Origin of the sequence: Candidatus Marithrix sp. Canyon 246 (assembly GCF_001723685.1) — a bacterium.
In the GTDB taxonomy this organism is placed as follows: Bacteria; Pseudomonadota; Gammaproteobacteria; order Beggiatoales; family Beggiatoaceae; genus Marithrix.
Genome location: NZ_MCBX01000014.1, coordinates 1 through 57671 on the forward strand (window position 1 = coordinate 1; position 57671 = coordinate 57671).

The 57671-nt window shown below is 35.3% G+C and carries 57 protein-coding genes; 33 read left to right on the plus strand and 24 right to left on the minus strand.

The features are described from left to right. Positions 1–1029: hypothetical protein (locus BHU68_RS17260; protein WP_216115512.1), on the plus strand; the 1029-nt coding region annotated here is incomplete at its 5' end. A 1-nt stretch (position 1030) separates the two neighbouring features. Here the strand turns inward: BHU68_RS17260 and prfA are convergent. Both prfA and hemA read right to left on the minus strand, forming a co-directional pair. After that, on the minus strand, positions 1031–2113 hold the full coding sequence (gene prfA, locus BHU68_RS09310) for a peptide chain release factor 1 (protein WP_069471262.1): 1083 nt from the start codon (positions 2111–2113) through the stop codon (positions 1031–1033). After that, positions 2110–3369, minus strand: a complete 1260-nt coding sequence (gene hemA, locus BHU68_RS09315) for a glutamyl-tRNA reductase (RefSeq protein WP_069471263.1) — start codon at positions 3367–3369, stop codon at positions 2110–2112. The genes prfA and hemA overlap by 4 nt, the downstream gene beginning before the upstream one ends. Before the next feature lie 122 nt (positions 3370–3491). Here hemA and BHU68_RS09320 point away from each other — a divergent pair, with 122 nt between their 5' ends. From BHU68_RS09320 to BHU68_RS09350, 7 genes are all read left to right on the plus strand, one after another. Continuing rightward, complete coding sequence (locus BHU68_RS09320) at positions 3492–4352, plus strand: caspase family protein (protein ID WP_069471264.1); 861 nt, start codon at positions 3492–3494, stop codon at positions 4350–4352. A gap of 7 nt (positions 4353–4359) precedes the next feature. Further along, positions 4360–5130: a caspase family protein gene (locus BHU68_RS09325; protein ID WP_216115514.1), complete on the plus strand. Its 771-nt coding sequence runs from the start codon at positions 4360–4362 to the stop codon at positions 5128–5130. A gap of 118 nt (positions 5131–5248) precedes the next feature. After that, positions 5249–6193, plus strand: a complete 945-nt coding sequence (locus BHU68_RS09330) for a caspase family protein (protein ID WP_069472758.1) — start codon at positions 5249–5251, stop codon at positions 6191–6193. 148 nt (positions 6194–6341) lie between these two features. Continuing rightward, positions 6342–7400 (plus strand): WD40 repeat domain-containing protein, encoded by a 1059-nt coding sequence (locus BHU68_RS09335; RefSeq protein ID WP_171899487.1) that lies wholly within the window; start codon positions 6342–6344, stop codon positions 7398–7400. Beyond that, the gene (locus BHU68_RS09340) at positions 7401–9368 is read left to right on the plus strand and encodes a TonB-dependent receptor plug domain-containing protein (protein ID WP_069471268.1); all 1968 of its coding nucleotides are present in this window, start codon (positions 7401–7403) and stop codon (positions 9366–9368) included. It abuts the gene before it with no gap. Between the two features lie 67 nt (positions 9369–9435). Continuing rightward, positions 9436–9930 carry a DUF3015 domain-containing protein gene (locus BHU68_RS09345; protein WP_069471269.1) on the plus strand — a complete coding sequence of 165 codons (495 nt, stop codon included), beginning with the start codon at positions 9436–9438 and terminating at the stop codon, positions 9928–9930. 40 nt (positions 9931–9970) lie between these two features. Then, a complete protein-coding gene (locus BHU68_RS09350) occupies positions 9971–11836 on the plus strand; it encodes an Lnb N-terminal periplasmic domain-containing protein (protein ID WP_069471270.1) in 1866 nt (621 codons plus the stop codon). Between the two features lie 11 nt (positions 11837–11847). On the opposite strand, the gene BHU68_RS09355 is transcribed toward BHU68_RS09350, so the two are convergent. From BHU68_RS09355 to glyA, 3 genes are read right to left on the minus strand one after another with little or no spacing between them, the layout of a single operon-like run. After that, on the minus strand, positions 11848–12168 hold the full coding sequence (locus tag BHU68_RS09355) for a hypothetical protein (RefSeq protein ID WP_069471271.1): 321 nt from the start codon (positions 12166–12168) through the stop codon (positions 11848–11850). Beyond that, the gene (gene ribD / locus BHU68_RS09360; RefSeq protein ID WP_069471272.1) at positions 12161–13261 is read right to left on the minus strand and encodes a bifunctional diaminohydroxyphosphoribosylaminopyrimidine deaminase/5-amino-6-(5-phosphoribosylamino)uracil reductase RibD; all 1101 of its coding nucleotides are present in this window, start codon (positions 13259–13261) and stop codon (positions 12161–12163) included. Before ribD ends, BHU68_RS09355 begins: the two co-directional genes overlap by 8 nt. After that, the gene (gene glyA / locus BHU68_RS09365; protein ID WP_069471273.1) at positions 13254–14507 is read right to left on the minus strand and encodes a serine hydroxymethyltransferase; all 1254 of its coding nucleotides are present in this window, start codon (positions 14505–14507) and stop codon (positions 13254–13256) included. Before glyA ends, ribD begins: the two co-directional genes overlap by 8 nt. Positions 14508–15284: 777 nt before the next feature. On the opposite strand from glyA, the gene BHU68_RS09370 reads away from it, so the two are divergent. The 3 genes from BHU68_RS09370 (at position 15285) to BHU68_RS09380 (ending at position 18014) form a co-directional block, all read left to right on the plus strand. Next, positions 15285–16448: an AAA family ATPase gene (locus tag BHU68_RS09370; protein WP_083234096.1), complete on the plus strand. Its 1164-nt coding sequence runs from the start codon at positions 15285–15287 to the stop codon at positions 16446–16448. Between the two features lie 280 nt (positions 16449–16728). After that, positions 16729–16983, plus strand: coding sequence for a hypothetical protein (locus BHU68_RS09375; protein ID WP_069471274.1), 255 nt, complete (start codon positions 16729–16731; stop codon positions 16981–16983). Positions 16984–17282: 299 nt separating this feature from the next. Continuing rightward, positions 17283–18014 (plus strand): virulence RhuM family protein, encoded by a 732-nt coding sequence (locus BHU68_RS09380; RefSeq protein ID WP_069471275.1) that lies wholly within the window; start codon positions 17283–17285, stop codon positions 18012–18014. Here the strand turns inward: BHU68_RS09380 and BHU68_RS09385 are convergent. The 4 genes from BHU68_RS09385 to BHU68_RS09395 all read right to left on the minus strand — a co-directional run bounded on the left by BHU68_RS09385 (position 17988) and on the right by BHU68_RS09395 (position 20927). Next, a complete protein-coding gene (locus BHU68_RS09385) occupies positions 17988–18227 on the minus strand; it encodes a hypothetical protein (protein ID WP_141698833.1) in 240 nt (79 codons plus the stop codon). The two genes, BHU68_RS09380 and BHU68_RS09385, sit on opposite strands and share 27 nt — an antisense overlap. Next, positions 18187–18336 carry a hypothetical protein gene (locus BHU68_RS17690; RefSeq protein ID WP_171899638.1) on the minus strand — a complete coding sequence of 50 codons (150 nt, stop codon included), beginning with the start codon at positions 18334–18336 and terminating at the stop codon, positions 18187–18189. Before BHU68_RS17690 ends, BHU68_RS09385 begins: the two co-directional genes overlap by 41 nt. 249 nt (positions 18337–18585) lie before the next feature. Continuing rightward, positions 18586–19992, minus strand: coding sequence for an ATP-binding response regulator (locus BHU68_RS09390; protein ID WP_069471277.1), 1407 nt, complete (start codon positions 19990–19992; stop codon positions 18586–18588). Between the two features lie 29 nt (positions 19993–20021). After that, the gene (locus BHU68_RS09395) at positions 20022–20927 is read right to left on the minus strand and encodes a hypothetical protein (RefSeq protein ID WP_069471278.1); all 906 of its coding nucleotides are present in this window, start codon (positions 20925–20927) and stop codon (positions 20022–20024) included. 84 nt (positions 20928–21011) lie between these two features. On the opposite strand from BHU68_RS09395, the gene BHU68_RS09400 reads away from it, so the two are divergent. The 4 genes from BHU68_RS09400 to BHU68_RS09415 all read left to right on the plus strand — a co-directional run bounded on the left by BHU68_RS09400 (position 21012) and on the right by BHU68_RS09415 (position 25534). Further along, positions 21012–21374 carry a hypothetical protein gene (locus BHU68_RS09400; protein ID WP_069471279.1) on the plus strand — a complete coding sequence of 121 codons (363 nt, stop codon included), beginning with the start codon at positions 21012–21014 and terminating at the stop codon, positions 21372–21374. 79 nt (positions 21375–21453) lie between these two features. Beyond that, the gene (gene lysS, locus BHU68_RS09405) at positions 21454–23010 is read left to right on the plus strand and encodes a lysine--tRNA ligase (RefSeq protein WP_069471280.1); all 1557 of its coding nucleotides are present in this window, start codon (positions 21454–21456) and stop codon (positions 23008–23010) included. A gap of 24 nt (positions 23011–23034) precedes the next feature. Then, on the plus strand, positions 23035–24465 hold the full coding sequence (locus BHU68_RS09410; protein WP_069471281.1) for a serine/threonine protein kinase: 1431 nt from the start codon (positions 23035–23037) through the stop codon (positions 24463–24465). Then, positions 24458–25534 (plus strand): M23 family metallopeptidase, encoded by a 1077-nt coding sequence (locus tag BHU68_RS09415; protein WP_171899512.1) that lies wholly within the window; start codon positions 24458–24460, stop codon positions 25532–25534. Before BHU68_RS09410 ends, BHU68_RS09415 begins: the two co-directional genes overlap by 8 nt. A 119-nt stretch (positions 25535–25653) precedes the next feature. Here BHU68_RS09415 and BHU68_RS09420 read toward each other — a convergent pair whose 3' ends face one another. Both BHU68_RS09420 and BHU68_RS09425 read right to left on the minus strand, forming a co-directional pair. Next, positions 25654–26100, minus strand: coding sequence for a CBS domain-containing protein (locus tag BHU68_RS09420; protein WP_069471283.1), 447 nt, complete (start codon positions 26098–26100; stop codon positions 25654–25656). Positions 26101–26131: 31 nt separating this feature from the next. Then, entirely contained in the window at positions 26132–26758 is a 627-nt protein-coding gene (locus BHU68_RS09425; RefSeq protein ID WP_069471284.1) for a hypothetical protein, read from the minus strand. A 111-nt stretch (positions 26759–26869) separates the two neighbouring features. Between BHU68_RS09425 and dapA the strand changes: the two genes are divergently transcribed. The 3 genes from dapA (at position 26870) to bamC (ending at position 30986) form a co-directional block, all read left to right on the plus strand. After that, positions 26870–27745, plus strand: a complete 876-nt coding sequence (gene dapA, locus BHU68_RS09430; RefSeq protein WP_069471285.1) for a 4-hydroxy-tetrahydrodipicolinate synthase — start codon at positions 26870–26872, stop codon at positions 27743–27745. A 679-nt stretch (positions 27746–28424) separates the two neighbouring features. Further along, complete coding sequence (gene ltrA / locus BHU68_RS09435; RefSeq protein WP_083235050.1) at positions 28425–30215, plus strand: group II intron reverse transcriptase/maturase; 1791 nt, start codon at positions 28425–28427, stop codon at positions 30213–30215. Between the two features lie 174 nt (positions 30216–30389). Continuing rightward, a complete protein-coding gene (gene bamC / locus BHU68_RS09440; RefSeq protein WP_069471286.1) occupies positions 30390–30986 on the plus strand; it encodes an outer membrane protein assembly factor BamC in 597 nt (198 codons plus the stop codon). A 41-nt stretch (positions 30987–31027) separates the two neighbouring features. Here the strand turns inward: bamC and BHU68_RS09445 are convergent, their stop codons facing one another. Further along, complete coding sequence (locus tag BHU68_RS09445; RefSeq protein ID WP_069471287.1) at positions 31028–31732, minus strand: DUF3108 domain-containing protein; 705 nt, start codon at positions 31730–31732, stop codon at positions 31028–31030. Between BHU68_RS09445 and rfaE1 the strand changes: the two genes are divergently transcribed. From rfaE1 to lpxC, 8 genes are all read left to right on the plus strand, one after another. After that, the gene (rfaE1, locus tag BHU68_RS09450; RefSeq protein WP_069471288.1) at positions 31731–33059 is read left to right on the plus strand and encodes a D-glycero-beta-D-manno-heptose-7-phosphate kinase; all 1329 of its coding nucleotides are present in this window, start codon (positions 31731–31733) and stop codon (positions 33057–33059) included. The two genes, BHU68_RS09445 and rfaE1, sit on opposite strands and share 2 nt — an antisense overlap. Beyond that, entirely contained in the window at positions 33056–33976 is a 921-nt protein-coding gene (gene rfaD / locus BHU68_RS09455; RefSeq protein WP_069471289.1) for an ADP-glyceromanno-heptose 6-epimerase, read from the plus strand. The genes rfaE1 and rfaD overlap by 4 nt, the downstream gene beginning before the upstream one ends. Before the next feature lies 1 nt (position 33977). Next, positions 33978–35024 (plus strand): undecaprenyldiphospho-muramoylpentapeptide beta-N-acetylglucosaminyltransferase, encoded by a 1047-nt coding sequence (gene murG, locus BHU68_RS09460; protein ID WP_069471290.1) that lies wholly within the window; start codon positions 33978–33980, stop codon positions 35022–35024. Continuing rightward, complete coding sequence (gene murC / locus BHU68_RS09465) at positions 35014–36375, plus strand: UDP-N-acetylmuramate--L-alanine ligase (protein WP_069471291.1); 1362 nt, start codon at positions 35014–35016, stop codon at positions 36373–36375. Before murG ends, murC begins: the two co-directional genes overlap by 11 nt. Beyond that, positions 36365–37273 carry a D-alanine--D-alanine ligase gene (locus tag BHU68_RS09470; protein ID WP_069471292.1) on the plus strand — a complete coding sequence of 303 codons (909 nt, stop codon included), beginning with the start codon at positions 36365–36367 and terminating at the stop codon, positions 37271–37273. Before murC ends, BHU68_RS09470 begins: the two co-directional genes overlap by 11 nt. Before the next feature lie 7 nt (positions 37274–37280). Beyond that, a complete protein-coding gene (ftsA, locus tag BHU68_RS09475) occupies positions 37281–38516 on the plus strand; it encodes a cell division protein FtsA (RefSeq protein ID WP_069471293.1) in 1236 nt (411 codons plus the stop codon). A 21-nt stretch (positions 38517–38537) separates the two neighbouring features. Next, positions 38538–39728 carry a cell division protein FtsZ gene (gene ftsZ, locus BHU68_RS09480; protein WP_069471294.1) on the plus strand — a complete coding sequence of 397 codons (1191 nt, stop codon included), beginning with the start codon at positions 38538–38540 and terminating at the stop codon, positions 39726–39728. A gap of 96 nt (positions 39729–39824) precedes the next feature. Continuing rightward, positions 39825–40739 carry a UDP-3-O-acyl-N-acetylglucosamine deacetylase gene (gene lpxC / locus BHU68_RS09485; RefSeq protein ID WP_069471295.1) on the plus strand — a complete coding sequence of 305 codons (915 nt, stop codon included), beginning with the start codon at positions 39825–39827 and terminating at the stop codon, positions 40737–40739. Positions 40740–40840: 101 nt separating this feature from the next. Here the strand turns inward: lpxC and BHU68_RS09490 are convergent, their stop codons facing one another. Further along, on the minus strand, positions 40841–41152 hold the full coding sequence (locus BHU68_RS09490; protein WP_069471296.1) for a DUF721 domain-containing protein: 312 nt from the start codon (positions 41150–41152) through the stop codon (positions 40841–40843). A 34-nt stretch (positions 41153–41186) separates the two neighbouring features. On the opposite strand from BHU68_RS09490, the gene BHU68_RS09495 reads away from it, so the two are divergent. The 4 genes from BHU68_RS09495 to BHU68_RS09510 all read left to right on the plus strand — a co-directional run bounded on the left by BHU68_RS09495 (position 41187) and on the right by BHU68_RS09510 (position 46316). Next, positions 41187–42035, plus strand: a complete 849-nt coding sequence (locus BHU68_RS09495; RefSeq protein WP_069471297.1) for a M23 family metallopeptidase — start codon at positions 41187–41189, stop codon at positions 42033–42035. Positions 42036–42142: 107 nt separating this feature from the next. Continuing rightward, the gene (secA, locus tag BHU68_RS09500) at positions 42143–44881 is read left to right on the plus strand and encodes a preprotein translocase subunit SecA (RefSeq protein WP_069471298.1); all 2739 of its coding nucleotides are present in this window, start codon (positions 42143–42145) and stop codon (positions 44879–44881) included. A 5-nt stretch (positions 44882–44886) separates the two neighbouring features. Next, positions 44887–46053 carry a bifunctional glutamate N-acetyltransferase/amino-acid acetyltransferase ArgJ gene (gene argJ / locus BHU68_RS09505; RefSeq protein WP_069471299.1) on the plus strand — a complete coding sequence of 389 codons (1167 nt, stop codon included), beginning with the start codon at positions 44887–44889 and terminating at the stop codon, positions 46051–46053. Between the two features lie 5 nt (positions 46054–46058). After that, entirely contained in the window at positions 46059–46316 is a 258-nt protein-coding gene (locus tag BHU68_RS09510; RefSeq protein WP_069471300.1) for a hypothetical protein, read from the plus strand. Between the two features lie 92 nt (positions 46317–46408). Here the strand turns inward: BHU68_RS09510 and BHU68_RS17265 are convergent, their stop codons facing one another. The 11 genes from BHU68_RS17265 to parC all read right to left on the minus strand — a co-directional run bounded on the left by BHU68_RS17265 (position 46409) and on the right by parC (position 53794). Continuing rightward, entirely contained in the window at positions 46409–46552 is a 144-nt protein-coding gene (locus BHU68_RS17265; protein WP_171899636.1) for a hypothetical protein, read from the minus strand. A gap of 46 nt (positions 46553–46598) precedes the next feature. Further along, positions 46599–46862, minus strand: a complete 264-nt coding sequence (locus tag BHU68_RS16480) for a formylglycine-generating enzyme family protein (protein WP_083234163.1) — start codon at positions 46860–46862, stop codon at positions 46599–46601. Between the two features lie 287 nt (positions 46863–47149). After that, entirely contained in the window at positions 47150–47818 is a 669-nt protein-coding gene (locus tag BHU68_RS09515) for a caspase family protein (RefSeq protein ID WP_069471301.1), read from the minus strand. After that, positions 47781–48182, minus strand: coding sequence for a hypothetical protein (locus tag BHU68_RS16910; RefSeq protein WP_141698930.1), 402 nt, complete (start codon positions 48180–48182; stop codon positions 47781–47783). Before BHU68_RS16910 ends, BHU68_RS09515 begins: the two co-directional genes overlap by 38 nt. Then, a complete protein-coding gene (locus tag BHU68_RS17910; protein WP_320409039.1) occupies positions 48130–48519 on the minus strand; it encodes a WD40 repeat domain-containing protein in 390 nt (129 codons plus the stop codon). The genes BHU68_RS16910 and BHU68_RS17910 overlap by 53 nt, the downstream gene beginning before the upstream one ends. Next, positions 48450–48641: a hypothetical protein gene (locus BHU68_RS17915; RefSeq protein ID WP_253181000.1), complete on the minus strand. Its 192-nt coding sequence runs from the start codon at positions 48639–48641 to the stop codon at positions 48450–48452. The genes BHU68_RS17910 and BHU68_RS17915 overlap by 70 nt, the downstream gene beginning before the upstream one ends. Before the next feature lie 106 nt (positions 48642–48747). After that, on the minus strand, positions 48748–49542 hold the full coding sequence (locus BHU68_RS09535) for a WD40 repeat domain-containing protein (protein WP_069471305.1): 795 nt from the start codon (positions 49540–49542) through the stop codon (positions 48748–48750). A 214-nt stretch (positions 49543–49756) separates the two neighbouring features. Further along, positions 49757–50245 (minus strand): hypothetical protein, encoded by a 489-nt coding sequence (locus BHU68_RS09540; protein ID WP_141698874.1) that lies wholly within the window; start codon positions 50243–50245, stop codon positions 49757–49759. A 101-nt stretch (positions 50246–50346) separates the two neighbouring features. Continuing rightward, positions 50347–50559: a hypothetical protein gene (locus BHU68_RS09545; RefSeq protein ID WP_069471307.1), complete on the minus strand. Its 213-nt coding sequence runs from the start codon at positions 50557–50559 to the stop codon at positions 50347–50349. Positions 50560–50657: 98 nt separating this feature from the next. Further along, positions 50658–51545: a vWA domain-containing protein gene (locus tag BHU68_RS09550; protein ID WP_069471308.1), complete on the minus strand. Its 888-nt coding sequence runs from the start codon at positions 51543–51545 to the stop codon at positions 50658–50660. Continuing rightward, entirely contained in the window at positions 51545–53794 is a 2250-nt protein-coding gene (gene parC / locus BHU68_RS09555) for a DNA topoisomerase IV subunit A (protein WP_069471309.1), read from the minus strand. The genes BHU68_RS09550 and parC overlap by 1 nt, the downstream gene beginning before the upstream one ends. A gap of 82 nt (positions 53795–53876) precedes the next feature. On the opposite strand from parC, the gene BHU68_RS09560 reads away from it, so the two are divergent. The 3 genes from BHU68_RS09560 to holA all read left to right on the plus strand — a co-directional run bounded on the left by BHU68_RS09560 (position 53877) and on the right by holA (position 57656). Further along, a complete protein-coding gene (locus BHU68_RS09560) occupies positions 53877–55412 on the plus strand; it encodes an AAA-like domain-containing protein (protein WP_069471310.1) in 1536 nt (511 codons plus the stop codon). Between the two features lie 160 nt (positions 55413–55572). Continuing rightward, a complete protein-coding gene (locus BHU68_RS09565) occupies positions 55573–56331 on the plus strand; it encodes a hypothetical protein (RefSeq protein ID WP_216092882.1) in 759 nt (252 codons plus the stop codon). A 302-nt stretch (positions 56332–56633) separates the two neighbouring features. Beyond that, a complete protein-coding gene (gene holA, locus BHU68_RS09570) occupies positions 56634–57656 on the plus strand; it encodes a DNA polymerase III subunit delta (protein WP_069472863.1) in 1023 nt (340 codons plus the stop codon). The last annotated feature ends 15 nt before the right edge of the window (positions 57657–57671 follow it).

Genomic DNA, 57671 nt, shown 5'->3' on the forward strand with positions numbered 1-57671 from the left:
GCTGCTAATGAAAGAAGGGCTGCTAAACGTAAAGCTGCAAGAGCAAAGGCTGCTCAAGAAAGAGCCGCTAAACGTAAACTAGCGAGAGCAAAGGCTGCTAATGAAAGAAGGGCTGCTAAACGTAAAGCTGCAAGAGCAAAGGCTGCTCAAGAAAGAGCCGCTAAACGTAAACTAGCGAGAGCAAAGGCTGCTAATGAAAGAAGGGCTGCTAAACGTAAAGTAGCAAGAGCAAAGGCTGCTCAAGAAAGAGCTGCTAAACGTAAGGTTGCAAGAGCAAAGGCTGCTAATGAAAGAGCAGCTAAACGTAAAGTAGCGAGAGCAAAGGCTGCTAATGAAAGAAGGGCTGCTAAACGTAAGGTTGCAAGAGCAAAGGCTGCTAATGAAAGAGCAGCTAAACGTAAAGTAGCGAGAGCAAAAGCTGCTAATGAAAGAAGGGCTGCTAAACGTAAAGTAGCAAGAGCAAAGGCTGCTCAAGAAAGAGCCGCTAAACGTAAGGTTGCAAGAGCAAAGGCTGCTCAAGAAAGAGCAGCTAAACGTAAAGTAGCGAGAGCAAAGGCTGCTAATGAAAGAAAGGCTGCTAAACGTAAAGCTGCAAGAGCAAAGGCTGCTCAAGAAAGAGCCGCTAAACGTAAGGTTGCAAGAGCAAAGGCTGCTCAAGAAAGAGCCGCTAAACGTAAAGTAGCGAGAGCAAAGGCTGCTAATGAAAGAAGGGCTGCTAAACGTAAGGCTGCAAGAGCAAAAGCTGCTCAAGAAAGAAGAGCTAAACGTAAGGCTGATAGAAGAGCAAAGGCTGCTAAAGCAAGTGCTGCAAGGCGTAAGGCTGCTAGAGCAAAGGCTATTAAAGAAAGAGCAGCAGCAAGACGTAAAGCAAAGCGTAAACGTAAAGCTGCTAAGAAAAAAGCAGCTAAACGTAAAAATGCGAAACGAAAAAGAGGAGCTTCTTGTTCTAGACTTGTAAGACAAATGTCAACAGGCATTAAACCTTTAACATCTAAACAAAGAGCATACTTCCGTAGAAGATGTCGTTAAATTATTCAGCTAAACTAGCTAATAAATCCATTTGATGCTCATGCCTCAAGGGTTCAATCAGATAATTAAGGTTGCCTTGTAAAATTTCATCTAATTTATACAAGCTTAAACCAATACGATGATCTGTGACTCGCCCTTGAGGAAAATTATAAGTACGAATACGCTCAGAACGATCACCACTTCCAACCAAATTACGTCGCACTTCTGCCTCTTCAGATTGCTGACGCTCATGCTCAGCTGCTAACAATTTAGATTGCAATACTGACATGGCACGAGCGCGGTTTTTATGTTGTGAACGTTGATCCTGACATTCAACAACAATACCAGTTGGCAAATGAGTTAAACGAATCGCTGAATCGGTTTTATTAACATGTTGCCCACCTTTACCTGAAGCACGATAAGTATCTTCCCTTAAATCTGACTTCTTAATTTCGATTTCATCAACAACATCAACTTCTGGCATTAAAGCCACTGTACAAGCAGAAGTATGAATACGCCCTTGAGATTCAGTTTCAGGTACACGTTGTACACGATGCCCACCTGATTCAAATTTTAATTGAGAATAGACTGCATTGCCAATAATACGGATAATGATTTCTTTATAACCGCCATGTTCGCCCTCATGTTCACTCATAATCTCAACTTGCCAACCGCGTTTTTCTGCATAGCGGATATACATCCTCATTAAATCGCCAGCAAATAAAGCCGCTTCATCACCACCAGCACCAGCGCGAACTTCTAAAAATATATTCCTATTATCATCAGGATCTTTTGGCAATAATAAAATTTGTAATTCATCTTCTAAATTTAACTTATCTTTTTCAGCTTCAAGCAATTCTTCTTCAACTAAAGCGCGTATTTCAGCATCCTCATCGCGCTGCATTTCCTTTGCTGTAGCAATAGTGTCTAAATGTTCACGATATTTTTCAAAAGCCTCAACTATGGGTTGAATTTCAGCATATTCTTTAGATAAATCACGAAATTTATTTTGATTGTTTATGACGCTTGAATCAGCCAATAGCGCATCAAGCTCTTGTAAACGATCAGTTAAATTTTCTAGTTTGGTAATAATAGATTGTTTCATATATCATCTTCTAATTGAAATAATTCCCGTGCCGCTGTAACTAAATCATCACGCCCTTGATAACTAGCTTGACGTAATTTAACACAAGGATTGTGCATCAAAGTATTAGTTAAAGTATGCGCAATATAATCAACTACATCATAAGGTGATTTACCATTATCAAGCATTCGTTTAGCCTTTTGAACTAAAATGTGACGATTTTCTTGTGCTTGATCACGCAAATGGCAAATAGTATCTACAACATCCAGAGAATTCCACCATGCAATAAAGTGGCTCACTTGAGTATCTATTATTTCTTCAGCTTTTTGAGCTGCTTGTTCACGGGAACGTAAGTTATCTTGTATGACTTCGTTTAAATCATCAACACTATACAGATAAATATCCTCAAATTCACCCACTGCTGGCTCAATATCACGAGGAACAGCAATATCAACCATAAAAATAGGGCGATGTTTACGAATTTTAATTGCCTGTTTTACCTCATTTGCAGTGAGGATATGAGTTGTACTAGCAGTAGATGATATAACAATATCAGCCTCTGCAAGATGGCGAGGAATTTCTTCTAAGGTAATAGCATAACCAGCAAATTCCTTAGTTAATTGACGAGCGCGTTCAATGGTACGATTAGCAACAATCATACGCCCTAATTTATTTTCATGTAAATGTCGCGCCGCTAATTCAATAGTTTCACCAGCACCAATTAGTAAAGCCGTATTTTGGCTTAAATCACCAAAAATTTGTTGCGCCAATCGCACAGCTGCAAAAGCTACTGATACTGGGCTAGAGCCAATAGCAGTATCAGTACGTACTTGTTTAGCAACAGAAAAACTATAACTAAATAACTTATCTAACAATTTACCAACAGTATTAAATTCACGTGCAGTATTATAAGCAACTTTTATCTGCCCTAAAATTTGTGGTTCACCAAGCACCATAGAATCTAAACCACAAGCCACTCGTAACAAATGACGTATCGCCTCTGCTTGTTGATAAACATATAAATGTGATTTAAGTTCTGGATAAGATAACTTATGAAAAGCGGCTAAGAAATTCATAAGTTCATTACAGCTATCATTATCAATTGCACAATATAATTCGGTGCGATTACAGGTTGATAAGATTACGACTTCTTGAGCTAATTCGCGCTCAAGGATTTGATTTAAGGCTTGTTTTAAGCGTTCTGATGAAAAATTCACTTGTTCACGAATTTCAACAGGTGCTGTATTGTGATTAAGACCAAAAGCAAAAACTTGCATATTTCATTTTCTTTTAGGTTATGGTTTAATTATAACATACCACTATTCTTTGAATAGTAAAAAATCTTGACTTGATGAATCGTTCTTACTATAATATAAGTTTAACTAAAGAGGAATTTGCTATGAAACGAATATTATTTTTTGTTGTAATATTGTTAGTCAGTGGTTGTATTCAGACTGTCAAACAAGATCCGCCATCTTTGGTGCGGACACTTGATGCTACCAATAAACCACAAAAATCAGCAGCAGTTGTTAAAACACAAGGTAATCCTAAGAGTTCATACAAGGCATTAATCATAGGCAATAGTGACTATGACTATTCAAGGTTGCAAAACCCTGTAAATGATGCTAAAGCTATGAATGATAAATTGGTTGATATGGGATTTCATGTGACTCGGGCAACTAATCTTGATCATAAAACAATGCAAGATACTATCAAAACATTCGAGCAACGTTTATCTGTCCAAGATGTTGCACTATTTTATTTTTCTGGACATGGTGCTCAGGTGAACGGAAAAAATTTTCTAATTCCTGTTGATAACGAGGAGATTAAGGAAAATAATTTGGAAAACAAAGCTGTTTCAGCTCAAAATGTATTGGCTATGATGAAAAATACGAACAAGGGGATGAATATCCTGATCCTAGATGCTTGCCGTAATAATCCCTATGAAGGCAGTCAAAAAAGCAATGTTCGTGGTTTGGCACGAGTAAGTCCTCCAAGAGGTGCGCTGATAGCCTTTGCCGCAGCACCGGGGCAACCTGCATCAGATGGTGATGGACTTAATGGTTTGTACACGGACCACTTGCTTAAAGCATTGGACAATGCAAAACATAAGCGCATAGAAGATGTGTTTATGGAAATACGCGATCCAGTCTTTAAGGAAAGTAAAAAGAAGCAAGAGCCTTGGTATCAAGCTTCATTGAGAGAACCTTTTTGTTTTGGTGGATGTAGTGTCGTTAATAGTAGATCAAATGATTTCTAATAATAGAATGATTTATTTTTTAGTGGCATTGTTAGTTAGTGCTTGTTCCAATCATGCGACAAATTTTACGGAACAAGACACCAAAAAAAATCCACAACAAGCGTTAGTGATTGGCAACGGTGAATACGAATATTCACCGTTAAGTAATCCTATTAACGATGCTAAGGATATGGCAGACAGGCTAAGACAGATGGGCTTTTCTGTTACTTTAAAAACTAATCTAAACCATAAGGCAATGGTAAAGGATATTCGTGAATTTGGGCAACGCTTATCTGCTACTCAAACCCCAGAAAGTGTTGGATTATTTTATTTTGCTGGGCATGGTACTCAAGTAAACGAACAAAATTTTCTACTTCCTATTAATAATAACAGTATTAAAAACAAAGAAGATTTTGAACAAAATGCAGTCCATACAAAAATCGTCTTAGACGAAATGACAGCTGCTAACAAAGGTATGAATATTGTGATCTTAGATGCTTGCTATGAAAATCCTTACCAAAATTCAAATGTAAAAAATCCGATTCCTTGTTTTGCAGCACCATTATCACCTCCAAGAGGTGTCTTGATTGCCTTTGCTAGAGGAAAGGTTAAAAAATCTAATAGTTTATACACAAAAAACCTGCTTCAAGTATTAAAACATTCTGAACATATTCGTATAGAAGATGTATTTATGAATGTGCATCAGCGAGTCATACAAGAAAGTGCTGGACAACAAACACCTTGGTATCAGGCTTCTTTGAGAAAACCATTTTGTTTTGGAGGATGTTCAAATGAGTAATACTATTTAACATATAACTGTATTTTATTTAATGCTTATAAATATCACCAGTTTTTTATGCCTATTAGGCTTGAGCATCCAGTCTTTCTATGCCTATTCCTGTAGCTTGAAATATCCTGTGAAGGGACAGCCAATAGCATTAGTGATAGCCAATAGTCAATATAAAGGGAGAAGACTTACGCAACCCATTAATGATGCCAAAGCTATGAAAAACGCTTTGATTCAACTAGGGTTTAGAGTTATCTTCAAGACAGAATTGCGGAACTCAGCAATGGATAGAACTACAATTGACTTTAGTAATTGTTTAAGAATGACTAAAAATATGGGACTATTTTATTTTAGTGGATATGGTATGCAACTAAATAACAGAAATTATCTGTTACCTATCAATGTTTCTATTAGAGATAGATATAATATAAAATATGATACTTTTCCCGTTAATAAAATCTTAGGTAGGTTAAAATATGTGAAAAATAACTTGAATATCATTATTTTAGACGCAAGCAGAGATAATGATTATCCTAATTTTTATAGACATCGCGGTTTGGCAAGTATATCATCTCCAAGCGGTTTCTTTATTGCTTACCCTACTGATATAAATAAAGTAGTTCGAGATCAGTCTTCTTACAATAGTTTGTATGTAAAAGAATTAACTAAAATTCTAAAAACTGCTAGGCAAAAGCATAAACGTTTAGAAGATGTATTTATGGAGGTTACTAATGCCGTAGAACAAAAGAGCAATGAGTCGCAAGTGCCTTGGTATAACGCTTCCTTGAAAGAAAAGTTTTGTTTTGGAGGATGTAAAAGAAAAAAACTTCAAACAAGAAATGAGAAAAAGAATAAATTAACTGAGAACTTAATAGTACGTTCCAATCAGAACGGTGCAAAAGTCTTCATTGATTTTAGACTACGAGGTTATACTCCCCTAGCCGTAAATTTGCCACCACGTAAGTGTTATACTGTGTGGGTTGAAAAAAATGGTTATATTCTTTTAAATGGTTCTAAGAAGGTCTGTTTAAATAACATAAAAAAGAAAGTAATTTCTTTTTTCTTCAAAAAATAAAGAATTACATATGTTTTCATATAATTATCGCCAAAGTAAAGTTTTTTATTTAATCGTATTGCTTTTTGTCTTTTTTGTTCTTAATGGTTGTAATAAACTTCAGAGCAGAGATACAACAACAGATATAAATACAAAATTAGAGCATTCAATGATAAAAATTGCTGCCATAGATCAGATTCAAAAAATAAGTTCTGTCGCATTTTCCAAAGATGGAGCTTATGCGCTTTCGGGAAGTGAGGACAATAAAATACGCTTGTGGGATTTGACTACTGGCAAACTTAAACGTATATTTATTGGTCATCAGGATGTTGTTACCTCTATAAGTTTTTCTCCAACAAAACCTCAGATACTTTCAGGTTCCAAAGATAAAACTATGCGATTATGGGATCGAAATAATGGTAAATTATTACATACATTTAAACATCCTGATCTTGTGAAATCGGTAAGTTTTTCTCCTGATGGTAGTTCTGTTTTATCAGGAAGCTATGATAAAATTATACGCTTATGGGAACTAAATAATTTAGGTTTTGTCAAAACATTTCAGGGAAACTCCGATAAAATTCGCTCAGTAGCTTTTTCTCCAGATGGAAATTATATTATTTCTGGCAGTGAAGACAAAATCCTGCGGCTTTGGAGTGTTAACAGCACCATACTTATACGTACTTTTACTGGACATGAGAGTATTGTTAATTCAGTAGCTTTTTCTCAAGATGGAAATAGGATTTTATCGGGAAGTTCTGATAATACAATACGACTTTGGAATGTTGATAGCGGCGTACTCATGCGAACTTTCAAGGGACATTCTGATAATGTTTATTCAGTAAGTTTTTCTCATGATGGTCATTATATTCTAACAGGAAGTTGGGATAAAACAGTGCGGCTTTTCCATACTGATGGGAAACTCCTTCAAACCTTCAAAGGACATTTAGGTGATATTTTCTCAGTGAGTGTTTCCCCTAATGGTAATCGTATTGTTTCTGGTGGAAATGATGGAATTTTTTTATGGAAACGTAACAGCAATAAACATATTGCTCAAATAATAGTTTTCAAGGATGATGAATGGGTTACTTTTATGCCTAAAGGTTTTTTTATAGCGTCACCCAATGGTGGGCAAAAACTTTCGATTTCGGTTGGCGGTAAGGAAATACCAGATAATTCTCCACATCATCGCCCAAATTTAGTGAAAGAAGAATTAGAGGTTCTATAAATGTTCAAAAAGATTGTAAATGTTGTTTTTATGATGTCAATTATTTTTTATTCATCAAATTCTTTATCTAATTGTAGGGATTGGACTTCTGATTGTGAAGTTGGAGTTGGAAGCCCAATTAAGACTGAAACTTTAAGTGAGACACCAGCGGCAGTTACTGTCATAGATCGCGGAATGATTGAAGACTATAATTTTTCTTCAATTTCATCCGCAGTGCAAACTATTGCAGGCTTTCAAATGTATCGAACTTACTTTAAACAAAGAATCCCTACTTCACGTGGAATACTTCAGGATAACTATGCCAATAAAGTGTTGGTAATGATTAATGGTGTACCTAGTTGGCATGGAGTAACTGGAGAAGGCAATTTAGACAGAGTCAGTATTTATGATGTTGAACGCATTGAAGTGCTAAAAGGTCCAGCGTCAGTTATTTATGGAAGCCAAGCTTATACAGGTGCTATAAATATAATATTACGCCAGCCCAAGGATTCTAAAAAAGGAGAATTTAATGGACAAATTCATGCAGGTATAGGAAATAAAGGAGGTCATTCTGTAGGAGCTAACCATTATAATTCAAGCTCAGAAAATGATTGGTCTCTCTTTACATCAGTTAATGAAGAACGAGGAAATAGGTATCGTTATAATTACACTGATGAAAGTAAATCATCTTCTAGTATTGATGATTATGTTGACAACTTCAATGCCAATGCCTTATTTAAATACAAAGAACATACCTTCCTTATCAACGCATTTAGAAGCAATGAAGCTAATTTTGGGGTAGATCTGCAAAATGGTGCTGGCAATAATCACGATGTTGATGGAATTCTGTTAGGATACACATATTCCCACGCTTGGAATGAAAAAGCTAAAACCAACTTGCAACTTTTTTATGACTTAAATGAACGGAATTTTTCCCGTACTAACAATGATGACGAGCGTTCTAATGTTCTGGGATACCGATTAGGAGGCAATATTCGCAATCTATTCTCAATAATTCCAACTAAATTAGACCTTGAAATTGGTAGTGATTTTGAACGAAGAAAAAGTCAAGAATATCTAAGTTACCAAAATTCTACTAATACTATAATTAGTGATCATAATCTTGCTGATAGAAAAATGGATGAATATTCTGGATACCTTCAACTGGATTGGAAACCATTACAAGCGTGGAGAATTCTTTTAGGTAGTAGAATAACTGAAAATGAAATTTATGGTAGTAATGTATCATCACGGGGAACAATTATATGGACGCTCAATCAACAGAACTCGATTAAATTTATTGCTGGGCAATCATTCAGAACACCTAGTTTTTTTGAATTGTACTTCAACAATCCTAAAGCTAATACGGCAACTGGAAATGAAAATCTAGTACCTGAAACAGCAGATACTTTTGAATTGGCTTATCAGTATGCTAAGGATAATTTCTATATGCAAACTCTGCTTTATCATTCTATTTACCAAGATAAAATACAGCGTATAGAAAATCCAAGCTCTCCAGATGCTAATATTTACAAGAATGTTGGTGAATTCACTGCGGATGGCTTAGAAATTGAATTAAAATATTCCAATCCAAAAATAGCCAACTTTTTCCTAAACTTAGATTACATTTATGGTAGCGATGGTGATCTAATACCCGGAACAGATCACTACAATTTTAAATATATTCCTAAATTTACCGCATCTGCTGGAGTTCATAAAAAGCTTGGTAATTTTGGTATATCTCTGCTTGGAAACTATATAGGTTCCACTAATGGCCCAGAAGAAAAAATAGATGATTCATTCATTTTCGACTTCAATTTAGCCTATCAACACAAATATAAAAATCTTCAACTGAAACACGTAATATCAATTAATAATCTATCAGATACACTAGTGACAGTTCCAGAATATGTTCGCCGTAATGGGGTTAATGAACTACCGCTTGAATATGAACGGAGTATCTTTTACTCATTAGTCGCGAATTTTTAGATACCTAGTTGTTATATTTGCTCAAACTAGGTACAATAATCTCTTCTCAAATATCTGGAGAAACTTTATGAAAAAAGTTATCTTAACAGTAGCAACACTGGCTATTTTACCAACCGCTTCAGTTTTAGCCAAACCTAATAATGTTGGCTGCGGTATAGGCTCAATGGTTTTTGAAGGTAAGTCTGGAGTAGCACCACAAATACTAGCAGCTACCACTAATGGTACCTTTGGTAATCAAACTTTTGGTATTACTTTTGGAACATTAGGTTGTGCTAAAAATGGTGTGGTTGGTTTGCCTGTGCCACATAAAATAGCACTATTTGCCGATCAAAACTTAGATAAACTGGCGCATGATATGGCTGTTGGCAATGGAGAAACCCTTAATTCTTTAGCTGTTCTCATGGAAGTGCAAGATCAAGATAAATCAGCATTTTTCAATGCTACTAAAATCAATTTTGCCAAAATATTTCCAGATGAAAATGTCACCACTATAGAAGTTTTAAAAAGTTTGAACAATGTTATGGCAAATGAGCCACGATTAAAACGTTATAGTTATAGCTAAATTTTTTATTGCTCGGAGTAAATTCGAGCAAATTAATTACGTGAAAATCATTTTTCCCTTCTTATTATTATTATTACACCCACCTCTATATTCAGCAGATTTTAGCTATTTAAAAACTCTACTTAAACAAGCCGAGACTAATTTGTTGGCGAATGATAGAGAATGGCGGATACTCTTGCATTATCAAGCTGAGGGCAATGGATATGTCAGCGAAGTTGATGATCCTAAATTTTTCAACGCGCCTAATGGTAAAACCAATCCTTCAGCAGAATTAGCGGCTACTCTGCGAACTTTTTTTGTTGCGCCTACACAACAATGTAAATTTATTGCTCGCTATGAGTGGCTAAAACAACAACTTGCTTTTAAAGCATCGCGCCTAGCACCGCAGCCTTGCCCACGTTTTAAAGAATGGTTGAACGAATTAAACCCATACGGATTAAGCTTAATTTTTCCAGCCGCTTATTTAAATAATCCATCCTCCATGTTTGGTCATACTTTGCTGCGTATTGATCAAGCAAAGCAAAATGAACAAAGTCGCCTACTCGCACATGCCATCAATTATGCTGCTAACACCAAAGAAGAAAACGGTGTCACATTTGCAATCAAAGGTATTTTTGGTGACTATCCCGGACTGTTTTCTATCATGCCTTATTACCATAAAGTTAAAGAATACAGTAATTTAGAAAATAGAGATGTCTGGGAATATCAACTAAATTTCACTCCAGCAGAAATTCAGCGTTTATTGAAACATGTATGGGAATTGGATAAGATTTATTTTGAATATTATTTTTTTGATGAAAATTGTGCTTATCACTTATTATCTTTATTAGAAGTTGCACGTCCAAGTTTAGATTTACGCAATAAATTTTCGGCTTGGGCAATTCCAGCAGAAACTGTACGTGCTATTGTTGCCATACCCGGTTTATTGAAAAAAGCAACTTTTCGACCAGCCAATTTAACCAAATTGCGCCACAACTTAGATTTATTATCATCAGCAGAACAAAATTGGGTACAAAAACTAGCAACTGGCAAAATCAATGCAAAAGATAGCCAGTTTACGGCATTAGATATAACTACACGCATAAAAATTTTAGAAACTGCTTATGATTATTTACATTATCAACATAAAAAAACTGACAAAACGCGCTCACGACGCTTGCGAGCATTATTGGTAGCGCGTAGCAAGTTACCTAGTACAACAAGCTTTTCGCCTCCACCTGTACCCCCGCGCCCTGAACATGGGCATCGCAGTTTTCGCATCTCAGCTGGCTGGGGGCGTTATGGGGAACAATCTTATCATAGCTTGCAGCTACGCCCCGCCTATCATGACTTATTGGATTCTGACGCTGGTTATAAACAGGGCGCACAAATAAATTTTTTAAACCTCAACTTGCAGCATCCTATTGGCAGCAGCGATTTAAAACTGGAATCTCTGAAAATTCTTGATATTGCATCATTAAGTTCGCGTGACCGATTTTTTCAACCACTTTCTTGGAAAATAAATACTGGCTGGGAGCGTAGGCAGTTAGACGATAATAAACGCTCATTGGTTTACAACACTAATGGAGGAGTAGGATTTAGCTATAAACCAATAGCTAAAGCCTTGGCTTATGGATTTTTAGAAGCTAACCTAGATATAGGAGGCGCATTGCGACATGATTACGCCTTTGGATTAGGTAGCAGTGTCGGAATGTTTGTAGATATACTACCAAATTGGCGTTTACATTTATATGCTGAAACACAGCGTTTTGTTCTAGGGCATATACAAAGCTTGCGCGATTTAGGACTAGAACAACGCTTAAATCTAAGTCGAAACAGTGCGATACGATTACAAATGAAGCGTCACTATTTTGCCGAAGAAAAAGCTATTTCCCAAATAGAATTGAATTGGCAATGGTATTTCTAAAATACTTATATTCACATAAACTCATGCTCCTTCAAAAAGGAAGCATCAATAGAATCATCACCCTGTTTTCCAACTAACAGTCGTTCTAAATAGCGAGCTATTATATCAACTTCCAGATTTACTCTTTGTCCGATTTTTATGTCAGCTAAAGTGGTATTTTCTTGGGTATGGGGGACTATATTTAATGTAAATTCAGCATCTTGCACTGAATTTACAGTTAGACTAATGCCATCTACACAAATTGAGCCTTTGGCTGCTATATATTTGGAACGCGAATGTTTAGTCGCGTTGATGGCTCCTACTCCGTCAACATGCCCAATTGCTTTAATCATAATTTGGATGGGCTGTTATACGCCAATCTTTACCGATTGCACGTATATCAACTATATTTAGTGGCAGATGTTGACTTAATTGTTTAAGATCAGGCAGATTAAATAATCCTCGTGCCTTGTTGCCCATCAACATCGGTGCCATGTAAATTACTATTTCATCAATTAAACCAGCGCGTAGCATTGAGCCGCTTAATGTTGCTCCGGTTTCTAAATGCACTTCATTAACATCATATTTTTCGGCTAACATTTGACACATGGCGTGTAAATCTACTTGATGATCTTGCCCCGGTAAGTATATTACTTCTGCACCGGCTGTTTCTAATATGGCTTTAATGCTAGTGTTTTCTGAAGCAGTAAAAATTACTGTTTTCCCCGGAAGGCTTAAAATACGCGCTTCTGGTGGCGTACTTAAATAACTATCAATAACAACTCGTAAAACTTGTTTTGCTGGCAATTCAGGTTTACGTACAGTTAATTGTGGATCATCCGCCAATATTGTACCTGCACCTGTCATAATAGCATTGCTACGAGCGCGTAATGTTTGCACATCATTACGAGCATCGCTGCCAGTTATCCATTTACTTTCCCCAGATTCCATAGCAGTACGTCCATCTAAACTCATTGCTAATTTGCAGCGAATATAGGGGCGATTATGACGCATCCGCATAAAAAATCCGGCATTTAGTTGTTCTGCTTGTTGGCTTAATATGCCGCTATCTATGGTGATACCAGCTTTTAATAATTGTTCAATACCTTTGTTAGATACTAGGGGATTTGGATCAGTAGCTCCGATAACAACACGAGTAATTCCGGCTTTAATTAAAGCGTCTGTACAGGGCGGTGTGCGCCCTTGGTGACAACATGGTTCTAAGGTGACGTAACAAGTTGCTCCTTTAGCTTTATCTTTTGCCATTTTTAAGGCATTAATTTCAGCATGGGGTTCACCAGCAACTTGATGCCAACCTTCTCCTACTATTTCACCATCAAGTACAATGACACAGCCTACACGCGGATTGGGATGAGTACTCCATAAACCCTTTTCTGCTAATTGTAAGGCTCGTGCCATATAAGATTGATCGTTTATATTAACCATAAACTGGCAAACGAGTACAGAGAGTTAATACGTCTTGTTTGACTTTGGCTTGTAGTTCAAGATTATTAATATCATCTAAAATATCACAGATAAAGTTAGCAACTTGACTGACTTCATCTATTCCGAAGCCACGAGTGGTAATAGCCGGAGTACCAATACGTAAGCCACTGGTGACAAATGGGGAACGAGGATCATTTGGTACTGCGTTTTTATTTACGGTAATATTGGCATTTCCTAATGCAGCATCTGCATCTTTACCAGTCATATCTTTGTCAATTAAATCAACTAAAAATAAATGGTTATCAGTTCCGCCTGATACTATCTTATAGCCTCGTTCTATCATGACTGATGCCATTGCTCTAGCGTTTGCAACGACTTGAGTTTGGTAAGTTTTAAAATCTGCTTGTAATGCTTCTTTAAGGGCAACTGCTTTGGCAGCAATTACGTGCATTAATGGTCCACCTTGAATACCCGGAAATACTAGGGAATTCAATTTTTTCTCAATTTCAGGGTTAGCTTGAGCTAGAATCAATCCACCGCGTGGGCCGCGTAAGGTTTTATGTGTAGTGGTGGTGGTAACATCAGCAATATTAACCGGGCTAGGATATACTCCAGCAGCAATTAAACCTGCTACATGAGCCATATCAACCACGAAATAAGCACCTACTTTATCAGCAATATCACGCATTCTTTGCCAATCTACTACTCGTGAATAGGCACTAAAGCCTCCAATCAGCATTTTTGGTTTATGTTCAAGTGCCAAGGCTTCCATTTGATCATAATCAATTTCGCCAGTGTCAGTATTTAAACCGTATTGTACAGCATTGAAAATTTTACCAGAGAAATTAACCTTAGATCCATGAGTTAAATGTCCACCATGTGCTAAGCTCATGCCTAAAATCGTATCGCCCGGCTTTAATAAAGCTAAATAAACCGCAGCATTAGCCTGTGAACCTGAATGTGGTTGAACATTAGCATAGCCTGCATTAAATAATTCTTTGGCACGATCAATAGCTAATTGTTCTACAACATCAACATTTTCGCAACCGCCATAATAACGTTTGGCTGGATAACCTTCGGCATATTTATTTGTTAAAACAGTGCCTTGAGCTTGAATTACACGTGGACTAGCATAATTTTCAGAAGCAATTAGTTCTAAATGCTCCTCTTGACGTGTAACTTCATTTTCTATGGCTTGCCATAATTCGGCATCGAAATCAGCGATATTTAAGTTTTTTGCAAACATGAATTGTAGGTGATTATGTTAAAGTGAAATGCTTTGATTATAACATATTTTATAAATAAAATTGCTGATTTATAGCTAGAAATGTTTAAAAAATCTATTATAAAGATTTGTTAGAAATTTTATTTATGCACCCTTATACTAAAATAAGTATGCTTGAAGATAATCTTGGAAGACATAAATTTTTTGTGAATGTTAAGTTGTTTGAACTGTTGCAAAAGGCTATGTTGTAAAAAGTGAATAAAACCGACATATTAAAATTATATGTCGAAAATTTTTAGCAGCATTGCTTTTTGATGTCCAATAAAGAATAATCGGCATAACCCGATAATGGTAATTTTGGTGTCGAAATATTGTATGCTGTATTAATTAATCCAGCCCCTTTCCTCTAAAAATAAGCTGGATAATTCCTGTGTTTGCTCAAAATTTAGATTTATCTCCAAAAAAATGCTTAATGGGAGGTTTAAGAGGTTTATCATTTTAGCTTGTCTAAAGATGATACTGGTACGTATAATACTTCAAGCTTAGAACGCTGACTATAGCATGAAAAAATATATTAAAAACAACTACAAGGATGCTATATAAGCAAGGATCAATTCTTAAATTCGATCATAAAAATATGTCACCATATTAGCTAATATATTCATAACAAATGTAGCTCATCTATGCAATAATCGCTTTTTCCAGAAATGGTACAAATAAAATGAAGTTAAAAAAAATCCATATTAAAGGTTTTAAATCCATTGTAGATCAATAATTTGAACCCGGGCAGGTAAATATCTGTGTGGTGCAAATGGAAGTGGTAAAACTGCCATCTTAGAAGCCATTGGAATGTTAAGTGCAGCACTGAATGGCGCAGTAGATAATGAAGCATTGCAACGACGTGGCGTGCGTTTAGGAACACCACAATTATATAAATCATCTTTTGAAAATGTGGATCTAGCTCAGATTGATTTATCTGTACAGTGGCAAAATGTTAAGCAAAATGAACAGTGGAATTATGCAGTTGAATTAGAACCAACTAATAATACAGGAACTTGGTCTTATCATGCTGAAAGCTTACAACTAAACAACCAACTGATTTTACAACGTAAAAATAACAAAATTGAAACTTATGGAAAACATCAATACAATGATGCTTTTCCTAATGATGAAGGTGCAAAGGCAGCTATCCATTTAGCTCTTTCAGAATCTAAACCAGCCAGTGGCAAATTATTCTCAGAGTTCTCATCAAGACTAAAATCTTACGCTATTTATACTCCAACTACAGCAATGCTTAGCGATGCTGTCACTGATATGAGATCAATTTCCAACAATTTTATGGGGCTTTCTGGAAATCGACTTGCATATGCTATGCTAGATCTCATAGATACTAAAAATGAAACTTATGGATATTTAGACTTAGATGAGGTGCTGGATTTACTGGATTGGATAGAAAGTATTGCTGTGGTATCACCGACAACAGATATTCTATCTCCAGTAGTGCCTCGTTTACAAAAAATCCTTAGCTTCACTGATTTTTTGATGCGAAAAGATAATAATAAATTCACCGCTCATGAAGCTAGCGAAGGTAGCCTCTATGTGTTTTTTCTATTAACACTTGCTATGCACCACTATGCCCCATCTATATTTGCAGTAGAAAATTTTGATCAAGCCTTACATCCTCGTTTAGCACGCGCCTTAGCCAAATCATTCTGTAAAGCAATCTTTGCTAATCCCCATCAACCGATAGCTTTTTTAACATCTCATAATCCATTAGTTTTGGATGGACTTAATATTCGTGATGATAGAGTACGTTTATTTGCAATAGATCGTAATAGTAAAGGATATACAACCATAAATCGTGTAACAGTAACAGAAGAATTATTAGAACAAGGCAAGAAAGGTTTAACATTATCGCGTTTATGGGTAATGGGATATTTAGGTGGTGTGCCAGCATTATGAAAAAACTGGTTATTGGGATTGTTGCAGAAGGTGTGACAGATTTTATGCTGTTACGCTCACTGCTCGATCACTTTTTTGATTGTAATTGTTAATTGATACAATGATGTTGCGCGTGAAGATGAAATTATGTCGGTACGTATAAATCTTTTAACATATTTACATAATATTAAGTACAGCGAATTACGTGGATAAACTAATAAAGTTTAATTTAAATAATTTGTTTATCCACGTAATTCGCTGTACTTATTTTAGTCAAAATTACTTTAAATGTTAAAATACTTTGTCGTACCTATTTAATTGTACTGAAGCTTGGGTGCTGGCAGCACACGATATTGAAACTGCTTATCATGCACCACCTGATAAACCACTTGAATGTGTGAATAAGCCAGATATGATTATCAGCAATCAAAGAGATTATCAACAATTGATACCTATAGTGTTAGACAATTGGGAAGAAGTGAAACATATTTGCAAACAAGCAGCAAAATTTGAAAATGACGTAAAAGCTATTGTAGAACGAATATATCATAATTAATATAGCTGAATTGTTTCACAAAGGGTAATTGTGTGCTGTATCTAAATAATAAATGATTTATAATCATCGGAACTGCACCAAATCGCCCTAATAAGTAAGCTTTCTGAGCTTAAACCTGCATATTTCATCAACTGGATTGATTTCATAAAGCCACTCCTCAAGAATCCATTTATGATTCAAATTCAAAACGTGATGGTTTATTAAGATTAGTTTTATCAAGTTTAAATGGTTTGATAGGAATTAGTTTATTATGCCTAATTTAATTTTCCAAGTGATGAGCAGTGAAGTGCGGCTGCAATATGATTAATAACAATACGAAAAATAAAGAAGATCAAATTGTCATCTATCAAACAGATGATGGCTCTACTGTACTTGAAGTGAGCTTTACCCATGACACCGTTTGGCTGACACAGGCTCAAATGGTGGAACTTTTTGGCAAAACCAAACAAAATATCAGCCTACATATTAACAATATATTCAAAGAAGGCGAATTAGACAAAGCTTCAGTTGTCAAGGAATCCTTGATAACTGCCGTCGATGGCAAACAGTACAAAACTAAGTTGTACAATCTGGATGTTATTATATCTGTAGGTTATAGGATTAAATCTCAACGTGGCACACAATTCCGCATCTGGGCAACTCAACGCTTGCGTGAATATCTAGTACATGACTACAGTATCAATCAGGAGCGTTTTGACAAAAATGCTGCTGAACTGCAACAAGCATTGGCATTAATCCGCAAAACTGCACAGTCATCAGAAATCAATGCAAAATCTGGGCGTGGATTGGTGGAAATAGTTAGTCGTTATACTCAGACTTTCCTTTGGCTACAGCGTTATGATGAAGGTTTGCTTGATGAACCAAAGGGTCAAGATGGTGGTCATTTGCCAACGCCTAAAGAGGCTATGCAAGCCTTGCAGGAACTCAAACAATCACTCATGGCACGCGGAGAGGCTACTGAACTGTTTGCGAATTTACGCGGCGGCAACTTATCAGTGCCTAACCTATTTTTTAGGCTTATCCACCTCTAAACGCGCTAATACTTGTTCTAATACATGTGGATAAGGAATTTCCTCTGGATCTTTAGGTTTATCTGAATATGATAATAATGCTGCTTGAAAAATTTGTGTTTCTCGCACTATTTCAGGATCAGCATCTGACACTGATTTACCCGCCAGCAATTCTATCCAATCTTGCCCATCATCAGTCAAAATGTGACACTGTTTGATGGGCGGATATTGCATAATTTTTACCTATTTTTTCAGATATTTCCTGTATAGATAAACCCTGTTGTTGCCATAACAGGGCTTCTAAACAATTTAGAAGTTCAATGTTGCCCTCACGTATCATCATAATTAACAGAATAATCCTCTTTAGCATTTTTTCGCCAATAGTCACTAGCAACACTTGTGGCAATTTTATTCAGCCAAGTTGGGATACTGCAATCTTCTCTAAAACTTTCAATATTTTTAAAAGAATGGAAATTGAAAATTTGTCTTAAATAAAACCAAATATTTACTGGATTTTTTGCAAGGTTATGTAGTATTACAATTTACCTTGGTAAATGTGATCTCCAAAAAAATGCTTAATGGGAGCTTATTACTATTGTAAAAATATTTTCAATTCACTCATATTAAAACTCTTAGCCAAAGCACAAACATGATCAACAAAGCTTTGTAATTCAGGTTGTTGTTCTAACAATGCTTGTGCTTGTTTGATGATCGCACGAATATTACCAGTTCTAGCTATTTCAAATAATGCCTTTATTTGTTCTGCTGTGGGTTTGATCATTTCCTGATTTGATATAATAACATGAGTATCTTCACAACCAGTTAATGGAATTGTAAACCAAAAGCGACTACCAACATTAATCTCACTTTCTACATGTAATTCTCCACCCATAAGTTTGACTAGTTTTTTACTAATTGATAAGCCTAAACCAGTACCTTCAATATGATGACTTTGTTCTCCTACTTGTTGAAAAGCTAAAAATATTTTTTCTAAATTTTCTGCTGCAATACCCTCTCCTGAATCTTCTACTTCAAAACTAATAAGATTGGTTTGAAAATTAACCTTAAAAGTAACTTGCCCTGTTTTAGTAAATTTAATAGCATTACTAAGTAAATTTAGTAAAACTTGGCGTAATCTTTTTTGATCTACATTAACAAGAGAAGGTAATTTTGATACAGACTGATAAATTAATTTAATGCCTTTTTCTACTGCTTTTATCTCAAATAGATCTACAAAATATTGTAAAAAAGACTGTAAATGACATTCTGTTGGCATCAATTCTAATTTATCAGCCTCAATTTTAGAGAAATCTAAAATATCATTAATAAGAGTTAATAGATGTTCACCGCTACGATGTATGATTTGTATGCCTTTTTGTTGTTGTTCTGTCAGGCTTTTATCACGATTTAATATTTGTGTATAACCTAAAATACCATTCAACGGGGTGCGAAGCTCATGACTCATATTAGCGATAAATGCACTTTTAGCATGATTAGCTGATTCCGCTAATTGTTTGCTTTGACGTAATTGTTCTTCTAGTAATTTACGTTTAGCAATTTCTTGTTTTAATTCTTCGTTTTGTTGATTGACATTTTTTAGTTTGTGGATTGTTAAATGAGTTTTCAGGCGTGCTAATACTTCTTCAACTTGTACTGGTTTGGTAATATAATCGACTCCACCCAATTCAAAACCCTTAACCTTATCTGCTGTATTATCTAAGGCTGTCATAAAAATAACTGGAATATCCACAGTTTTTTTATCTGCTTTTAAACGACTACAGGTTTCAAAACCAGAAATTCCGGGCATTACAACATCCAATAAGATAATATCAGGTTTTACTAATCGCGCTCTTTTTAAACCCATTTCACCATTACGAGCGATAATAATTTTAAAGCCTGATTCTTCTAATGAATCAACAACAACACCTATATTTATAGGGTTATCATCAATAATTAAAACCACATTTTTTTGATTAGTATTTGCATTAATTTGTTCCACATAAAAAAACTTAGCAAAAGGGATACCTATTATTGTTCAGCATCTGCTAAAAGTTGTTTTAATTCTACTAAGGCTGTTGATTGTGGATTTACCTTTTCGATGCTGGCAATATAATTTTTGACTTTACTCAATCTTTTGTTCTCTAGTTCTATTTTTGCCCAGTCTATATACAGCTGTTCTATTGTTTGTAATCCGACATGTGCAGTTTCATTTTCTGCATCAAGTTCTAATACTTTTTGATAACAAGATAATGCAGTTCCTCTTTTACCAGAAGTTAAACTTCTGTTATCTAAATATCTTTTACAACGAGGTAATAGTCTAGCTGTTTCTACACGTTGTTTTAAATCAGCCAATATAGTTGATTCTGGATCAACTTTTTCTATACTAGCCATATAAGTTTTAACTTTATTTAGTTTATTTCTTTTAAATGCCTTTTCTGCTAAACCTAGATAAACTTCTTCTATATTTTTTAATCCTTGAACAGCATCTTCATTATCAGCTTCAAGCGCGAGTACATCTTTATAACAAGATAATGCAGTCTTGCCGGTTCTGCTGGATGTTAAACGTTTTGCATCTAAATTTTCTTGGCATTGAGCTAATAATCTTGCTATTTTAGCTTTAGCTTGTATTTGTTGTTCTGTTAAAGCAGGTGGTTCAATTGGTTTAGGTGCTATGACTACAACTGATTCAGGTTTTGCTACTATAGTTTCTATTTCTTTGATTTCAGGTTCAGTGGGTTTCTGTTGTGTTTCGATTACAGTTTCATTTACTTGTGGTGTAGAAATCACTGGAGTTTCTGTATGATTTTGAAATCCAAAAAAAGCCGTTAATCCTCCTCCAATTAAAACACATAATACTCCAACTATTGTAAGTGATTGTGCAAGAACAGATCCACGCAAGCTCTGTTTACTTTTGTTAAAATTTTTATATACCATAATCATATCCTTTTATATAGAACGTTGTTGTTGAAACATCTACAGTATTACATAATAATTTATTCAAGAAAAGAGGATTAAAGTATGAAAATCAATTTAAAAATTAAGTTATCTTTGTTGTTGTTATTATTATTAATAGGATGTGGACCTATTTATAGTACTAAGTATCACTATCAACCACCTAACAACCCAGACGGAAGAAAGTGTCTCTTTCAATGCGAAAATTATAGATTGCAATGTGAACAAATGGAAGATATGAGAGAAGAAGCTTGTGAATTTCGCGCTCAACAATTATGTTATGATAGAGAGGGTAATGAAATTAAAAATTGTTATAAACCAAGTTGTTATAGTAACTATAGCAGATGTGAACGTATGTATAGAAGTTGTTATGAGGCTTGTGGAGGTGTAATAACACCTCATAGAGAATGTGTATTAGGCTGTAATTAGTGCCACTAGCAATTATTTCATGATAAAATCAGTATAATTTTTAATTTTTCCTTCTTCTAATATTAATATATATAATAAAATGTCAAAAGTTACATGGCCTCATCAAGAGGCAAAACGTTTACGTGGTATTGCTTCAAATTCTGATAAAGCAATTATTTTTGAAACTGGATATGGACCTTCTGGTTTACCTCATATCGGTACCTTTGCCGAAGTAGCACGCACAACTTTTGTCATTAAAGCTTTAAAAGAAGCATTTCCAGAAGTTAAAATACGGCTAATTGCCTTCTCTGATGATATGGATGGTTTAAGAAGTTTGCCTGAAAATATACCTAATCATGATACATTAGCTAAATTTTTAGGAATGCCATTATCTTCGATTCCAGATCCATTTGAACAAGCGTCCAGTTTTGCTGATTATATGAATGGACAACTCAAACAGTTTTTAAATACTTACGGTTTTGAGTATGAGTTTTATTCTTCCACTCAATGTTACAAAGATGGTATATTTGATCAAGGCTTAAAAAAGATCATGGATAATTATACCCAAATTAGAGAATTGTTTATCGCTACAATTTCTAAAGATAAAAGAGAAGCCTGGAGTCCATTTTTTCCAATTTGCGAATCTTGTGGCAAAATTTATACAACACGAGTTGTTAATGTTGATCCAGAAAATTATAGTTTAACTTATAAGTGTGATCAAGACAATTTTGAATCTTGTGGGCATGAGGCAACTACTATGATTACTGGTGGTAAAGTCAAAGTAGGTTGGAAGATTGATTGGGCATTACGTTGGGCTACATTTGGTGTCAATTATGAAATGTATGGCAAAGATTTAATGAGTTCTGCTAGTATGGCTGGTAAAATCTGTACTATCTTAGGAGGTAAGCCACCAGTAAATTATAAATATGAATTATTTTTAGATGAAAAAGGTGCTAAAATTTCCAAGAAAATTGGTAATGGAATATCAATGGAACAGTGGATGAAGTATTCACCTGTTGGTGCCTTATTAAATTTTTTACTTGCCAATCCTAATAAAGCTAGACAAATGGGATTGCCAATTTTGCCGAAAATTGTTGATGAATATATCGACACACTGCGCAAACCACAAAATAATATAAATCATAATTTATGGTTTATTAATAGTATCCAGCATGAATACGAAGTATCCAATTTAGATAAGAATGAAATTAGTTACAATTTGTTATCTAATGTAGCACAAAATTTAGGCATACGTGATGCTTCATTATTATACAAATATGCTTTAAAATATGATTCAACAGTAGCAGATAATGCAGATTTTTTCCGCTTGTTGTGTGAAAAAGTCGTTGCTTATGTAGAAGATTATGAAGCACAAATAGTAACAGAACCTTTAGAAATAGATAAGTCTTATTCTACTTATCTACCTGAATTAATAGAAATTATTGATCATACAGATAACTTTGACGCTTTAGCGGGCGAAGATATTCAAGCCCTTGCCTTTATTATTCCTAAAAAATATGATCTGAATAAATCCCAATGGTTTAAATTTCTTTATTCAGTATTATTAGGTAAAGAAAAAGGTCCGCGATTAGGTCCATTTTTAGGTATTTTAGGTAAAGAAAGTGTATTATCTATGCTACGTAAAAGCTTAAAATAAATAATTGACTAAGGTAATAAAATTTTGGAAGAGCAACAACACCGTAACGCACTCCCACAAGGCTTTTTACTCAATGAGTATAAAATTGACTCCGTGCTTGGCAAACCGGGTGGTTTTGGTATTACCTATTTAGCTATGGATACCCATTTAGAACAATGGGTTGCAATTAAAGAATATTTGCCAAGTGATTTTGCTCTACGTGAAAGTTCTAGTAATAGTGTTCATGTTCAATCAACCTCCTATCAAGATTCATTTAATTGGGGTTTAAATTGTTTTATTGACGAAGCACGAGTTCTAGCCAAATTCAAACATAAAGCAATTGTAAGAGTATTACGTTATTTTGAAGCTAATAGCACAGCTTATATGGTAATGGAATATGAGGAAGGTCAAAGTCTTGCTGAATATTTAAAACAAAAACGTATTCTAACAGAAGAAGAATTATTAAGTCTAATTAATCCCTTATTAGAGGGATTAATGGAAATACACAGTGTTAATCTATTACATCGTGATATAAAACCGGATAATATATATATTCGTGAAGATAATACTACGGTATTACTTGATTTTGGTTCAGCTCGTTATGCAGTAGGACAAAAAAGTCGTACTGTTACTAGTATTGTAACCCCGGGTTACGCGCCTTTAGAACAGTATGATAATGAAGGTATTTCCCAGGGTCCGTGGACAGATATTTATGGACTCGGGGCAGTTATGTATCAGGCGATTAGTGGTAATACTCCACCAGCGGCAACTCGTCGTGTCATGAAAGATCCAATGAATCCAGCTATTAAGATAGGTAATGGTAAATATAAAGAAAATTTACTAGAGGCTATTGATTGGGCATTGCAACTTAATGAGGAAGATAGACCCCAGACAGTAGATCAATGGCGAGATAAAATGTTTTCGCCTACAGCTCCTTCAACATTTTATCCATCTAAAGAAAAGTTATTTATTTGGAATACAGTCAGTTGGGTCAGTAATATCGTATTATGTCTTACTATTGGTGTATTATTATATGAAAATCATGGGCTTAATCAAGAAAGCAAACAAACTATAACACAAATTCAAAAGATTGAAATTGAACTTCAAAGCAAGCAAAAGAGTTTAGATAGAGCTTATAGTGATTATAAATGGGCTAAAGCAATATTAGAAAAAATCCAGAAATTTGATCCTGAAGTAGCTAAAGAACTAACGGGTTTTGAAGAAGGTAAAAAATATTATGAACTCATAGGAGTTAAGGTTCATGACGTATTAAATGTGCGTGAATTTCCGGGACATCTTAATAAAAAAGTTACCGAAATACCAGCCGCTGAAAAATGTATTGAATTTTCTGGTCATTATCGTCTATTAAAATCACAAATTTGGGTTAAAGTTAAATATAACAGCAGAGAAGGCTGGGTGAATTCAACTTATCTGGTAGAAAATGCAAAATGTTTTGAGGATAAAAATATTGAATAAAATTAATCAGTTCAATGGTGGGTTTCGCTATCGCTCTACCCCACCCTACAAAACTATAATAATGTATTATCATGTCTTTTATGTAGGGTGGGTAGAGTGTAAACGAAACCCACCAAAATGGTCTATAATAAAATTCATTCTTAAGTGCTTACTAATTTGTCTATTACCTATAAATAGTTTTGCTACTGGATGGATAGAAAATATATCTTTTGAAAATTCCAAAATAAATATTCATCATCATGATTGTCAAATCAAAGAAACAATAGAAACAAGCTATAAGCTAATTATAAAAATAGGCAATTGTTTCAGTAAAGCTGGAATAATTAAAATTAAACATCCTAATTTACAACAAATTCATTGGGCACAACATGATCACCGTCAACAAACAGTTTGGGTAGTTGCTACTTTTGCTATTCCTAATTATCAATTTGCAAGGATTAAATTATCTTCTACTGTTGATCAAATTTCTATATCCAATAACAATAAAACTATGTTTTTACTGAAGGGTATTAGATTTCAAATACCATTAGAAAATATGGATATAGAAAAATTTATTGACAGATCAATTGGATATATACCTAAATTTTTAGTAAAAGATGGTTTACCTCATTTTGGTTCCAAACGCGATGATTGGAAACGCAAAACTAGAAAACATAAAGGTTATGATATATACGTTAATAATGTTAATGTTATTGCAGCCGCTGATGGAATAGTTACTAAAGTCAGAACAACTAGTAGAGCGGGCTTATATGTAAAATTACGTCATGCTGCAAAAATATATACACTTTATATTCATTTAACCAGTGCTAGAGTTAAACGTGGGCAAGCAGTTAAACGTGGGCAGATTCTTGGTAGAATTGATGGAGCATCTGGCAATGCAATCGAGGCTCAATTACATTTTGAAATTAAACCATATAATAAAAGCATAAATCCATTAGCCTTAATTGAAAATTATTATGATAGTAATCATTTAATTATTGAAAAAATTCGCTATAATAAACAATTACTAACAACAAGTATTAGAACGAGAAATATCGCAGTTAGAAATTTTCTTCAGTCCCATAGATAGGCATCTATATTGCATATTATTAGAAACTATAACGATTACTACTTACCTAGTAAGGTTATAGTGAGGTGCTTTAAATGTTGGTCACATTTAAAGACACCTTCTCTTATTTCCTCTCTTCATCAGCCAGTAAAATTTTTCATAAAAATAGCTCGATGAATATCACCTAAACTCAACATTCCAACCAATTTCTCTCCTTCAGCAACTGGAATACGTCGAAAATTATTTCGTGCCATAATAGACACAGCTTTTAAAATAGGTACATCAGGACTAAGGGTGATAACACCTTTAATCATTAAATCAGAAGCTTGTAGTGGTAGTACTTTTTTATAATCATTTTCCATCGCTTCAAAATCAATGGCTTCCATATTTGCCATTATATCTTTGATACTTGGAAATAAATAACGTAAAACATCGCGTTCTGCAATAAAACCTACTAATTTTTGATTATCATCAACCACAGGTAAACCACTATAACGCTTTAGACACATCAAAGATGTAACTTCTTGTAAACTTGTATCGGCTTTAACGGTTTTAACTGGATCAGTCATTACATCTTTTACTAACATAATTATTTTTTCCTTTATAATTTTTTGTATTTTACCAAGGCATAAAGTTATTTGCAAATGACATTGGACGTGAAAACTTGGACATATTATGATTCATGCTATTTAAATTATGTCGCATTGTTTGCATAGAATCATCCATATTTACAATTGATGTACCAATTCTTTTGATTGAACTATTCATACTTCCTATCGAATTATCCATTTTTGCAATTGATTGATCCATTCTCTTTATCATTTTATCCATATGCGACATTGTATGCACAATGTGTTTCATGGATTTATCCATTGATGGTAGTGTATCTAATTTGACAGAAATATCTTTCATAGTAACTGTCATAATTTGAAATTGTCCAGACATAATTAAAATTTGTTCAGACAAAGTACTAATGCTATTAGTCATAGATTCCATATGTTCTCCCATCTTAGAATCCATACTGTTTGCCATAGAAGACATATCAGCAGTTAAACTATAAATGAGAAAAAATCCATAAGCAGCTAAGATTACAAAAGCAAACATTGCAGGATAAACAATGATCTCCCATCGTCTTGTACTTTCCTGAAAATGTCCAACAAATTGTTCCATTTTGCTATTGCTAATAGCAGCTCCACACTCCATCATTGTGATTGGCTTTTTTTTAGGAGGTGATTCAGTGTTCATAAAATTAATTCCTTATAATTAATTCCTTGTAAAAAAACTTATCTATGCTACACTATTTTGTGAAAAATTTCAGGAGTACCTAACAAATATAGTATTATAAAGGAGCAAAAAATGTTTCAAGGCAGCATGGTTGCATTAGTTACACCAATGGATCAAGACGGTAATATTGATGAATTAAGTTTGCGTAATTTAATAGATTATCATGTGGATAATCAAACAGATGCAATTGTAGCAGTTGGTACTACTGGCGAATCGGCAACTCTTAATCATGATGAGCATTGTCGAGTTATTCGTATTGCTGTAGAACAAGCCGCTGGTAGAATACCAGTAATTGCTGGCACCGGTTCAAATTCTACTGATGAAGCTATAGAATACACTAATTGTGCTAAAAAAGTAGGAGCTGATGCTTGTTTATTAGTAACTCCTTATTATAATAAGCCTACACAAGAAGGTTTATATCAACATTATAAGAAAATAGCAGAGGCTGTTAATATTCCTCAATTGCTTTATAATGTACCCGGGCGTACCGCTTGCGATATGTTACCTGCTACAGTTAAACGTTTAGCTGAAATAAATAATATTATTGGTATTAAAGAAGCTGTAGGTGAAATCACTAGAATACGTGAATTATTAGAATTAGCTAATGATCATTTTGCTATTTATAGTGGTGATGATGCAACAGCATTGCAATTAATATTACTGGGTGGTAAAGGTACAATTTCTGTCACAGCGAATGTTGCTCCTCAAGCAATGCACGATATGTGTCATTTAGCATTATCTGGTAATCGTGATGAAGCCGAAGCGATTAATCAAAATTTAATGAGTCTTCATCAGAATTTATTTGTTGAAGCTAATCCTATTCCAGTTAAATGGGCATTAAATAAAATGGGTTTAATTCCAGAAGGAATTCGTTTACCATTAACAATATTGTCTGAACAATATCATGAGATTGTTACACAAGCTATACAAGATCAACATGTCAATTAAACCAATAATATTATTATCTATATTTTTTCTCTTATCTGCTTGTAGTATGATTACAAAACAGCTTGATTCTACTTGGGAAGATGATAGAACTGTTTATGTGTGACTCGTTTCTAAGTAACTGAAATAAAAATTGTATTCAGGAATTAGAGTATTGAACATGGAGTTCAATATAACTGGTAAGAATGGTAAGGTTAAAAACCTAGGGCATTAGTTGAAATATGTTCAAAAGCATTACCCGGCTGGCGCAATGACACGTTGCTGGTTGAGCAAGGGTAAAACGCCATACAAGGATGAAAGGCAAGCAAAGATAGCAGGGCTACGAATAGAAATTAGCGTTTGAAACGTCGGTAGTCTAAAAGGACACGACAGGTTAGTAAGTCATAATTGTATACGTGTGATTTAATCAACTCAAGAGCCTCGGCGTATAGCTAAAGCCTAAACTATCAATGAAAATGGTCTCTGACCATTGAAACATTTTATCGGAACGAGGAAAAACGGGTGTAGTAATGCACTTTACCATAGAAATGGTATGGAAAGAGGTCAGCAGTCAACTGATAGCGCAGCATTCGGGTAGGAACTAAGGGGAAATTATATGGATATAAGATTACCTTAGTGTCATGTGGAGCATAAATCGTGAATAACAATTCCCTTGAGAAACAGGGTGAATAGACATAGAAATATGATAACAGTAGAAACTATAGATCAACATTATTTAGACAAAACAGGGCAGAAAGCCCCGGCATGGCTCACCTCAGAGTGGGAATGGCAGGATATTGTCTGGAGAAAAGTTGAACGAACGGTTTTTAATTTGCAAAAGCGTATTTATAAAGCCACCAAAGCTGGTCAACTGAAACAAGCAAAAGCTTTAAGTAAACTTCTACTAAGAAGTAGTTGTTCGATAATCTTAAACGTTCGTAAAGTTACACAAGATAACTCAGGCAAGAAAACTGCCGGTGTTGATAGGGTTAAGTCATTAAGTCCTCTAAAGAGGAAAGAGTTAGTTAAAGAGTTAATGATAATAGCCCAATCATCATTCAAAAGTTATCGTGCAAAGCCAATAAGAAGAGTATGGATACCAAAGAAAAACGGTAAGTTAAGACCACTTGGAATACCAACCATCAAAGATAGAGTGGTTCAAGGAGTAGTGAAAACCGCTATAGAACCCTCCTTTGAAGCAACCTTTGAACCAAATAGTTATGGTTTTAGACCAGCACATAGTACTCATGATGCCATAGAAGACATTTTCAAATGTCTATCTCGCAAACAGAAATGGGTGCTAGATGCTGACATAAAAGGCTGCTTCGATAACATAGACCATAAACATTTATTAAGCTTAATAAATGGAAAGGTAGCCAAAGCTACTATTAAACAATGGTTAAAAGCAGGGGTTATGGAAAACCAAAAATTCCAAACGTCAGATATTGGTACACCACAAGGCGGTATTATCAGTCCACTTTTAGCAAATATAGCCTTAGACGGAATGGAAGACTACTTATACAATAAGCTAAGAGATAAAGGCTATAAGGCACATGATCTGCGTAGAGGGGCTATCAAAATAGTAAGATATGCCGATGACTTTGTGGTAATGCATGAAAATAAAAAGGTCATAGAAGATTCTAAGCTTATAATAGCTGAATGGTTAAAGGCTCGTGGTCTGGAATTATCAGAAGAAAAAACCAAAATTGTGCATAGCACAGAAGGGTTTGATTTTCTGGGTTTCAATTGCAGGCACTACGAGAATAAAATCACTGGTTACGAAGCAAGGAATTTCGCGAACAAACAAGGTTTCAAGATACTCATAAAACCAAGTAAAAAATCCATTGAAACACATTCAGATAAGATTAAAGAAGTACTAAGGCAAATGAAAGCAGCGACTCAAGAACAAGTAATTCGGAGATTAAACCCAATAATTAAGGGTTGGGCGAATTATTATAGAGTTGGTGTGGCTTCAGATACATTCAGTAGCTTAGATAACTTGATGTGGGAAAAACTTTGGGCATGGGCTAAAAGACGGCACAATGCCAAAGGCAAAAAATGGATTGCAGATAAATATTTCCACACCATTAAGAATAGAAAATGGTGCTTTGCCACGAAAAAAGACGGAATCGTAGATCAAATCTTGGTTAAATATACAGATACCAAAATAAAAAGACACGTCAAGGTAAAAGCAGGGAAATCATTCTACGACGGTAATGAGTTATATTGGGGTCTAAGATTATCAAAAGGCTATGGTAATATATCACCAAGCAAAGCTAAAATGCTTGTAAAGCAAAAGGGTAAATGTGGGTACTGCAATGCAAGTTTTAAAAATGGGGATTTGATGGAAACTCATCACAAAACCTTCGTAGCTGAAGGTGGAAAAGATACTTATACAAATCTTGTGTTAATGCACAAACATTGCCACGATCAGTACCACGCCGGATTCATGAAAACAATGAAGGCGACAGGCAAATTCAAAGGGGAAGCATGAACTTCGGATTTGAGGTAGCACTGATAAAGACCACATGGGGGGAGCCGGATGAGGTGAAAGTCTCACGTCCGGTTCTGAAGACGAGTTCTTTATGGCAACATAGAAAGCTTAGTTTAACAATAAAAGCAAGGAGCTACCGCCATTAGAAATTCCATCAGAATTATCATATTAATTATGTTATCGGGATGTAGTACAATTGATAATGTCTTACCAGATTATCGAAAAGACTATCAAAAAAGTAAAACAGAGCCCGAATTAGAAGTTCCACCTGATTTAATTAATTCAACTAGTAAAAATCAGGAATTAAGTATTCCTGAAGTACGTAATACTAAAGCTGTGTTACCAGTTTCTAAACAAGCAAAAGTAAAACATGATGCTAATAGCCGCTGGTTAGAAGTAGAAACTGAACCTAAAATTGTTTGGGCAAAAATTAAGCAATTTTTGAAAAAAAATGAGTTGAGCTTAAAAACAGAGAATCCTAGTACGGGTATTATGGAAACTGAATGGGCTGAATATAAAGCTGATATACCTCAAACTGGTATTCGCAAATTTTTTGCTAAAACTTTAGGTACAGCATATTCTACTGGCAATCGTGATAAATTTAGAATACGCTTAGAACGAGCTACAGATATAACTAGAATATTTGTTACTCATAAGGGTATGGAAGAAGTTTCTCATGCTAACAATTTTATTTGGCAGAATCGCCCTTCTGATCCTGAATTAGCAACTGAAATGTTAAATCGTATTAAAGTATTTCTTACTACTCAATAAGTTAAACCTGACAGGTTTTTAAAACCTGTCAGGTTTGATGTTTAAAGCCCTCGAACAGTTTTTAAAATCATACTAAATTCATCACCATTCTTTTCAATATGTACTACCTTAACAGGTAAATAATGTAAGCTTGATGCACACCATAATGTAGTGCTACGTTTATTACTTGATGAGCGACGTTGATATTTTAAGGTATCTAATCTACCTACTCCTGTATTTATACGTTCTGTGCCTAAAAACTTTGGTGTATAAGTTTTGACTTTTCCTTTATCTGCAATCTTATATTGAAGCTTACGTTTACCTTGTTTTAAGTCTTGCATTAATACTAATTGATAGAGTAATCTATCCAATATTCCATTTTGAATTCTAATCTGTTTGCTTTGGTTTTTAAAAGTATTGCTTGCAATGTTTTTTGACCAATCAAAAGATATTATATTGAATCTATCTTTATGCCCTGTTTGACGATAAGTGTATTCTAAAGGCTGAATTTTATTATTCAGTCGTTTAAATCTACTACGTTCAGAAATACGAATTTTTTTAAATAAGGAAATGAAACCGGTGGTTTCAGCCACTGTTTCAAATAAAAACTTACCATCTGCAAAAGCAGTTAAACTTCTGGTAGCTCTTCCTGCTGGAAATCCTTCTGCATATAATTTATATTGAGCAGTAAATGTCGGCGGAAATGAATCATTGGCATATACACCATAATTCCATACACATAATAAACCTATTATTATCTTTTTCATGTTTAATAAAACTCATATCTTAATTGTTGGTGATGTGATGCTAGATCGTTACTGGCATGGCGTTACTTCTCGCATTTCTCCAGAAGCTCCTGTACCCATTGTACATGTCAAACAACAACAACAATGCCCCGGTGGAGCAGGTAATGTTGCTTTAAATATTCGAGCTTTAGGTGGGCAAGTTACTGTAGTTGGAGTAACCGGTAAAGATGAAGCTGCGGATATATTAACTAAACAATTAACAAATAACAATATAAAATGTGCATTTATTCGTTTAGAAAACGCGCCGACTGTTACAAAATTACGTGTTTTAAGTCGTCATCAACAACTAATACGATTAGATTTTGAAGATCATTTTAGTAAAATGGATGCGCGATTAGTTTCAACTAAAATGCAATTTTATCTTGATAAAGTTAATGCGGTTATTTTATCAGATTATGGCAAAGGTAGTTTAGTTGATTCTTCTATGATGATTGGATGGGCGAGAAAGGCTAATAAACCAATCTTGGTTGATCCTAAAGGTAATGACTTTGAAAAATATCGAGGTGCAACAGTTATTACGCCTAATGCTGCTGAATTTGAAGCCGTTGTTGGTCATTGTAGCACTGAAACTGAGTTGGTTGAAAAGGGTCAAAATCTACGTGAACATTTAGATTTAGATGCTTTGTTGATTACTCGTAGTCAAGATGGTATGACTTTATTAAGAGAAAATCTTCCGCCTTTGCATTTACCAACTCATGCGCGTGAAGTGTTTGATGTTACTGGTGCTGGTGATACAGTAATTGCGACTTTAGCAACTGGTTTGGCTGCTGGTTTGGATTGGGAAGCTGCTACTAAGTTAGCGAATAAAGCGGCTGGAATTGTGGTTAGTAAACTTGGAGCCGCTACTGTTAGTTTGGATGAGCTTGAACCAAGTTCAGAAACGGTGGTAATGACAAATGGTTGTTTTGATATTTTACATGCTGGGCATATTCAATATTTAACTCAGGCGCGACAATTAGGTGATCGTTTAATTGTTGCGGTTAATGATGATGATTCTGTACGTCGTTTGAAAGGTAAGAGTCGCCCTATCAATAGTTTAGAACAACGTATGATTGTGTTAAATGCGCTAGAATGTGTAGATGAAGTAGTTGCTTTTAGTGAAGATACTCCTGAAAAACTAATTTGTCAAATTTTACCTGATATTTTAGTCAAAGGTAGTGATTATACAGTCGATCAAATTGCTGGTAGCGATTGTGTACTAAAGAATGGTGGTAAAGTATTAACCTTGGATTTTGTCGAAGGTTGTTCCACTTCTAATATAATTGAACGTATAGGAAATAATAAATGATTGTAGTTACAGGTGGTGCTGGATTTATTGGTAGTAATATTGTAAAAGCCTTAAATAAGCGCGGTTATACTGATATTTTGGTGGTAGATAATCTCACTAAAGGTGAAAAATTCAAAAATTTAGTTGATTGTGATATTGCTGATTATCAAGAAAAGGATATTTTTTTACAGCAATTGGATACATATGATTCTATAGAGGCTATATTTCATGAGGGTGCATGTAGTAGCACTACTGAATGGGATGGTCATTATATGATGACTAATAATTATGATTATTCTAAAGCTTTATTGCATTATTGTTTAAATCATAATGCTGCTTTTATTTATGCTTCTAGTGCTTCTGTTTATGGTGATGGTAAACTCGAATTACCTCTAAATATGTATGGCTACTCTAAGTTTTTATTTGATAAATATGTAAATCCTCTGTTAGCTACTTGTCAATCCCAGATTGTTGGTTTACGATATTTTAATGTTTATGGTTCTCGTGAACAGCATAAAGGTACAATGGCAAGTGTAGCTTATCATTTTAATCAACAATTATTAAACGGTGATGAAGAAGTTAAGCTGTTTGAAGGTACTGATGGTTATGCTGATGGGGAACAGCGTCGCGATTTTATTTATGTAAATGATGTCGCAAACATAAATTTATGGTTTCTGGATAATCCAGATAAATCTGGCATTTTTAATGTTGGTACTGGGCGTAGTCAGACATTTAATGATGTTGCTCGCGCTGTTATTGATTGGCATGGGCGAGGTAAGATTAAATATATCCCATTTCCTGAACATTTGCGTGGTCGTTATCAGAGTTTTACTCAAGCTGATATTAGTGCGTTACGCAATATCGGTTATGACAACTGTTTTTACACAGTGGAAGCAGGTGTGAAAGATTATTTGAATAATTTAAACGGGAAGGCTTAAAATGGCAACTGTATTAATAATGGCTGGTGGTACTGGAGGGCATGTGTTTCCAGCTTTAGCTATTGCTCAAGAATTGCAAAAACAGGGTATTAGTGTTTATTGGTTAGGAACACGACGAGGTTTAGAAGCTCGTGTAGTGCCTGAAGCTAATATTGATATAAAATATATCAGTATTAATGGGCTTCGTGGTAAAGGAGTGCTGAGTTTATTAGCGGCACCTTTTAAAATTAGCTTGGCTTTATGGCAAGCAATAAGAATCATACGTAGTTTAAAGCCTAGTGCTGTTGTGGGTTTAGGTGGTTTTGTAACTGGTCCGGGTGGAGTTGCGGCATGGTTATTACGTGTGCCTTTATTAATTCATGAACAAAATGCTATTGCAGGATTAACTAATCGTTGGTTAGCAAAATTAGCGACAAAAGTAATGGAAGCTTTTCCTAACACTTTTCCAGAAAATTACCATGCAATATATACCGGCAATCCATTACGTGCTAATATAATAGCTCTGAATCCTTCAACCCCAAATAAACAGTTATTACATATATTAATTGTTGGTGGAAGTTTAGGAGCCAAAGCATTAAATGAAACTGTACCCAAAGCTTTGCAACAGCTAAGTACTAATATTGAGGTTTGGCATCAAACAGGTAATGCACATATTGAATCAATGGAAAAAGCATACAATGGTGCATCATTTAAAACACGAGTCGCTGCTTTTATTGATGATATAGCAGAGGCTTATCAATGGGCAGATTTAGTCATTTGTCGAGCTGGCGCAAGTACAATCAGCGAATTAGCACAAGCTGGCGTAGCTAGTATTTTAATACCTTATCCATATGCAGTGGATGATCATCAAACTAGTAATGCTAAATTTTTATCAGATAATGGTGCTGCAATATTGTTACCCTCAAAGCAATTATCAGTAGATAATTTAGTCAGCACAATTAAAGATTTAGACCCTTCTAAACTAGAAGCAATGTCATTAGCGGCACGAAAATGTGCTAAACCTGAAGCCTTAGAACAAGTAATAGAATTAATAAAATATGAAATTTAATCTTCCTAAACGTGGCAGACGTATTCATTTTGTTGGTATTGGTGGAGCCGGAATGGGCGGTATTGCAGAAGTCATGCACCGTATCGGTTATGCAGTAACTGGTTCCGATTTAAGCAAAAATAATATGACTCAACGATTAACTGCTTTAGGCGTTAAAGTACACACTGGGCATAAAGCAGAACATGTACATGGTTGTGATGTAGTCGTAATTTCCAGCGCGGTTACAGAAGAAAATCCAGAAGTACAAACAGCTAGAGAACAACGGATTCCTGTATTACCACGCGCTGAAATGTTAGGCGAATTAATGCGATTTAGTGAAGGAATTGCTGTTGCTGGCACACATGGTAAAACCACTACAACTAGTTTAATTGCAAGTATATTAGCTGAAGGGAATCTTGATCCAACTTTTGTTATCGGTGGGCGTTTAAATAGTGCTGGTACACATGCTAGTTTAGGTTCTAGCAAGTATTTAGTTGCTGAAGCAGATGAAAGTGATGCTTCCTTTTTATATTTAAAAGCGACTATGGCTGTTGTTACTAACATTGATGCTGATCATTTAAAAACATATAATAATGATTTCAGTATTTTGCGTAAAACCTTTGCTGATTTCTTACAGCAATTGCCTTTTTATGGCTTAGCGGTTTTATGTGTAGATGATCCAGTTATAGAGGATATGTTGCCACAACTTACTAAGCATAAAATCACTTATGGTTTTTCAGAAAAAGCTGATATTCGTGCAGTTAATTTACAACAAAAACATGGTAAAAGCTATTTTAGTGTCTTACATAATCAACTGCCTTGGTTAGATATAGAATTAAATTTACCGGGCGAACATAATGTCAATAATGCTTTAGCCGCTATTGCAATTGCGCATGAGTTGGGAGTTAGTAATATTGATATTAATCGTGCTTTAGCTAACTTTAATGGAATTGATAGACGTTTTCAAATGAAAACAGTCGGGGAAATTTTACATATTGACGATTATGGGCATCATCCATGTGAAATTGCTGCAACTTTAGATGCAATAAATGCAGGCTGGAATGATAGACGATTAGTGGTAGCATTTCAACCTCATCGTTATAGCAGAACTCATGATTTATTTGATGACTTTGTAGAAGTTCTATCTAAAATTGAGAATTTAGTGTTATTAGATATTTATCCGGCTGGCGAAAAACCAATTGAAGGTGTAACTGGTGAAAGTTTATGTGAGGCAATCGCAGAAAAAACTGGAGTTAAACCACAATTGGTTTCACAAGTAGCGCAATTAAAATCTACTTTAACCCCAATATTAAAAAATCAAGATATTTTATTAACATTAGGCGCAGGCAATATTGGTCAATATGAACACTAAATTTGGTAAAGTCGCTGTACTTATGGGCGGTAATTCCGCTGAACGAGAAGTTTCTTTAAAAAGCGGTACTGCCGTTTTAGCCGCTTTAAAACGTCAAGGTGTTGATGCTCATGCTATTGACACTGCTGATAATATCAAAGCTTTGCTTTGTACTCCAAAGTTTGATCGCGCTTTTGTGGTTTTACATGGGCGAGGCGGTGAAGATGGAACAATACAAGGTTTATTAGAATCTTTAGGAATACCTTATACCGGAACTCAAGTATTAGGTTCAGCCTTAGCAATGGATAAATATCGTACTAAAATGCTATGGCAAGCTATGGGCTTAACTACTCCTGAATGTATGCCATTAAAAAGTGAGGCTGATTTACATACGGCTGTTGAAAGGTTTGGTTTGCCATTAATGATTAAACCAGTGTTAGAAGGTTCTAGCGTTGGAATAAGTAAAGTCAACCATATTGATGAAGTAGCGGCTGCTTGGAAAAACGCATCTCAATATAATTGCTTAGTAATAGCTGAACGCTATATTACAGGCTTAGAATATACGGCTGCAATCTTAGATAATCAGGTATTACCTTTTATCAGATTAGAAACACCACATGATTTCTATGATTATAATGCTAAATATAATGATGATACTGAAACATCTTATTTAGTTCCTTGTGGTTTAGGTGATGTAGAACAAAGTTTACATGACATGATGATGCAAGCTTTCTTGTCAGTTGATGCATTGGGGTGGGGTCGTGTAGATTTTATGATGGATTCAAAAGGGCAAGCTTGGTTAATAGAAGTTAATACTGTACCGGGGATGACTGATCATAGTTTAGTTCCTATGGCGGCTAGCCACGCTGGTATCAATTTTGATGAATTAGTCTTGCGTATTTTAGCTACTAGTGTATGAAGAGAATATGCCAAAAGAAAAAAATTTAATAGTTGGTCTTGATATTGGTACATCTAAAATTGCTGCGATTGTCGGTGAAATTTCTGTAGATGGTGATCAAGTTGAAATAATCGGTATTGGTCAACATCCATCACGGGGTTTAAAGAAAGGCGTGGTGGTTAATATTGAATCGACTATTCAATCGATTCAACGTGCCGTAGAAGAAGCTGAATTAATGTCTGGCTGTGAAATTAATTCAGTTTATACGGGCATTGCTGGTAGTCATGTCCGTAGTATGAATTCACATGGAATCGTGGCAATTCGTGATAAAGAAGTGACACAGGATGATATTGATCGGGTTATTGATGCAGCTCGTGCAGTTGCAATTCCAGCCGATCAAAAAATTATCCATATCATTCCACAAGAATTTGTGATTGATAATCAGGAAGGAATTCGTGAACCAATTGGTATGTCGGGTGTGCGTTTAGAAGCTAAAGTTCACTTGGTTACGGGAGCTGAATCAGCGGCACAAAACATTATAAAATGTATCCGTATGTGTGGGCTAGAAGTAGATGATATTATCCTCGAACAATTAGCATCTAGCACTTCTACTTTAATTGATGATGAAAAAGATCTAGGTGTTTGTTTGGTTGATATAGGTGGTGGAACAACTGATATTGCTGTATTTACAGAGGGTGCAATACGTCATACGGCTGTTATTCCTATAGCGGGTGATCAAATCACTAATGATATTGCTGTTGCAATGCGTACACCTACTCAATATGCTGAAGATATAAAAATTAAGTATGCTTGCGCCTTAACGCAATTAGCAAATGCTGAGGAATTGATAGAGGTACCTAGTGTAGGCGCACGCCCACCTCGTAATTTAGCCAGACAAACTTTAGCAGATGTAGTTGAGCCACGTTATGAGGAGTTATTCACGTTAATTCAAGGTGTATTAAGACGTAGTGGTTATGAGGATTTAATTGCAGCCGGGATTGTTTTAACTGGCGGCAGTGCCAGAATGGATGGTGTTATCGAGTTGGCAGAAAAGGTATTTCATATGCCAGTTCGTGTTGGTTATCCTAAGTATGTAAGCGGTTTAATTGATGTTGTGCGTAATCCTTGTTATTCAACTGGTGTGGGTTTGCTTTTATTTGGTCATAAACATGATCATGAAATGATTTCAGATATAGCCCAACAAAATATGGGTGTAAAAAGAAAAATTGGTCAAATTAGAAATTGGTTTCAAGGAAACTTTTAAAGTGAAAAGAGGTTTAAGAAAGTGTTTGAATTAATGGATACTTATAGTCAAAATGCTGTTATTAAAGTCATTGGTGTTGGTGGCGGTGGCGGCAATGCAGTTGAACATATGCTGCAAGGTAATATTGAAGGCGTTGAATTTATTTGTGCTAATACTGATGCTCAAGCCTTAAAAAATTCATCAGCGCGTACAATTTTACAATTAGGTACTGATGTTACTAAGGGTTTAGGTGCAGGTGCCAACCCTGAAGTTGGTCAACAAGCGGCATTAGAAGATCGAGAACGTATCATGGCTTTGCTTGAAGGCACTGATATGGTATTTGTAACAGCGGGAATGGGTGGTGGAACTGGAACTGGAGCCGCTCCAATTGTAGCACAAGTAGCAAAAGAACTGGGAATCCTTACTGTTGCTGTTGTTACTCGCCCATTTCCTTTTGAAGGCAGAAAACGTGCTGCTGTGGCTGAAGAAGGTGTAAAAGAGTTAAGTCAATATGTTGATTCCTTAATAATTATTCCTAATGAAAAATTATTAAGCGTTTTAGGTAGAGAAACTACCTTATTAGATGCTTTTAAAGCCGCTAATGATGTTTTGCAAAGTGCAGTTCAAGGTATTTCTGAACTGATTACACGCCCCGGATTAATTAATGTTGATTTTGCTGATGTTACCACAGTAATGCAAGAAATGGGTCTTGCAATGATGGGTTCAGGCTATGCTAAAGGCGAGGGTCGCGCTCGTAAAGCAGGTATTGAAGCCATTTCCAGCCCTTTATTAGAAGATGTGGATTTATCAGGTGCTAGAGGTATTCTGGTCAACATGACTGCTGGTATGGATTTAAGTATCGGTGAATTTGAAGAAATGGGTGATGTAGTTGAAGAATTTGCCTCTGAAAATGCTACTGTTGTTGTGGGTACTGTGCTTGAACCAGAGATGAATGATGAGTTACGTGTTACCGTAATTGCAACAGGTGTTGGTCCACTTACAGATCAACAACAGCAGCAACAGCAGCAAGAACGTGCTGCAATGAAAGTAATACAAAATCCAGCAGTTGAAAAAAATAATAAAATGAGTGACTATAGAGAATTTGACAAACCTACAGTAACACGTTTGCACAACAATAAGAATGATTCATCTCTTGATGATCATGAGAATCATGATACACAATCTGGCGACTATTTAGATATTCCAGCTTTTTTACGTCGGCAAGCTGATTAAAAATATATATTATTTATCTTGGCATAAGCTACGCATAAACTGTGTAATGTGATTCAACCATGATCATATTGGGTCATTGATAGCAGAGATAAAATAATGATAAAGCAGCGTACATTAAAAAACGTAATAAAAGCTACAGGTGTGGGTCTGCATACAGGTGAAAAAGTCTATTTAACCTTAAGACCTGCGGCTGCGAATAGCGGAATTATTTTTAGACGAGTAGATTTAAAAATACCGGTAGAAATTCTAGCACGTACCGAAAATGTAGGTGATACTAGATTATCTACTAGCTTAGTTAAGGATAATATTAAAATATCAACAGTTGAACATTTGTTATCCGCTTTAGCTGGTTTAGGTATAGATAACGCATATATTGATGTAAGTGCTTCAGAAATTCCAATAATGGATGGTAGTGCAGGGCCCTTTGTATTTTTAATTCAATCTGCGGGCATAGAACAACAAAATGTTCCAAAAAAATTTATTCGTATAAAGCGTAGAATTGAAGTCAAACAAGGGGATAAATGGGTACGTTTTGAACCCTTTGAAGGTTTTAAAGTTAATTTGCAGATAGATTTTGATCATCCTATATTTCAGCAAACCCCTCAAAGTGCTGAGATTAATTTTTCTCAAAACGCTTTTGTTAAAGAAATTAGTCGCGCTCGTACTTTTGGTTTTATGCATGAAATAGAATCTTTACGTGAAAATAATTTAGCCTTAGGAGCTAGTCTTGATAATGTTATAGCAATGGATGAGTATCGTATATTAAACGAAGAAGGTTTACGTTATGAAGATGAATTCGTAAAACACAAGATACTTGATGCTGTAGGTGACTTATATTTATTAGGACATAGTTTAATTGGTGCTTTTTATGGTTACAAATCTGGACATGAATTAAATAATTGCTTATTAAAAAAATTATTAGCAAATAAAACTGCATGGGAAATGGTGCATTGTGATGGAGATCAGAAATTACCAGTAGTAAATTATTTAAAACCATTACTGGTATCTTAAAAATGCTCCTGAATTTTGCATATGATAAATGCAGTTATAAAATAATATTTTTTTTACTTTTTATATTGAAATATATTGCAAACTATGTTATAAAGAAGTTTTTAGTGGCGTACTATTTTATTCAATGGGCGTACTTTAATTTCTAGTTGTTCAATTATAGACATTAAATTGTCTTGTTGCCATTGCTTAATCAGTGCAGGGGCAATATAACGCAAGCGTGTTGCCCATAGGGAAGATTCAGTATATATTACTAAGATTTTATCCCTGAAATTGGCAACTTGGCAGTGTTGATTTAATGGCTTGGGTAAATCTTCTTGGAGTTGATGATTCAATTTTTTAAGTATATTATGATGTGCTGATAAATTACTAAGAATCTCTGAGTTATTTATCATTAATTGACCAAATAATTTCATTATATTGCACTTCCGATTAATAGGAGTATTAATTATGGACGTCATACTAGTTAGAAAAAGCTTTGAAAAAAGCAATCATACGCAATTAGCGCAATCAATTTTTGTGCCTGTTGCATTTGTCTCAATGTTGACTGTAGCAAGTGTAGGCTACTCAGCTTATAATCATAGCGGTAATAATGCTAATCCGCAAAATGATCTTGAAAATTTAGCATTACATGTAAGTAGTGAGCAAGATAGATTAAATCAATGGGGTCAAGATTTAGTTAATAATGAATCTGACCAAATTAATCTTAGTATATCTTGGGATCAAGTAATTAGTGGACAATCACAAATTGCTAGCCGTTCCTTATCTAGTGGTAATTCATCTAAAATAAATGATGTTAAGCCTTCTATTAAAATAATTTCTGCAAAAATTTTACAGAAATATCGTCATAGACGGATGGGTACTTTACCTAATGGTTGGCCTTTAAAGCAAGGTCGTGTTTCTTCAAAATATGGAGCTCGCGGCAGCCGTAAGCATAAAGGTATGGATATTGCGGTAAATACTGGTACGCCAGTTTTTGCAGTAGAAGCTGCTACTGTTATACGTTCAAAATATGTTCGTGGTTATGGAAATTTAGTTGAATTAAGACATAGTGATATGTATTCAAGTCGTTATGGTCATAATAGTAAGAACATAGTCAAAAAAGGTCAACGTGTTGATAAAGGTGAAATTATTGCCTTATCAGGTAATACTGGTCGTTCAACAGGACCCCATGTCCACTTTGAAGTAAGACAGTCTGGAGTTGCTATTAATCCATTTAAATATTTGGGTGCAATGAAACATTTTTCCTTAGCTTCAAATATACCAATTTCTAAATACGTAAGAGTATCTAGTAGATAAAATTAGTGGTTGTTTAACCATGAAAATAATAATAATAACATATAGTATTTGTATTCGTCATTAATGGCGAATACGCCCCCTTCAGATTCCCTTCTTATATATAAAACATGATCAGTAAATTCTTTACCAAACTCTTCGGTAGCCGCAATGAACGGCTTGTTAAACGTATGTTCAAATCTGTGGATCAAATCAATGAATTTGAAACCACAATGGCAGCCTTAAGTGATGAACAATTAAAAGCCAAGACTGCTGAATTTCGTCAGCGTTTACAACAATCTGGAACTTCATTAGATGATTTATTACCAGAAGCTTTTGCTACGGTTCGCGAAGCCGGAAAACGTGTATTAAATATGCGTCACTTTGATGTACAACTAATAGGTGGAATGGTATTACATCAAGGTAAAATTGCTGAAATGCGTACTGGTGAAGGTAAAACCTTAGTCGCTACCTTAGCCGCTTATTTAAATGCTTTGTCTGGTAAAGGCGTTCATATCATTACAGTTAATGATTATTTAGCTACTCGTGATGCCGAATGGATGGGTAAGCTTTATGAGTTTTTGGGAATGACAACTGGTATTGTTGTTAGTAATATGTCTTCAGAAACGAAGCGTGAAGCTTATGCGGCTGATATTACTTATGGTACTAATAATGAATTTGGCTTTGATTATCTTCGTGATAACATGGCTTTTAGTATTGATGATAAAGTACAACGAGAGTTAAATTTTGTCGTTATTGATGAAGTAGATTCAATCTTAATTGATGAAGCTCGTACTCCGCTTATTATTTCAGGACCAACTAATGATAATTCAGATTTATATCAAAAGATTAATGTAATTATTCCTAATTTAAAACCACAGGAACGAGAAACTGAAAAAGATGAAGAAGTTGACGTTGCCGGCGATTATTTTATTGATGAAAAAAATAAACAAGTAACCTTGAGTGACGAGGGTCATCAACATGTTGAAGAATTGTTAGCACAAGAAAACATATTGCAAGCTGGCGATAGTTTATATGATCCAGCCAATATTAGTTTAATGCACCATGTTAATGCTGCATTACGCGCTCATACTTTATTTGAACGCGATGTTGAATATATTATTAAAGATAGTCAAATTGTAATTATTGATGAATTTACTGGTCGTCAAATGCCGGGAAGACGCTGGTCTGATGGTTTACATCAAGCCGTTGAAGCTAAAGAAAATGTGCATATTCAAAATGAAAATCAAACTTTAGCGTCTATTACTTTCCAGAATTTATTTCGCTTATATAATAAATTATCCGGTATGACCGGAACTGCTGATACTGAAGCATTTGAATTTCAACAAATTTATTCTTTAGAAGTTGTTGTAATGCCGACTAATAAGCCAATGGTACGTGATGATAAGGCTGATTTAGTTTATATGACTACTGAAGAAAAATATAGAGCCATTATTGAAGATATAAAAGATTGTCAACAACGTCAACAACCGGTATTAGTTGGTACGACATCAATTGAAAGTTCTGAATTAGTTTCGGCGGCTTTGAAGAAGGCTAAAGTTACACACCAAGTATTGAATGCAAAATATCATAAGCAAGAAGCTAAAATTATTACACAAGCTGGTCGTCCCGGGGCTGTAACAATTGCGACTAACATGGCTGGGCGTGGTACTGATATTGTTTTAGGTGGTAGTCTGGAAGCTGAGATGAAAGAACTTGGTAAAAGTCCGAAACCGGAGAAAGTCGAAAAATTAAATCAAGATTGGCAACAACGTCATGCTACAGTTCTTGAGAATGGTGGTTTGCATATTATTGGTACCGAACGTCATGAATCACGACGTATTGATAATCAGTTACGTGGGCGTTCTGGACGGCAAGGTGATCCGGGTTCTAGTCGCTTTTATTTGTCTTTAGAAGATAATTTAATGCGCATTTTTGCTTCTGATCGTATGGCTGGTTTAATGCAAAAGCTAGGCATGGAAAAAGATGAGGCGATTGAACATTCTTGGGTAACAAAGGCGATTGAAAACGCTCAACGTAAAGTCGAAGGGCGTAATTTTGATATGCGTAAGCAATTGCTTGAATATGATGATATTTCTAATGATCAGCGTAAAATTATTTATCAACAACGCAATGAGTTAATGGCAAGTGATTCTATTGCAGATAATATTATTAGAATTCGTCATGATGTGTTAAGGAAACTTATTGATTCTTATATTCCACCACAAAGTTTGGAAGAGTTATGGGAAATTCCTTCACTCGAAACTGCAATTAAAGAAGACTTTGATTTAGAATTGCCAATTAAAAAATGGTTAGATGAAGATGATAATTTGCATGAAGAACCATTACGTAAAAAAATAGAACAGGCTATTGTTGATGCTTATTTAGAAAAAGAAAAAGTGGTAGGTAGTGAAGTTGCACGTCATTTTGAAAAATCTATCATGTTACAAATTCTGGATAGTCATTGGAAAGAACATTTAGCCGCTATGGATTATTTACGTCAAAGTATTCATTTGCGTGGCTATGCACAAAAAAATCCTAAACATGAATATAAGCGTGAAGCATTTGAAATGTTTTCTCAAATGCTTGAGCGAATTAAGCGTGAAGTGATTAGTATAGTTTCTAAAGTACAGATTAATAATGAAACTGAAGCTGAATCTGAACAGCGTCAACAATTACCAGATATGCAATTTCAACATGCTCAAGTAGAAGGTTTAACTAATGAGTTGGCAGAAGATGTTGAAGAAGTAGAAGCTGCTGAAGAGAAACCACAACCTTTTGTCAGAAAAGACAAAAAAATTGGTCGTAATGAACCTTGCCCTTGCGGTTCCGGTAAGAAATATAAACAATGTCATGGTAAAATTACTTAATAAATATGGTTGTTAATGGAATTAAATTGGGTACGGCTTGTGCCCAAATTAAACAGGCTGAACGCGATGATTTAGCTTTACTGGAATTAGCACCAGAAAGCACTTGCGCGGCTGTTTTTACTCGTAATGCTTTTTGTGCTGCTCCTGTTACTGTGGCACGTCAACACTTAGCTGCTACTAATCCACGATATTTGTTGATTAATTCTGGTAATGCTAATGCTGGTACAGGATTGGATGGTTTACGCGATGCTCTGAGTTGTTGCGAAGCGGTAGCAAAATTAACTAATTGTGCTGTGAATGAGGTGTTGCCATTTTCTACTGGTGTAATTGGGCAAGCTTTACCGGTAGAAAAAATAAAAGCGGCTTTACCAGCGGCAGTTGCTGCACTTGATAGTGATGCTTGGCAACAAGCCGCTGAAGCTATAATGACTACTGATACTGTGGCTAAGTTAGCTTCGGTAACAGAACCTTTTGCTATCATAGGTATTGCCAAAGGTTCAGGCATGATTAAGCCTGATATGGCAACAATGTTATCTTATGTTGCCACTGATGTAAAAGCACCAGCGTCAGTATTACAAGCGGCACTGAATCAAGCGGTAGAAAAAAGCTTTAATCGTATTACAATTGATAGCGATACATCTACTAATGATGCTTGTGTTCTAATTGCAACTGGCAAAGGTGTAGCTATTGATAACACCGATCATCCAGCCTTTGTGGATTTTTGCAAAGCTGTTACTGATATTTGTCTTCAATTAGCGCAAGCTATTGTGCGTGATGGTGAAGGTGCAACGAAATTTATCACAGTATCAGTAGAACAAGCGGCGACTAAGCAAGAATGCCTTGATGTAGCTTATACTATTGCACATTCACCCCTAGTAAAAACAGCATTTTTTGCTAGTGATCCCAATTGGGGGCGTATATTGGCAGCAGTAGGTAGATCTGGAATTGAGCAATTTGATATTAATGCGGTTAAAATTTACCTTGATGATGTTTGTATAGTCGAAAATGGCGGAGTTGCTGAGACTTATACAGAACAACAGGGGCAAGAAGTTATGAATAAAACTGATATAAAAATTACTGTTTTATTAGGGCGCGGTGAATCTCAAGATGCTGTTTATACATCTGATTTGTCTTATGATTATGTGAAGATTAATGCTGAATATCGGACTTAATCACCATGCCAACAATTGATAATTTATTACAAGGTTCTACACTCAAAGAACAATACGCCTTAATTTACACGCCAAGTCGTAAACGAAAGCGTTTTGCTGCCAATTGCGTTTTTCCTGAAGTTGACAAGGAAAGCGCGTTGGCAAATGCTGACTCTCAACAGCATTTATATCCTGCATTAATTTGTGGACCCTCTAAATCTTCTGAAGGGTTTATGTTGTATTATTTAATTCAGTGGCTTGATACACAAGAAAAAATGTTATAATATAAGATATGTTTTTAAATGTATGGAAGACCATTTTTAGCACAACGTTAAGATAACAAATTTCAATTGAGTCAGATCTAATGAGGGTTGATTTATCGGTTTGTGAAAATCACTTTTTCTATCATCGCTTCTCCGCTTTCATTGCGTCTGTATATCAATTCGGCATCGTATTTTGCCGCTGGTTCATATTTGCCTTGGTTGTAGATGCTATCAAATATTATTTTTAGGCTTTCCATTATTCTTTCTCCGTCGGCTGGTTTGGTTTTTACTGTTCCTCCATTGTTAGTTATCGCGCTTAGCCAGTTGTTTAGTCTGTCTGGTATGTTGTTTGATGAAAATGGGCTTAGTGTTGCTATTTTTATTTATACATTTTTGTTGTTCTCCTCTGTATTTGTATTGGTATTCTGAGCATGTCCATTCTTGTACGTTACCTAGCATGTCATATAATCCAAAGGGATTCACTGGAAAGGAGCCTACTGGGGCTGTATATTTAAAGCTATCTCTACAATTTAAACATAAAATAAGCCAACTCTTTGAGAATGTAATAAACGATTACCAAAATTATCAATTGTGTCATCCATTTCGATTTGATTTAAGTTTTAGGCGCACTATGAGCTGCTGGAATTAATATTGTTAATATTAGTAATATTTTTAATTTCATAATTTCTTTATTCTCGTTCCCACGTTGGAGCTTCAATACCATTAATTCGTAGTTTTTTTGTAGGGTGGGTAGAGCGATAAGCGAAACCCACCAATCATGTCAAATGGTGGGTTTAGCTTCGCTGACTTCGTATCGCTTCGCTCTACCCACCCTACAAAAACTAGGAGAGTTTTTATAGTTGCATAAATATAAAGTCTTTAAATCCACCGCTGCCGGCTTGTGAGACGGTTTTTTGTCTGTTGCCAGTTAGTTGGGTTACATAGTTTGATACGTAGGCATCTAGTTCTTTGAACATGATTTTTCCATGATCTTCGTCGAAGATGTCTGCTTTGCCTTTTAAGCCTTTTAGTAGGCTATAGGTAAATACTCCATGCCCTAGCTTGTCCATTTCTATGGATACATTGTCTGCATCTGTGGCACAATGCACTATTATATTTTGATCTGCTGAATCTTTCAATAGTCGTGGGTTGAAGGCGTTGCCGGCGTGGCATGTGTTTATTAGTAAGATTTTTCGCCCTAAGCCTTGGACTAGTGCGTTTTGTATTTTTTGCCATGATACAAGACTATTTTTATCCATTTGGGAGCCACGACGTTTTGCATCTCTGGGTATTAGGTAGTAGTCTTTGCCTATGTTCATGCCGTGTCCTGATAGAAATATTATACTAGTATCTTTGGCTTTTGCTTTGCTTAGTTGTTTTAGAGCTTGTTCAATATTGTTCTTAGTTGGCATTTTGCCGTTATTGTCTGATAGTAGTTTGGCTTTTATGCCGCTATAGAGTTTTTTGCCTTTTGTTTGTAGTAGTTTATGTATTGCTTCTGCGTCTTTGGCTGGCTCCTGCATATTGCAAGTTTAATTCGGCACTGGTGATACCAATGCTATTTTTGGCTCTGATGGTGATTCTATTGTTGCCAGTTTCTAAGGGAATTTCTATGGTTTTTGTGTGTTGTTGCATCATTGGGTGCATTTTACGGATTCTATGTGGTGTGACTTCACGTCCATTTATATAAACCATAAATTTTTCAATTGCTACGGTATTTGCCGCTATTTTTAGTTTAACTGGCACTATTCCTGTTGTGACGCGAGTACCACTGCGAGGTGATATTATTTGAAATTTAGGTGGTAATTTGCGTGTTAGGATGTTTAGATTGAAGTCAGTATTTTCTGCTTGAGCTAGGGCTTGTTTGGCACTGCCTAGCTTTATCAACTCCTTTATTGATCTGCCAACCAATCATTTTATCGCCATTAGGCGAAGAAGCATAATGCCCACTAGGAGTCCAAACTACCCATTCTCCATTGCTTCCATGAAATAGGGTTAATAAATTTTCCCGCGTTCTGACATTCCAAAGCCGCACCGTTTGATCAGCAGCACCAGAAACCAAGAAACGTCCATCTGCTGAAACTGCCACTGCCCAAACATCGCCAGTATGTCCAACATAATCGCCGATTTTAGAACCATTGCGTTGGTAGGCTGTTATAACTCCGTGACTTCCGCCGCTGATGATGGTTTGTCCGTTGGGTGTGAAGGTGTAGGAACTATGAATATAACCATCAGTACTACCGCGTTCAATGCTGGCAATGGTGCGGTTTTGGTTTTTAATGTCAAGGATGGCATTATTACAAATACTAGCACCAACACCCCGCAGCCGCTGTTTGAGTGTGCCATCGCGCCGATTCCAGATGTGAATTTCTTTATTTGAACCACCACCTGTAGCAATTACAACGTTGTCATGTTGTTTATAGGTGACTATTTCCTTGCCGCTGGGATAAGATCATACATGACAATGCATTTTGCCTGAACCAACACCAGACACCAAATAACCACCATCAGGACTAAAGGACAAACTACCAACAACTGTGCCTTGATTAGCCAAGGTTTTAATAAACTGCCCTGTTTTTCCATCCCATATGCGAATAGTGTGATCCTTACTTCCAGAAGCTATTGTGCCATTTTTAGGAGATATTGCCACTGATCTTACTTTATTAGTATGTCCTTGCAATTTAGCTATCAGCTTACCATTTTTTACTCGCCACAAACGCAAACTATGATCATAACTACCAGTTATTACCACACGCTTAGAATCGGGAGTAAAGGCTACAGCGTAGATGTTATTTGTATGTCCTTTTAGAGTGTGTAGTTGCTGCTTTTGATTGATGTCCCAAATAATGGCATTTTTATCAGCACTACCTGACACTAAATAGCGGCTATTGGGGGAAAATGCTAATCCTAAAACAACATTAGTATGCCCTTTAAGCAGCGTCACTAACTTGCCGGTGGGGAAGTTATAGAGGCGGATTTCATCATTTTTCATCCATCCCCCCGCCGAGACTAAATAACGACCATCGGAGGTGAATGTTACATCTTTAATCTTAGACTTATGTCCGCCCGGATCAATTTGTAGGATGGGAGGGGCGGTGGTTGTTGTTTTAGGTTTTGGTGGGTCTTTTATTACTTCATTGCATGATGTCAGGATTAATAGAGTTAAGCCTAGAGTTAGAACAGACCTGACAGGTTTTAAAAACCTGTCAGGTCTAATTCGGGTTGGATTTAAGGGTTTGATAGTCATTTGTTTGTTCCTTATCTAATTTAGGGTGTCTATTATAGTATAAGTTATATTTCATTGTCTGAATCAGGATTTGCAGGATTTTAGAATTTACAGGATTTTTTTTCTACGAGCTTCATTTCTGTAAATCCTAAAATTTTGTAAATTCTGATTCAGACAATGAAAGGAATAATATAAATCCGTTGTACTAAATATACTATACCTATATAATCCCTGCTTATTTAAATTTATTGAGCAGATGTATTTTATGCCAAGACAATTGAGCCGCCAAATTATCATGATCGACTATTAATTCAGCTTCATGTACTTCAGCAACCATGTAATAATCATTAAGTGAATTATCAAATATATAAGCTCGATTAACCAGCAAACAAGCATTAAATAGTTGCTCCATAGTCCTTTTATAACGTGGCACTATTTTTTCTTCTGGCACACCATGACCACCTAATTTTTCACGGTTCTTAACACGTTCTTTATTTATATCAGAATGTTCTACACCAATAAAATAAAGATAAGTCCGATAGCCGGCTATTTTTGCCCGCTTTAAAAAATCTAAATGGGAAGAGTGCGACATAACACTTTCGTATGTCATAGATTGACCTTCAAGCAACAATTGCTCCCTTTGCAATACTGCAACCTGTTGTGCTTTCTTCGCACGTGTAAGTTCTTCACCTTCTAATGTCTGAGCTATTTCATCTGGGTTCACATAAACACCTAAGCTAACATGTTCTTGCAAAATATCTGCGGTAAAGGTTGACTTGCCAGACCCATTAGGGCCGCAATCTTGGCCTACCCATTGCCATAATATTATCCTTCAAGATTTTGAAGAGGTTCTATATGCCCATTTGGATAAACCCAAACAATCTGCCCATCTCGAAGTTCGGTTACACGAAATCCATGTTGTTTGGCATTATGATATGCCTTTCTACCTGCCCGAGAAGCAATCGTTTTAAGTTCATCAATAGTTAAATCTTCAATATTTTTGCCTGCTACCTTAGTTAAATCAACTTGATTATTCATTGTATTGTTACTCACTTCAGTTATTTTCGTAGGTTGAGCTGCATTGACTCAATATTCATATTTTTAATTTTAAAGCCCTGAAGGGGCTATATTATGATTCAGATCAACCAACCACGCCTAAAACCCAAAGCCGCTAATGGTATAATCAACAATATTAACCAATAACCCTGTTCTTCCCAGCTAGCATGAGTTGCATCTGTCAATTTGCCCTCATTATTAAAATGTTTGGCTTTTAATAATATATCTAAGTCTTCATCATCAGCAGTTAATTCTACATAATTGCCTCCACCTAGCATCGCTAATTTTTGTAACTTATCTTGCTTATTAATTGCTAATACAGATACAGCATAGCCTTGAGCTTTTAATTCACGCGCTTGAGCGAAGCTTTGTTCTTTATAACCTAGTTCATCTGTTATTAATAACACTTCTCCTCCCACCTTAGCTGTTGTCAATAACTGTTTTGCTTCTGCTAAGGCAAAGCCAGTTTGCTTATCTTTCACTGGTATCCAATCAGTATCTAAGCTATGAACAATATGAGCAATAGTTGCATTATCATCAGTCAGAGGTGATACAACATGAGGGCGAGCAGCAAATATAATTAAAGCAGTTTGCCCTTCTTGCCGCCGCTTTAGAATATCTAAAATTTTATATTTGGCTTTTTCAAAACGCGATGGTTTTATGAATGTATCTAATACTAATACCAGAGCAGCTTCAGAACGATATACAGACTGTAAAGAACTTGACCAAGTTGGTCCTGCTAAAGCTAAAACTGTTAATAACCAAGCAGTTGCTAAAAACATCAAGCCCAAAGTTTTTTGGCTTTGCCCTACATTTACCAATAAATACTCTAATAAATGAGCATCTACCACTTTCTGCCATGAATTATTAGCAGTTGGTGCTTTTCGCCATAACCAGATTATCAGTAATCCTAATGGAATTATTGACAATAACCAAAGTGGTCTAATAAAATGAAATTGTTCTAGCATCAGTTATCCTTTGTAACCAGCATCCGATCAACATTTTGAAATCCGCGCGGTAATTTTTGCCCACGCCGACTACGTTCTCCAGTATAAGCTTCAATGTCACGAGCTTTGAGAGTTAGATGACGTTTACCAACATATATTGTTATTATATCTGTTTCTGGTTGTAATTGATTTAGAGCTATTATTTTTTCTTGATTTTTATTTTTCGCTGGAATATTGAGCAATTTTACTCCTTTACCTTTACTTAAACGCGGTAATTCTGTTAGTGAAACTATAGATAAATAGCCGGCACTGGTAAGCACTGCATAGTATTTATTTTCTATATCTGTGATTTTTACTGGTGCTAATATTTTGGCGTTATTTAAACTTAAAATAGCTTTGCCAGCTTTGTTTTTAGTGTATAAGTTTTCTAAGCTGGTAATAAAACCATATCCTGCTTCAGAAGCTAATAAATAATCAGTATTTGGTTCTCCTAATAATACATGGACAAATCCTACACTATTTGGAGGTGTAAAACGTCCAGCTAAAGGTTCACCTAAGCCGCGTGCTGATGGTAAAGTATGAGCAGGTGTTGAATAGCTACGCCCATTAGTATCTATAAATACTGCTTGTTGATTGCTAATTCCTTGATAAGCATCAGCAAATTCATCACCAGCCCGATAGTTTAAACTACGTGGATCAATTTCATGACTCTTAGCAGCTCTGACTAATCCTTTAGCAGATAAAATCACCGTAACAGGCTCAGAAGCAACCAGTTTAGTTTCATCAAAAGCTTGTGCTTGTTGACGTTCAATTAGAGGCGAACGGCGTGGTTGATCATATTTTTTTGCATCCGCCTTAAGTTCTTTTAAAATTAAGTTTTTAAGCTTAGTCTCAGATTTTAAGGTTGTTTCAAGAATTTTAGCTTCTTTAGATAGTGTAGTTTCTTCAGCTTTAAGTTTATTTTGTTCTAATTTTGCTAATTGACGCAGTTTTAATTCTAAAATCGCATCTGCTTGTATTTCACTTAGATCAAATTGTGTTTTTAATAGTTGTTTAGGCTTATCTTCGTCACGAATAATCGTTATTATGTCATCAAGATTTAAATAAGCGATTAATAATCCTTCAAGCAAATGTAAGCGTTTTTGGATTTTTTCTAGGCGATATGTTAAGCGACGACGTACAGTTAGAGTTCTATAATCTAGCCATTCTGAAAGAATCATTTGCAGATTTTTTACTTGTGGGCGATTATCTAATCCAATCATATTCAGATTGACACGATAACTACGTTCTAAATCTGTGGTAGCAAATAAATGTGTCATTACAATTTCAGCATTTATGCGCTTAGATTTAGGCATTATGACAATACGCACTGGATTTTCATGATCAGATTCATCACGTATATCTTCGATCATCGGCAATTTTTTCGCAGTCATTTGCTCAGCGATTTGAGTAATGATTTTACTACCAGATGTTTGATGTGGTAATGCTACGATTACAATATCCTCACGTTCGCGGATATAAGTTCCTCGCATCCTGACAGAACCTTTGCCGCTTTCATACATTTTTAATAAATCAGCGGCTGGAGTAATAATTTCTGCATCAGTAGGATAATCAGGAGCTGGTATATAAGCACATAAATCAGCGACGCTGGCATCAGGATGTTTTAACAAATGAATAGATGCTGCTACTATTTCAGAAATATTATGCGGTGGAATGTCGGTTGCCATTCCAACCGCAATACCAGTAGTGCCATTTAATAAAATATGTGGCAAACGGGCTGGCAATAAAGTTGGTTCATGCAAACTACCATCAAAATTATCTTGCCAATCAGTTGTACCTTGCCCTAATTCACTTAATAATAACTCAGTAAAAGCGGATAAGCGCGATTCGGTATAACGCATAGCGGCAAAAGATTTAGGATCATCCATTGAACCCCAATTACCTTGCCCATCCACCAAGGGATAACGATAAGAAAAATCTTGTGCCATTAAAACCATCGCCTCATAACAAGCCATATCACCATGAGGATGGAATTTACCTAGAACATCACCTACAGTTCGCGCGGATTTTTTATATTTACTAGTAGCTTTTAAGCCTAATTCAGACATAGCATAAATAATACGCCGCTGAACCGGTTTTAATCCATCACCAATATGAGGTAAAGCGCGATCTAAAATGACATACATAGCATAGTCAAGATAGGCTTTTTCAGTAAATTGATGTACAGAAACACGTTCTATTTCTTCTTCAGAGACAAGAATTGATTGCATAATTTTATTAAAATTTCACCTATTGATATAATTAGACTATTATAATCGCTATTATCACTATCAGTCATGAAATTAAATAATTATGAAAAAGTTTTTTAACACTGCTGGAGCTTGCGTGCCAGAAAAGCATTATATGCTTACAAATGATTTTACCAATCTAAAAAAATTGATTGACAATGAACGCTATTTCATCCTACACGCGCCACGTCAAACTGGTAAAACCACATTAATGTTGCAATTGATGGAACATATCAATAAGCAAGATCAATATATTGCACTATATATAAATGTAGAAGTAGCACAAGCTTGGCGTAATAATGTTATCGAAGTTAATAAAACAATTATTAATGAACTCCGTATTCAAACCGAAATATATTTACCAATAGAATATCAACCATCAGCAGCTTGTTTTGAAAATATTAACAATGAATTTTCTGTATTCTTGATGCGATGGTGTTTAGAACTTTCAAAACCTTTAATATTATTCATGGATGAAGTCGATGCCCTGATTGGTGATGGCTTAATTTCGGTTTTACGCCAATTGCGTAGCGGCTATACTAAACGCCCACGCGCTTTTCCTCATGCTTTATGTATGATAGGATTACGTGATATTCGAGATTATAGAATCTATTCGGATTCTTCACAGCGTTATATTGTTGGTGGTTCAGCCTTTAATATTAAAGAAAAATCAATTCGCCTAGAAGATTTTACTTATGAACAAGTAAAAGAACTATACGCACAACATACAGAAGCAACTGGTCAAAATTTTACTCATCATGCCTTGCAACAAGTTTTTGAACTAACCCAAGGGCAACCGTGGTTAGTAAACGCTTTAGCTAGAGAATTATGTTTTGATGATTATGCCATTGCTTGGGAAAAAACCATCAATAAAACTGATGTAAATAATGCTGCTGAAATTTTGATCAAGCGTCGCGATGTGCATTTAGATCAATTAGCAGACAAATTGACAGAACCAAGAGTAGAACGGGTTATTCAATCAATCTTAATTGGCGAAGAAATAGAAAATACCAATCTGAATGAAGATAAACAATACTTAATTGATTTAGGATTAATTCGATTAGGAAAACAAGGATTAGAAATAGCCAATCCAATTTATCGTGAAGTAATTCCTAGAGAATTAACAGCTTACCGTCAAGATATGCTAGGGCAAGATCCTCAATGGTATGTAAAAGACGATGGAAAGCTGAATATTAAGAAAGTTTTAGAAGCTTATATAGAATTTTATAAAGAACATAGTGAATTAGTAACAAAACGCAAAACCTATACTGAAGCGGCTCATCATTTATTATTTATGGCATTCTTACAAAGAATAGTAAATGGTGGCGGCTATATTAGTCGAGAATACGCTGCTGGTTTAGGGCGAGTTGATTTATGTATTGATTTTGCTGAAGAAAGATTTGCTTTTGAATTAAAACTGAGTAGCAAAAAAGCCCTAACTGAAGGTACCAAACAACTAATAAATTACTTACATAGACTCAGTTTAGACAGCGGCTGGTTGATAATTTTTAATCGTAAGGCAGTTGAAGATTGGGATAAAGTTGGTGAAAGGCAAATTATAGAAGAACAAGGCAAAAGGATTGAGGTTATTTATTTGTAACTATTAAGGAGCTTTGCACTTGTTGTTGTTTTAGCCCCTTTTTATCGTATAAATGATAATTATAATAATTCAATATACATTTTTTTAAAAAAACTTTACAATTTTTTATCCTATAAAGTATAATGAAATTTCAACTTATTTATTAAATAGGATTAAATTAATGAAATTTTCACTAACGAAAGTAATTGCTATAACAATAGCAGTATTGGCAAGTTCAGTGGCTTTTGCTTCATCGCTTAATCAAGCTGCTTGGGTTCCTAATACATCTACTTATAAGTTTGGTTATAACTCTATTCCAAATATACCAGTTATCAATGCTCCAGCCGATACAGATTGGAAACGTTGGGCAATGTTGCACGATGGATCAGCATATCGCCTTTATTTTTTCAAAAAATATAGCAGAAATAAATTGTATCAATTTGCCTTTAATAGATCCAGAAATGCCTATCAATATGGTTATAAATCCATACCAGTCTTAACATTAGTGAATGCACCACGAGATGCAAATTTCCGTAGTTTTTCTATGTTACATGATGGTCGTGATTATCGTCTGTATGTAAAACAAAAAGGTAATCCAAAAGCATTATATCAATTTGCTTGGGTTCCGGGAACTAGTACTTATAAGTTTGGATATAGATCTATTCCTAAAATAGATGTAACAGGTTTTCCAAGAAATACAGATTGGAATAGATGGCAAATGTTACATGATGGTAGTGCATATCGTTTTTACGCTTTTAAGTCAGGTAGTACAACTAAGTTTTATCAAGGTGCATTTAAACGTTCTACACAAGATTATGAATATGGTTATAATTCAATTCGTGTTTTAACTTTAGTTGGTACTCCAAGAAGCAGTAATAAGAGTAGTGCAGCTATGTTACATGATGGTAGTGCTTATCGCTTTTACTTTCAAACCAGATGAATAAAAGTCCTTAAATTACAATAACATTCTATATGCAATTCCTGTAGTTTTTTTTGTGTCTTAATATGTATGCTTCAAATTCTCTCAAAGCTACTGGGCGACTATTTCCATAACCAGTAGTTTTCATACAAGGATCTTCAACACCTCGCAAGGCTCATATCCTTGTACATAAATATTCAATAATACATAGACTAAGTTTAGACAGCGGCTGGTTGAAAATTGGGATAAAGTTGGTGAAAGGCAAATTATAGAAGAGCAAGGCAAAAGGATTGAGGTTATTTGGTTATAAAATATAATAAGTCATGAAATTACAAGCATCTCAACTACATAATCACCTAAAGCAGCAAAAACTGGCTCCAATTTATTTATTAACTGGTGATGAGGCTTTGCAAATGATGGAATCTGTGGATTTAATCAGAAACTGCGCACGTCAGCAAGACTTTAGTGAGCGTGTAATTTTGACGCTAGAAACTGGATTTGATTGGAGCAGTCTTGATCAAGAGGCTAATAGTTTTTCTTTATTTGCAAATAAACGCTTATTAGAATTGCGTTTGGCTAATAAATCACCGGGCAAAGATGGTGGTGCAGCCTTAGTTGCTTATACTAAACAATTACCTGCCGATACTGTGTTATTAATTACTGCTGATAAATTAGACGCTAGTCAACAAAAAACTAAATGGTTTAAAAGTATAGAACAATCTGGAGTTGTAATACAAATATGGCCATTAAATGCGCTTGAATTACCTAGATGGATAGCGGCGCGTATGAATAAGTATGGTTTAAAACCTGATTCTGAAGTAATGAATATAATTGCAGAACGTTCAGAGGGACATTTATTAGCTTGTTCCCAAGAAATTGAAAAGTTACATTTGTTATATGGTTCTGGTCAAATTACTATAGCACAAGTAACTGAAGCAGTGGCAGATACAGCGCGTTTTCAGATATTTGATTGGGTAGATACGATGTTAGCTGGAAAAGTAAAACGTGGAATTCACCAATTAAAACATTTAGAACAAGAAGGTGTAGCAGAAATTTTAGTAGCATGGGCATTAAATAGAGAAATACGTAATTTATGTTACATAACAGCAGCCATACAAAACCGACAATCACAGGAACAAGTATTTAAGACATACCGAATTTGGAGTAACCGCAAAAGCAGTGTAAGTAACGCAATAAGACGGCACCCCCAAGCTAAAACATGGCAAGCTTTTTTGAAAGAAACAGTAGAAATTGATGCTATAATTAAAGGCGTGAAAAAAGGTAATTCTTGGGATGCTTTGCAACAATTAAGCTTGAAGGTTGCTGGGGTTAAATTGTTTAAATAAAGGCAAACCTGACAG

Coding starts and splice junctions, on each gene's coding strand:
- prfA (WP_069471262.1), bottom strand. CDS start 2,113: ATGAAACAATCTATTATTACCAAACTAGAAAATTTAACTGATCGTTTA.
- hemA (WP_069471263.1), bottom strand. CDS start 3,369: ATGCAAGTTTTTGCTTTTGGTCTTAATCACAATACAGCACCTGTTGAA.
- BHU68_RS09320 (WP_069471264.1), top strand. CDS start 3,492: ATGAAACGAATATTATTTTTTGTTGTAATATTGTTAGTCAGTGGTTGT.
- BHU68_RS09325 (WP_216115514.1), top strand. CDS start 4,360: ATGATTTATTTTTTAGTGGCATTGTTAGTTAGTGCTTGTTCCAATCAT.
- BHU68_RS09335 (WP_171899487.1), top strand. CDS start 6,342: ATGATAAAAATTGCTGCCATAGATCAGATTCAAAAAATAAGTTCTGTC.
- BHU68_RS09340 (WP_069471268.1), top strand. CDS start 7,401: ATGTTCAAAAAGATTGTAAATGTTGTTTTTATGATGTCAATTATTTTT.
- BHU68_RS09345 (WP_069471269.1), top strand. CDS start 9,436: ATGAAAAAAGTTATCTTAACAGTAGCAACACTGGCTATTTTACCAACC.
- BHU68_RS09355 (WP_069471271.1), bottom strand. CDS start 12,168: ATGATTAAAGCAATTGGGCATGTTGACGGAGTAGGAGCCATCAACGCG.
- ribD (WP_069471272.1), bottom strand. CDS start 13,261: ATGGTTAATATAAACGATCAATCTTATATGGCACGAGCCTTACAATTA.
- glyA (WP_069471273.1), bottom strand. CDS start 14,507: ATGTTTGCAAAAAACTTAAATATCGCTGATTTCGATGCCGAATTATGG.
- BHU68_RS09380 (WP_069471275.1), top strand. CDS start 17,283: ATGATTAATAACAATACGAAAAATAAAGAAGATCAAATTGTCATCTAT.
- BHU68_RS09385 (WP_141698833.1), bottom strand. CDS start 18,227: ATGCAATATCCGCCCATCAAACAGTGTCACATTTTGACTGATGATGGG.
- BHU68_RS17690 (WP_171899638.1), bottom strand. CDS start 18,336: ATGATGATACGTGAGGGCAACATTGAACTTCTAAATTGTTTAGAAGCC.
- BHU68_RS09395 (WP_069471278.1), bottom strand. CDS start 20,927: ATGGTATATAAAAATTTTAACAAAAGTAAACAGAGCTTGCGTGGATCT.
- BHU68_RS09400 (WP_069471279.1), top strand. CDS start 21,012: ATGAAAATCAATTTAAAAATTAAGTTATCTTTGTTGTTGTTATTATTA.
- lysS (WP_069471280.1), top strand. CDS start 21,454: ATGTCAAAAGTTACATGGCCTCATCAAGAGGCAAAACGTTTACGTGGT.
- BHU68_RS09420 (WP_069471283.1), bottom strand. CDS start 26,100: ATGTTAGTAAAAGATGTAATGACTGATCCAGTTAAAACCGTTAAAGCC.
- BHU68_RS09425 (WP_069471284.1), bottom strand. CDS start 26,758: ATGAACACTGAATCACCTCCTAAAAAAAAGCCAATCACAATGATGGAG.
- dapA (WP_069471285.1), top strand. CDS start 26,870: ATGTTTCAAGGCAGCATGGTTGCATTAGTTACACCAATGGATCAAGAC.
- ltrA (WP_083235050.1), top strand. CDS start 28,425: ATGATAACAGTAGAAACTATAGATCAACATTATTTAGACAAAACAGGG.
- bamC (WP_069471286.1), top strand. CDS start 30,390: ATGTTATCGGGATGTAGTACAATTGATAATGTCTTACCAGATTATCGA.
- rfaE1 (WP_069471288.1), top strand. CDS start 31,731: ATGTTTAATAAAACTCATATCTTAATTGTTGGTGATGTGATGCTAGAT.
- BHU68_RS09445 (WP_069471287.1), bottom strand. CDS start 31,732: ATGAAAAAGATAATAATAGGTTTATTATGTGTATGGAATTATGGTGTA.
- rfaD (WP_069471289.1), top strand. CDS start 33,056: ATGATTGTAGTTACAGGTGGTGCTGGATTTATTGGTAGTAATATTGTA.
- murG (WP_069471290.1), top strand. CDS start 33,978: ATGGCAACTGTATTAATAATGGCTGGTGGTACTGGAGGGCATGTGTTT.
- murC (WP_069471291.1), top strand. CDS start 35,014: ATGAAATTTAATCTTCCTAAACGTGGCAGACGTATTCATTTTGTTGGT.
- BHU68_RS09470 (WP_069471292.1), top strand. CDS start 36,365: ATGAACACTAAATTTGGTAAAGTCGCTGTACTTATGGGCGGTAATTCC.
- ftsA (WP_069471293.1), top strand. CDS start 37,281: ATGCCAAAAGAAAAAAATTTAATAGTTGGTCTTGATATTGGTACATCT.
- lpxC (WP_069471295.1), top strand. CDS start 39,825: ATGATAAAGCAGCGTACATTAAAAAACGTAATAAAAGCTACAGGTGTG.
- BHU68_RS09490 (WP_069471296.1), bottom strand. CDS start 41,152: ATGAAATTATTTGGTCAATTAATGATAAATAACTCAGAGATTCTTAGT.
- BHU68_RS09495 (WP_069471297.1), top strand. CDS start 41,187: ATGGACGTCATACTAGTTAGAAAAAGCTTTGAAAAAAGCAATCATACG.
- secA (WP_069471298.1), top strand. CDS start 42,143: ATGATCAGTAAATTCTTTACCAAACTCTTCGGTAGCCGCAATGAACGG.
- argJ (WP_069471299.1), top strand. CDS start 44,887: ATGGTTGTTAATGGAATTAAATTGGGTACGGCTTGTGCCCAAATTAAA.
- BHU68_RS09510 (WP_069471300.1), top strand. CDS start 46,059: ATGCCAACAATTGATAATTTATTACAAGGTTCTACACTCAAAGAACAA.
- BHU68_RS17265 (WP_171899636.1), bottom strand. CDS start 46,552: ATGGAAAGCCTAAAAATAATATTTGATAGCATCTACAACCAAGGCAAA.
- BHU68_RS09515 (WP_069471301.1), bottom strand. CDS start 47,818: ATGCAGGAGCCAGCCAAAGACGCAGAAGCAATACATAAACTACTACAA.
- BHU68_RS17915 (WP_253181000.1), bottom strand. CDS start 48,641: ATGGCACACTCAAACAGCGGCTGCGGGGTGTTGGTGCTAGTATTTGTA.
- BHU68_RS09535 (WP_069471305.1), bottom strand. CDS start 49,542: ATGACTATCAAACCCTTAAATCCAACCCGAATTAGACCTGACAGGTTT.
- BHU68_RS09545 (WP_069471307.1), bottom strand. CDS start 50,559: ATGAATAATCAAGTTGATTTAACTAAGGTAGCAGGCAAAAATATTGAA.
- BHU68_RS09550 (WP_069471308.1), bottom strand. CDS start 51,545: ATGCTAGAACAATTTCATTTTATTAGACCACTTTGGTTATTGTCAATA.
- parC (WP_069471309.1), bottom strand. CDS start 53,794: ATGCAATCAATTCTTGTCTCTGAAGAAGAAATAGAACGTGTTTCTGTA.
- BHU68_RS09560 (WP_069471310.1), top strand. CDS start 53,877: ATGAAAAAGTTTTTTAACACTGCTGGAGCTTGCGTGCCAGAAAAGCAT.
- BHU68_RS09565 (WP_216092882.1), top strand. CDS start 55,573: ATGAAATTTTCACTAACGAAAGTAATTGCTATAACAATAGCAGTATTG.
- holA (WP_069472863.1), top strand. CDS start 56,634: ATGAAATTACAAGCATCTCAACTACATAATCACCTAAAGCAGCAAAAA.